We start from the raw sequence: 54981 nt of genomic DNA on the forward strand, positions 1-54981 counted from the left end.
TTTCGGCAAAGACTCTGACGGCACCCGGGGTCTGGCAAATGAAGGTGATCACCAGGTCCTGATGCTCATTCAGGACTGCGTCACAGGCGTTCTGGCTCAGGTCAAACTGATGAGAAAAGGTCTCATCGGCTATCAGACTGTCGGAAAGTTTACGCCATCCGTCATCTGACAAGGGATTACATCCTTCAGCCCAGGCCAGCGGGATGGTTACAAGCCTTCTGGAGTCAGGGCGGTGGAGACAGATACCGTTGTTTTTTTCGAGTATCACCGGGCCTCTTAAGCCCCGGTTGAGAGACAGAACCGGACGAAGCTGAGTGGAGGTGAAACGTATCATAGTGGCTCCTTAAAAAAGGAGGTGACCTCCCCGGGAGGGAAGGTCCCTCCGGGAAGTGTCATTCAGTTAACATCAGTCAAAGCGGTAGCGAAGTTCCGCCATCTGCTGCGCCATCAGCCGACCGGCCCTGAGGGCCTTACGGGCCGTTGCGTACGTACCGGCACCCGGTAACTGGTCAACACGCCAGTCACGCTGAGTGAAGCCGGTGCGACGGGAGATGACGGGCGTAAACCCGTTCTCTGTCGGCACGACGTCTGCCTTAAAGCTGCAGCGGCCGCTGCGGTTGGTAAACCACTCTGCCTGCTGTTGCTGCAGGTTGCCGGCAAGCCGGTTAAGTGCGCCTGAAAGGCGGGTGATAAGTGAAAGCATTATACTGCTCATGGTTTTCTCCTGATTAAGCGCGGAGAAAACCACCGCCGCTGTGGCGGGGAGGTTGTCCCCGCGCGGGTTAAAGCCTTTATCAGAAACTGACTCAGGCCGGTGGTTAATCACTAACCAAAATCGTGGTAGTAAGCGTTACCCGAATCCTGCGGGGTAAAGCGCCGGCTGGCAGAAATGTTAACACTCACATTCCCTGCCACAGGGTGACAGCGGTGTCTGAAGTGATGGAGATAACATCTTTCAGCTCCGCTGGATGGTGGCTCCAGTGTTTCAACGTACTCCCAGTCTTCGCCGCCGTGGTAAGTCTGCCCGGGGGAGGCGAGAGAACGGTTAAAGGGGTGCTCCGCAAGCCTGTTCCACATACGGTGCCACTCTTCGCTGTTGTGCTTAACCAGCAGTGATATTTCAGAAGCCTGAATGTTCATCGACAAATCCTCTTAAAAATAAGGGGGGATTTGTCTCCGCAGGGAGATAAATCCCCGCAAGGGTGAGTGAGTCATATCAGCCAGCTCTTTGATGTATTCAAAACTTCATCAGTTCGCTGATTTCTTTAACCTGATAAAGGTCATAATAATCGCGATGCTTAATACCCAAAGAGCGGCACGCAGCGCGGACTTCGCTTTCTGTAACACGATCAGGGATGATGTCACGTTCAACGCACCATTCAGCGATTAGACACAATTCAGTATTGTTAAATAGTTCCATAATCAAGCACCTCAGCTGCAACCAGTCTGCCATGCCAGATGTATATCAGTCGCCGTAGCGCTCTTTTTCACGTAAGTCATACATGAAGCCCTCTTCGTCTCTAACGGCGCTGTTGAAAAAAAACGTCCAGGCTGCTTCATCAATGTTTCTGGCCATTTGGCAGAGGCTTTCGAAGAAAGACTGCCAGGATGCCGGCACGAGTTCGCGTACAGACAGCTCGGCCAGGTCCCGGGCAACGTCAGCCATTTCCCAGACATAGTATGGAAAACCGTCTTCATCACTATCGGTGTTAAGACCAAGACGACGATGCGCTGCAATAATCAGCAGGTCACCTTCAGCTTTGGCCAGTGCAACTTTATGAGCGGTCAGTTCCGCGGCGTGGGTATTGAAATCAACTGTTGACCCTTCTTCTGCGTCTTCTGCATAAGCTTCAGCTGCATAATCGATGGTAAAATCACGCGCAAAATCATGTGCTAACGTTAATGCGTTCATAAAGGATTCCTTAAAGAATTGAGGAACCCTGCCCCTGACGGGGACAGAAGTCCCGTTAGGGTGAGAAACAGTTCGGTTAATAAGGCGTTCAGACGATGTCAGAAGCATCAGCGCTCTGATAAAACATTGCACGCAGTTGCTCTGTAACGTTGTCCAGCGCTTTGTCCTCTCGGGACCGGGCAGCGCCCTCATGAAAAGCCGCATTCCAGTGAAGACTGTGAACACTTGTCCCCAGGAGAGTAAGCTCGTTCACTGCCTCTTCGGTAAAGGCATGTCTGATGTAACCATGCTCAGTTGCAAAACCAACTGCGCGCGCGACATGTCTCAGAAAAGTCAGGTAGTCCGGAAGGCCGTCAGCAGGAACCTGTGGATCTGCATCGACCATGAGTCTGTAATCCAGACGCACGTTAAGCTGAGTTTTTACGTAATCCACCATGATTTTTGCTGAAGCTGGCGAGTCACAATTCAGTAACGTAAGAGGGTTGATCATTCTGGTGTAATGCATGGGTACGATTCCTTCATAAAAAAGGAACCGTCCCGGAGGGAAAGTATCCCTCAGGAGTGAAAATCAGGCACGGAATGCCAGATGAGTAAAACAGGTGTATGGGGGTAATGCGAAGTAGAAAAGGACCTTAACCGCAGGGGTCTCTGTTTTCAAAGGTTAAACAGATTTATTACCGCCCGAAAGCGTCATCTCTCAGGTAATGATGACATTGGCGTGTGATTACCCGAAGGCGTTCCTCTCAAATCACCGGAACATTGGCAGTTGTCGAGATGACAACGGTTAGCATGGAAAATGTACTCCAGCGCACTGTCCAAATCAACAACGCCGGAGTGAATTTTATGAAGATAACCAGGACGCTTTCACCGTCTCGCACCGATCCCCAAACCAGGCGTCTGCCATAATGGCATCGGGATCACACTGCTGCAGGTAGGTTCCGTTTTTAAGCAACGTGACTAAAACCGCTGAAAGAGGAATGGTAAACTCACCCGCCGTAATGTTTTCAATGCTGTCGCGACTACACATCTTTAATGAACCCGTAAATATATAGCCTGTTTCTGAAATGGCAGTCGCGCAACTAAAGTCGATACCGTCATCAAAATAACGGTTAACTGTCGCAAGCGTATCCGTTTCATTAACCGGTGAAAGACAACTAAACGTAATACTGATTTCTGAGGGTGGTATTTCAGATAAGCTGATTTCGTGAATATACTCAACAGATAAGATGCTGAAAGTTATAACGGGTAAATTATTCACAGTACACCTCATGATTAATCATCAGTCCATCAGGGACTGGCAGTAAACATTTCTGATATAGGTTCCTCGTCCGTCACCATGTCCGAGGTCCATCGAGGTCAGTGCAAGTGATTCGTCTTTCGAAAAACCTCTGGCAAGGTGATATCTGAAAGCATCTTCCGCGTAACTGTAACGTAAGCTGTGGGGTGTCTCATGCCCCCCGGTCATTTCGGTCCGGAGCGTATTTCTGTAATAATCCATCGCGGATTTTAAATCTGGCTTATCAATAATCTTACCGTTATTGTTTTCTGCGTGTTTAATGGCACGGTTAACGGCATCCAGAACTTTATCCCTGTCGACGATTGTGGTCAGCCTTGCACGTCCCCCTTTGGTTCCGAAAATAACCTTCAGGGTTTTATCGCCCCGTTGTAATGCCTTCTGCCAGGTATTTAACGATTTTGCTGACTGAATAGCTTCTTCATTTCTCAGTCCGATATAACGTGACAGACATACCGCCACGGCAACGCCTTCATTTTTTTTCTCAACGTTCTGAAGAATCTCAATGTAGCGCTCGTCAGAAACAGATTTTTTTGTGCCCATGCGACTCGTGCCTGAAATACCCAGACTTTTATTATTCAGTCGTTCATGTGAAGGGTCAGCCAGTTTGTGTTTACCGGCATTACGGAGCATTACGCGTATTGCCGACATTTCATTCTGACGGGTTCGCCGGGAAACATCATCTGATGCCCGGCTGTTCATATACAACTCAATGTGCCGGACTTTGAGTTGTGATACCGAGTTTATCTGAATATTGAGCGCGGCGAGACGCTCAGCAAACCGGTGCATAATTCTGGAATAGTCATCCTGCTTTTTAAAGCTCCCCCCGCTTTTACGGATTTCAGCGACAAGTTCCTGCTTTAACAGTTTTTCACGTCTGGACATCTGTATCTCCTTAACAGTTTTGCCACGTAAAACAGCATTACAGGCAGATGTCGTTTTCTGCCGTTCCGTGAAAACGGCAGAAAACGACACCCGCATTACCCTGGCGACACGGTTTGAGTTCGCGCATCCTGCGTCGTAATGAGTACCTGAGCACCAGGGAAGTGCAAAGTGTTGAGGTTTTGAGAGGTGTCAAATCAGTGTCCTACACTGACCGCAGCTTTCGCTGTACCTGTTTCCAGGTCGCCCCCGACATCATCCTCCGATGATGTCGCCGATTCGGTATCTCATTACATATCTATTCCTTAAATAACAATGTGATAAACGGGTTCGTTTTGCGTTTTTCACTGGGTTGATAAAATTGTGTTCGTCTTCTCACTTCGTTTCACGTTGTAGTGAAGGAAGAAAAGGTACGTAAAATGCGCGTTCAGGACGTGTTTTCGCGCGCGTCACTTGGTACTCGTTTCACTCGTTCACAAGTGACGCCGCGCTCCTCTGCTTTCAATGCAAACGTGGAAGATGCCCAAATGTTCCAAATGGTCATACCCGCGTTGCAAAGTTCGCAGCAGCCCTTCAGCGTCAGTGCGTAAAGAAAAGTGAAAGCGATACGGCCGAAACCGTAATCAGAAAATGCCAGAAATGGCTTTGTAAAAGAAAGGACCTTTATCGCAACGCGATCTTCGTTCTCAAAGGTTAAACGAAGTTACCGCCCGAAGGCTCCGTCTCTCAGGTCATAACGGTTTTGGCAGTGCAATCACCCGAAGGCGTCCCTCTCAGATTGCCGGGACATTGGCGTGTTGCGTAAGCAACGGTACAACGACGGAAATGTTAGATCGTTATGAGATCCATTTACAAGCTAAATGTTATAGATGCATGTGGGGAAGAATACGGGAACAGCCCTGAAGGCAAACCGTTAAAAGCTCCCTTACACTACTGACTTCAGGTTTTTAGATTTTAAGACAGAAAGCGTGAGCAGAAATGTGGCACGTTCCCCCATGTTTTTGAGTAATCTAAATCGAATAATTGCTGGGCATACTCAGAGCTTAAATGACTATAGATTTCGTTATAGAATGATTCGACTCTTTTGTCATTAATAGTAAGATTTGAAACGGGTAATTCAATAATGCCAGTAGGAGAACGGTTAATTACAATCCATTCTTCGCCTTCCATCTGATCGCTGGGGAGGGTGAGATAAGAATACATTACATCTTCTATTGGTATATTAAAATTCAGAGATATGGAGCCATAACCGCCTCTATCGTTAGTGTCGGTAAAGGAATTTAGCACATCCATGTGTACAGGTATCTTTTCATAACCAAGAATATTTGCTGAAACTTTATAAAGCATCAGCAAGCTATCATAGCTCATCATATCAATTCCGAATTGCGATATTCTGACTCTTTTACTTATACGGTGTGGTATTCCTTTTGGGGCAATCTCGCGCCTTAAGTTAACATGAGTAACTCCTGCAGAGTTTAGAAGAATCTGTGTATTTCTGTAAACTTCATTTAGCTCGGTAATGATTTCGCTTAATTGTGACTTACTGAGAGATTCTATCAAACCTTTTACATCGCTATCATTCCTGTACCATGAATACACCCTGTCATTTTGAATGGGTAGTTTAGATTTCTCAAATAAAATTGAAATGAACTCAATTAAAATTGCATATCCGTTTCTTTTTTTATCACAAAAGCCTGTAATGAATTTATATTGCTGAGCTTTACTCCCATAGCCAATGCAGGCAGCAAGAATTTCGTTTTTTATGCGAATTTTTGAGTTAGTCAGGCTTCTATCCAGTTCAAAGGTTTTAAATGAGTCCATTTTCATTCCATTCTGGTTTGTATAACGAGTCCGCTTATATATATATTATTAATCTTACTTGCAGTGAGATCAATTTTGTAATCGATTGCGAAACTGTCCTGGCTCTGAGAAAGATGATTTTCACAGGCTCAGCCCTGAAAACCAGAGCGCTGCGAGTTGTACAAAAACTTGCCAATTCAGCTGTCTTTAAAGTAATCTTGAAGCAGGGCATTTCCCATAGTATCGGAGGCAAATTTCATGGCCAGCGACTGGAATGAAGAGCTTGATAAGTACGAGAGTGGCCGGAGCTTTGGTGAGGATTTGAGAGACTCGGTTATAAGTGTTTTTTCAGCGGCATCATTGATTGCATCAAAGTTACCAGATTCTGAGAATACGGCGTCTGTGAGCGATAAAGAATTCAGAAAAAATAGACCATGGCTTTGGTATAGTTGGGAAAAGAAAGAAGATTTCGATTAAACGGTGACAAATGTCACCGTTTCTAATTGGCTATTTTAACCCCCCTTTGACACCTGCTTTAACCATACCTTGAGCCTCTCTCCCTGCTTCAGCACCTGCTTGCATTGGCATTTTTGCGCCGTCAGCTAAATTGCTTGCCATCGACCCAATTTTTGCTCCTGCCCATCCAAGCATGCCTACCCAGAACGCCGGAAACACCACATACATCATCCCCAGTACCAGGTTCATGATCCAGCCGTCACGAGGAGAACTGAGGAAATCTGCGATAGGCTGCCCCGAAGCCAGCCCCCCTTCAGCCAGGTTTGAGTAGAGAATGGTGATAAGCCGGTCATCCAGCCAGCCCGCCAGTGCCCACCAGAACGTGATGAACTGCAGCGCAAACAGCGCAAACGAAATCGTCACTACCGTTTTAGGTTCATAGGCACTGAACATCATCAGCACGGGGATGACGATAATGATCATCATCTGCAGCAGCGCCTGTATCATCGGCAGTGCCTGCTTGAGCGCATCAAAACCCGGCAAGGCCTCAACCTGCTTCATGCCCAGCCCGACAGTAGACGTAAACCGAGACAGGCTCCCTCCGATACCACTCGTTGTGTCCGCACTACCGGACATGTATGTGACGCCGCTGCCTGAAATTTCTGCGTTACTGGGGCTCACCAGCCAGCGCAGTGCCGGCTCTTCCCACTGTGTGCCCGGGAACTGGCGCTGAAGCTCTTTTCGGGTAGATTCGCTGAAGCTGGCCAGTACACGCTTACGAAGTCCGTTGCTGCCGTCAGACCACCATGTTTTGCACGTCGGATACCCCCCCTGACCCGTATCCGGATAGCCACTGTCTCGACTGCTGCTGTATGGCCACTGGCTGCGGGGCGTCATGGCCGTGTAATAGTCGTAATAACCAGAGGTATTAAGGAAATAGTCGCTGCCAATCCAGCCAACTGAGTTGATGGTGGCGTCACTCAGCTGGCTGTTGCTGTTCTTCAGCTTAAAATAGGCCCGGGAGTAACACTGCTTTGCGAAGTCCTGGACCTCCTGCAGCACCACCGGATCTCGCAGTTTAGTGTTCTGAACGTCAAAGCGCAGCTGCCGCAGCTGCGTGCCGCAGGGTATTGAGGCGATCATTGCCTGCGTGGTGCCTTTCGACATCGCATGCAGCAGATACCACCACACCGGCACCTCAGCCGTACGGCCGTCGAAGTCGTTAACCAGCCCTTTATAGCCGGAGTTCTGCGGCGTGGGTACGCTGAAGCCGCACTGTTTCGCCCGCGAGTCATCAAACTTGATAGTGCTGATATCAACCGGCAACAGAGGTACGCAGCAGAACAGCATGACCACAAACGAGACATAAATGGCGTGCTCGATGCGAGGTAGCGCCAGAACGCCTTTGTTTCCCTCATCGGCCCCTTCCTCCCGCACCTTCAGCCACACGCCGAGTACCTTAAAAATCAGCGGCAGCGCGAACAGACCGGTGCTGCTGAGGATGCCCCACATCGAGTTATTGAGCACCCAGCCAAACAGGATAAGGAAGTATTCCAGGTAACTGTTCGCCGTCATGTCAGCCTCCCTGAACCGCGTTAGACCAGGCTACGTACTCCGTGGCCAGAACATAGATGACGACAAGCAGCTCAGTACGTGGCAGGCGTGCTGCGGCTTCCGGCCAGCGCTTCAGCAGCCGGGGCCGCAAATTCATAATCCAGATGTAGCCTATGAATACGTACATGCACAGTCGCCAGGCAAACATGGCCCAGCGGCTGTCGTAGAGCCACTTCTGAATAAGGTGGCCATCAGGGTCATACGCCATGAACACTGATGCCAGTCCCAAAATCGCGGCCATGGCCACAACGGTGATGAGGGATATAAGCAAAATGCGTCCGGTGAGGCCGCTCAAAAATCTCCGCATCATGTCAGTTGCCTCCCGGCTGAGGCTGGCCCATCTGGCTGAAGCCCTGATCCTGATTGCCGGCTTTCTGCTGCAGCTGGTTATCCTGATTACGTTCGCCCTGGCGCTCAAGCGTGGTCAGCAGGCTGTTGCTGCTGATGGACTTGCGCAGCTCCATTTCGTTGCGCAGCGCGTTCAGCTCGCGATCGAGCGCATCAACGCGGCGGTCACCCTCGGCAATGGCCTCAGGCTGTTCGGCCGCGTTCGGCTCAGACTCACCGGTCGTCAGCATGCGTCGCATGGTGAGTGCCGCCTCAACCGTGTCAGACATGGCCAGTTCACCCGCCAGCCGCTGCACCAGTGCGGCCCTGTCCGGGTCATCACGCAGCGCCTGAATCACGCCGCGCGTGACAACGAGGCTGCCGGTTTTGAGCGCGGCCAGATTATCGGCCGTGGGCTGCAGCTGACCGTTAACCAGCTTGCTGAGCTGCTCCAGGTTGGTTTTGGTGGCGTCTTCCAGTACCGGCGAGAAGCCAGTGCCGGCAACGGTGCTGCCCGGCTGGTTATCCGCGCCGCCGCTGGTGCATTCGCTGGTTTCACGGCAGGTGCGTATAGAGCGGTCGCCGAGAACTTTAACAACGGCCGAAGCGGCTTCATCGGAGGATTTATAGCGCTGGCAGACCGTACCGTTGCAGCTGGATGAGCCTACGCTGCTGTTGCTGGTCACTGGCAGGCTGTTCATCATGTTGTAGCCGGCTTTTGCCAGGTCACGCGTGGGCTGAATCGCCGGCTGTCCCTTGCCGCCGCGTTTCTGGCCACCGACCCAGGTCACACCTTCTTCGCCCGTGGCCTTCTGCAGTTTCTGGTCGCTCGATACCGCATCACCACCGCTCGATGCCACGATGTCTTTATACTCTTCAGATACGGCCGCCTGCTGCCACTTGCTGCCCAGGGTGTAGTCGGCCAGCTTTTTCGACATGTTCTGACAGTTCATCTGGGCCTTGTCGAAGTTCAGGCCCGCCTGCAGCACTCCGTTGGTCAGCATTTCATACAGACCCGGATTGGCACGCTGAATGGCCATCGCCGGCATGCTCATCACCGCGCCGGTCGCCCCCTGAATGACGTTACCCATGAGGTCCTTGAATCCGCTGGTGATGCCGTTCAGCTGGTTACCGACGGTGGTTTTAAGGTCAAAGTTGCCGCACATCAAATCACTGCTCCAGCCGCCGTCCAGGCCGAGCCGTGACATGTTGCTGCGCGTTGAAGGCGGCGAAATGACAGAGCCGCCGCCGATGGAGTAGAACAGCCCGTCGTTGATGGCGCCGCTGACGCCGGCACCCTGTGAGGAAAGCGTGGTATCGATGGCCAGTGCCGGCATCGCCAGGGAAAGCAAAAGCGCGCCCGTGGCCACGCGCAGTTTTTTAACGCTGAAATTCATCATGCTGTGTGTCCTTATGAAAAATCGGTGCTGTAAAGGAAGGTCTGGCCACGTCGCTTACAGCAGCTGTAGGGCTGCCAGAGCGCCCAGGCGTAGTCGCCGCTTTCCGCCGTCTGTCCACCCGTATCAGGAAAGACCGCGCAGCTCTGCGACAGCTGAGGCGAAAGCCGCTGCCACTTGTGGTTTTTTGTGCCGGTGTTTTCGGTAACGGGGTCCGGTGGCCAGTAACCCGGAGACCGCTGGCCAACCAGTGGGTTGTAGACGTGCAGCTGTCCCTCGCGGGTCATGATGTCGGCCACGCGCTGAACCACGACGGCCGCCGATTTGTAGCTGTCGGTCTGCGTGACGAAGCCGCTGCGGGGATAAACGTTGCCCCACATCTCGCCGGCAAACGTATTCCCGATTTCACGTTTTCCGGGGATGAGTGCTTCCGGATAGAGCGACTCCGGAATTCCCGTTCGCCACGCGAGGGAATCCATGGCACTGACGAAATACGGCACGAACGGCGCGGCGGCTGAACGGCAGGAGTAGCCCGGCACCATCCCGCCGATAATCGACGTTGCCGGATGGCCATATGCATCGCCATAGTAGAAATGCAGGTTCTGTTTGCGCATGCCCGGGGCCTTCATCTCCTGACGCCCACCGCCAGCAGGCACGCCGGCGAGACCGCCCGACACCAGGCTTTCAGCGCCGCCCGCCGTGGCGCTCACGGCTGACATTTCAGTCCAGGGGTTGTCGCCTGGGTTAAGGTAGGCAGAGACCACGGCTTCAGGAATATAGTGGGTGACTTTGACCGAGGTTTTCACCGTGCAGCCAAAGGGGGTGCAGAGCAGCCAGTAGCAGATGCCGCTGATGCGCCAGCTTATACAGTCCGGGCTAATGGCGCTGGAGAGCAGGCTCGCGGTGTTCACGCTGGCAAGCGTGCCGGTGCAGGTAAACAGCGTGGCCAGCATCAGCCGGCACGGACGGGACAGGCGCATGTTCACGGCTGTTTCTCCCGCCAGGCATCCAGTTTCGCCTGGGCGGCAGCGACGTCGGTTGTGCCGTACACCACCCATTTATCGTCGAACACCACGGCGGGATACTTTTTCAGCCCGAGTAACCAGGCGTGTGCGACGCAGGCGTAGCTCGCGGCTAACGCCTGCTGGCTCTGACGGAACGCCGGGGTGGCGATAACGGCACGGGCCTGCTGCTCAGCCTGAGCAGGGGCGGCGGAGAGCGGGCCGAATTGCTGCGCCAGGAGGCGGTCGGGCGCGTCCAGCTCGGTGACGGTGACGTCGGGGCTCAGTTCACCGGTAACGGGATGAGCATGGTCAGTATAAATCACGGTGCCGGCGTTAGCACCTGCGGTGAGAAACAGAGTGGTAAGGCAGCATACGGGGATTTTCATTAAGGGCACTCCCTGAGTGAATAATGCAGTCAGGGTGCGTTTTTAGTGTGGGAGGGTCAGCCGTTAACTCTTAACTCAGATATCATAATTCTTTACCAACTCACCACTCACAATAACCGCTGCAAGGCGCAAATGTTCGCCTAGTGCCAGAAACGGACGTTGAATGGCCAGATTTAGCAAACCACTACAGGACGATGTATAGTGGCTGATGAGGACAAATATAAATTGGAATGTCTCTATGGTGAGCCTGTGTCACCATGCGTAACGCGTTTACTGGCGGTTTTGATGTACGTGTATACTGCTAACTGTACTTCAATAGCTTTGGTGAAAAAGTATGTTGGGATTGTTAATTTCACATGCAGAATGATGCAAATACATGTTAGAAGTAGTGCATTTACACACTACACTTTTTCTGAATCCTATGATAAAAGTGATAAAATACTCCATTTTTGGCGAGCGCTATGACTGCTAATGATATAGCTCGATGGAATACTGAAAGCGCTGCTTTGCTGGTGCTATCAGAATTACGTGGCATTAGTTATTGGACTCTATACAAGGTTGCTCAAAAAGGAATCCGTTTCAGAGATGTTGTAACTTGCTCAACATTATCAAAATTCGAATCAATTCTTGGAGTTAAATTACATCGTGCACCATATTATTTGACTGAGAATAATTGGTCGACGTTTCGTGATGGAATGATTTCTGCCGCTAAAAACCTATTAACACAATTTCATAGCAAAGGTTATAAATTAATACATTATGGATCTTCAGATTACCCGGAGAAATTGAAGGATTTAAATGATCGCCCTTACTGGATTTTTGCACAAGGTGATACTTCGTTGCTTAGTAAAAAATGTGTTGGTGTAGTTGGTACGAGAAATCCAACTGCTCTTGGACTTTATTTAACACAAGCAGTAGTCTCCCAATTTATTGCATCAGATTATATTACTGTAAGTGGCTTAGCATATGGTATTGACCAAGCCGCCCATGAAGCGTCAATTTTATTTAAAATACCAACAATAGCCGTTCTAGGGACAGGTTTAAATTCTAATTATCCTAGAAGTAGCGTTGAACTGAGGGAGGGAATTGTAGACAATGGTGGTCTTATACTTACGGAATATCTGCCAGATCAAAAACCAACGCAAGAAAACTTTGTTCGAAGAAACAGAATACAAGCTGCTTTAAGTGACATTTTAATTCCTGTCGAATGGAACTTGAAAAGCGGAACGTCACACACGGTACGAAATGCCGCCCAGTTGAAGAGAACCATACTTTGTCCATTACTAAGAGGTGAATCCATTCGGGAGGAGATTAAATACGCTCAGGACGAATATTCAGCAATAATATTGGAAACTCCTCTTTCGGGATTTAATGAAGTGATGGAGTTGATTAAAGAAAAAACCGTTAGTAAGTTACAGCAATTGTCACTTCTGGGAGATGAGTAAATGCATTTGAAAGCTGTTATATTTTCAATCGCAGATGTCGTTTTGCCTCTTTTATCAAACCCGCAACCTCAGGAAATTAAGTCACGAATCGATGTTGAATTGAAGAGGTTATTTAAGTTTTTATCATCTAAAAATATTAAAGTCCTTTTTCTAACAAACAACAACAGAAATGTTAGGACTAACAATGGAAATATTGCTGTTGATGATTATCTAAAACAAAAATTCCCAGGCTCTATACATTATTGCCGAGAGCTTAACAAGGAAATACCTGCAAAACAAACAGGAAGAGCCATTGATTTCATTATGGCTGATTTAAATATAAATCGTAATGAGATAATTTATGTTGGCCGTTCTGAAGAAGACTTACAGGCCGCGACAAATGGTAAGACTTTATTTATTAATGCTACATGGTATCAACCAGTCACGGAGTATGGATTTCAGTTTTCTGAACCAAAAGAAATTGCGAGATTTATAGATGTATTTTGTTTAAGAGAGGAATTATGGGGGTGGCAGGGGCACTTGAACCAAGATGTTCACTATTACGCCTTAGCCCCCTTTAGTACTCATAACCCTGAGTTTACAATGTACTCTGCCAATGCAAGAAATTTAGCTAAGTTATCTATTGGGAGTCCAGATTTTTGGATAAGATATCTTGGTGCTAGTATTTATTTCTCAGGCTTGAGTGAGGGGGCAAATTTTATCACAACTTATGTTGGACATGATGCTAATGACCCCTATAAATTGGCAAATATCATGGAGCATGACCTCAAAGGCTTGGCAGTATCATTCAAGGGTAAATATCTCAAAGATCTCTTTGTAAGACATACTACAGCCGTAAAATCTCAGCAGGAAAGAATAGAGCGCCGACAGGTTGTAATAACATCACAAACAAATACTGTGAATTTAAACTCATCCCCTATCAAAAATTTGAATACAGGAGAGCGATATATTAACAAGCCAATATTGCGCGGAAAAAAAGTTTTAGTCATTGATGATTTCTGCACTGAAGGAAATGCCCATGAAACTGCGAGAATGTATTTAAAGGCAGCTGGAGCTGAAGTTGTAAATATCTCATGGTTGAAGTTTGTTAATAGAGATGTGGCAGTTTGCGAACCAAATTGCACAATAAGAGCATGGGAGATAAACACTCTTGACTCTAAAGATATTAATTATGTTGGAAGAATCGGTTATGCAGAAAATCTTTCTCATGGTAGTGCACCTCAAGAATTGGCAGAAAAAATTCGACAATATGATCATTGGGATTGGCCACAATAATTCCTACTTATGACTGCAACATAAAATCAAAAAAACAAAAGGATCATAAATGAAACTAGAGAAAAAAGGCCTCTCAACTAAAAAAAAAGTAATTTTAGCTTATTTTTTATTTTGGTTTTTTATATATATTTTTTGCGAAAAATTTTGCGAATTAACGGGAATCTCTAATGTGGATTTAACCCGTGCATTTTTAAACGGATTTATGGCATCTTTGATACTTTTTGCGACCTTAAAAGAAAGATATACAAGAATGTTCGCGGAAGAGAATTATGATGAATTTGTAAGTTCCGACAATCTCCTTGCCTCTTTCAGCATGGCTTTCGTGCCATTTGCTGGGGCAATGACAGATTTAAATCGGGCAAGTGGTGGACTAACCGCTACTACTTTTTGTTTAAGTGTCATTTTGATCTTGTGTACTTGTGAGTATACCGTATTCCTTTGTCTAACAAATAAAGAGCGCTCTAAGCTCATTTGGAATCCGAATTGCGTTGCTTTCGGCATTTCATTAATTTGTTTTATTACCACACGCCCAGATGTTGCCTACAGCTTGATAGATGTTTATGACTATATTAAATACTCATTTTAAATTATCAGAATCTGTCAAAAAATTCTTGCGGGCTCTATGCCGCCCGCACCCGCAGCCTCCGTTCCCGCCCGACACCATACACCGGTGCCGGGCGATAACTGAGGGTCTGTTTAATGGCACATCTCAGCCTCTGTTGCGCGGTCTATCTCCTTTAGCACCCACAGCATATCTGTCGCATCTGGCACACAGATATTCCAGCGAATGCCGGTCCTGTAATCCCCCTCGGTTGGCCAGAGTGTATTGCCTGTCACGGTGATGAGAATATCCAGAGCCCTGTTATTGGCACCGGAAAGATGCACGGCCGTGCAGCTGCGGCGCCCGACGCGATGCGGATAGACCGATACCAGCAAGGGATGCTCCAGGCGCTGACCTATCTCCTCACGGAGCTGCACGATGGCACGGTTATCCGTCTCACCGACCGATGCCTGCCCCTGCGGCGGGACGGTAAAAATGACAGTGGCAATTAAAGCCTTGTCCCCGACAACCAGTGGCGGCGCCATGGTCAGTTTTTTCATAAAATCCCCTGTCAGTGAATAAGACCACGGCTCTCGTCAAGGCGACGTGCAACATGGTAAACGGCCTCAAGTTCCGTACATTTAAATTCATTCATGATGGCCCGGCGTTCTGCTTTCTCTTCTTTTTCCGTCATGCCCAGCGCCAGGTAGAGGCTCGGTGGAACGGCCCGAAACAGCGCCTGCACCTTACGCGAGAGAATGACCCCCTCAGTGTATTTGCGCGGCAGTTTTGTGGCAGAGAGCAGCATCGCTTTTTGCTCATCATTAAGCGTCTTGAAGCGGGCAATCTGCTCAACCTCTTCAGGCGGCATAACCAGACATATCCACCACTCGGCCATGTTCAGCATCTTTTTCGACGTATCAGGGAAGTCGGCAAGATTCTGGGTAAAAATCCAGAGCCAGGTGCCTAACTTACGCCACATTTTGGCGATTTTTGTGGCATAGGGTCCCAGCAGTGGGTTGGTGGTGACAATATGTCCCTCATCAATGGGCACGATGATGTCACGGTCAAGATACTGATCGCGTTCGGCGATATTGTTGATGGTATTCAGGAGGGATATAACCGCCACGGCCATCTGAGCCTCATACCCTTCGCGGGCCAACTGCCCCAGGTCCACGATCGTTACGTCGGCCTCAGGCCAGGGGGTGCCCGGGCGGTTGAACAGTTCGCCCTCAAAACCTTCCGTGAACATGCGCAGCGCCTCAGACATCTCCTCGGCGCGTGCGCGGCGGGCCGGCGTGCGTTTCTCGCGGCCGTCGTCGCCCAGGCTGATGTCATGAGCTATGTCCTGCAGCGCGAACATCAGGTCCTCGGGCAGCATCTGGCGGGACTCAGCGTAAGCCTTACGGGCAGCATTCATGATGGCTTCGCGGATCATGCCACGGTCGGCACGCGTCATTCTGGACTCTTCCGTGGCTTCACCACCGGTAATCATCAGGCGGGCAGCAATCTCCATTTCCCCCAGAATGTCACGCTCACCGTCTTCATCATCCTCATCGTCAGCATCTGTATCCGGCAGGTCGTCCTCAATGATGAGCAACGCCTCGGGCTTCACATTCAGCAAAAGGTGCGAGTCACCAAAGGGTGCCAGCGACACGACCTTGCCGGGCTTGATGCTGACGCGATGAACGCTGAGGCCCAGCGACGCACAGTAGTCACCATAGAGGCCAAAGCTGTTCCCCGCCTCAATAATGAAAATACGCGATCGATAGATGGCCACCATCTGAGACAGCTTGTCGACCGCCGTGGCTGACTTGCCGGCACCGGTCGGGCCAAACAGCAACAGGTGCGCGTTCTGGGTGCGATCCTCTTTATTCAGCGGGTCGACAGAAAGCGGACCGCCGCCCCGGTTAAAAAAGGTGAGACCGTGATTGCCGGTGCCGGTGTCACGCCCGTAAACCGGCGACATGCAGGCAAAGTGCTGAACAAACATCAGGCGCGTGTACCAGTTGTGGCGGTCAAGCTGCGGGTTAAAGCACATCGGCAGCGCCCGCATGTAGGTGCTGAGCGGACCGATATCGTGTTCCGGATTAACCGGCTCCAGCCCGCAGTTCAGCAGCTTACTGCTGAGGTCAAGGTAGCGTTTGCTCAGTGCGTCCTCGTCCTGACCCTTTATGAGCAGGGTAATGGCCGCCCGGTAAAGCTTGTGCTTGTTACCCAGGAACGTGCGGGCCGTGGCTGCGTCTTCACGAGCACGCAGCGAATCGACGTTCTCTCCCATCGAGTTGCGGCTCAGGCTGGCAAAATTTGCCTCAAGTTTGTCCTGACGCTGCACAACCAGTGTCATGGCCAGCACGGTGCCTTCCGGCAGCAGATCCATAATGGCGTTGATGTTGTCACCGCGCTTTACCTCACCGGTGAGGTGTCCTGTCTGAGGGCGGGTACGAAGTCGGGCGACCGGCACCGCTTTGTGCGCAACGTTATCAAACCACCATATGCCCTTGTCCGCATCGCTACGGGGGCGGGTGAACCACAAGCTTTCGCTGAAGTCATTGAGCAGAGGAAGGTCGCCGGGCGCGTCATCGCGGTGACGGGCACAGCGGTAAAGCGTGGCCTTGTCTGTCCACTGGGGGGCCGGGTTGAACCATCGCAGCAGCCAGCGGTGTATCTGCTCACCGTTCTGGCGCACGGAACGAATGCCGGCACCGCTCATTGCCGAAGTCAGACGGTCGCAGACCTGATTCAGTAAAACTTCCGGCGCCATTGGGTCGCGGTAAGGCTTTTCCACCCAGCGGTAAACCACCATGCGCGTGCGACGGATCTGCCCGCGCCAGGGTGCTCCTGTCACGGTTTCATCCACAAACAGGCCTTTTTCAGCGGCTACGTTCTTCAGGTGCCGCTCCTGTTCGTTCAGCCAGGCCTCGGTGAAAGACGTCCCCTGTGCCCGGGGTCTGACGTAGCCCCGGATGGAATCCATATACGCCGACAGATCCGAATCGTCCTGACAGAAGAACTGCACCACCCACTGGTGTGAGTCCAGCTCGGGGATACTGTCCTGCAGCGCATTTTCAACCACGTCGCGGATTTCTTCCAGACGTGACTCGGGACGACCTTCGGTGCCGACGGGATTGATCTCATATACGGCACCCACGGAAACGCCATCATCGAGCAGGATGCACTGGTGTTCGGGAAGGTATTCCCCCCAGGGAACGTGGTCAATAATGGAGGGACCTGTGGCATAAAGACCTGATTCATCGGCATGCGTCAGCCGGCCGTCACGGGTGATCGGCTCATGGCCCTCAACCGAGAACGGCCCGTGACCGTGCTGATGTTCAGTCTGCGCTTCACGGCGGCGGCGAAAAAGACGAAAGGTCATTTACAGCGCCTCCGTGCGTTCGCCGGGCAGCGCGTACTGCACCTGGCTGTAAAACGGGAAAACGGTACTGTAGCCCGGCACCGGCGTGTTGCCGTCGGCCAGATGCGGAAACACATACATCACCATATCCGGATTGGGCAGTCGCGGAAACGTCTGCTGAATTTCATTTTCCTGAGTGCGGCTGTAGCTGTCCCGGGTCTGCTGTCCGATCGTACGCTCACTGTCGGAGACCGGGCGGCGCAGCGTGGTGCGGCTTTCAGCGGTGGCGTGGGTGGTGGACGCGCCGTTGTTCCAGAGCTCCAGCATGGTGCTGTCACCCGGCGGCAGCATCTCATCTTTAGAGGTACTGCAGCCGCTCAGCATCAGGGCAACTGTCCCGCTCAGAATGAGCAAAATTAAGGCATTATTCTTCATCATCAGCCTCCAGCGTGTGCATCTCAGAAATGACTGCTGAAAGGCGCAGGATGCGACCGTCCGCTTGCTTCATGAGAACATCGGTATCTTCACGGACCAGCTTCTGCGCGACGGCCAGCATGGCAAATTCTGTTACGTCATGCGGTTCAGCTTCCCACTTGCCAGTATCACGCCGGACGAAGCCGGCATACAGTCGGCCACTTAGAGGGGTATAACCCACGCGGTACTCAAGCTCACTGCTGTCTTTACTTTGGCTGTTCATCAGTCCATCCCCGTACCTGAGCCTGCCAGGCTGAAGTCATACTTCACCTTACGGCCTTTTTCTTCATAGTCGATCGCCAGCTGGCGGGTAATGTGCAGCGCCACGGTCTGACCCGGTGGCACGTATATCGCGTCAAACGTCTGGCCATAACGCTGTTTTACCCAGTCCACGGTTTCTTTCATGCTCCCGGACAGCGATTTACCCAGCACGGCCTGTCCCGCATCACCGGTCAAGGTCTGCGTCACGCCGCCCATGGCGTTGGTCTGGCCCGTCATCTGGTTCTGTGAAAGGGCATCGCCGGCAGCGGCAGCGCCGGCCAGCAGGCTGATAGTCGGCAGATAGGTAGAGGCGTTGCTTTTACGGGTGCCGGAGATGCAGGGAATGCCGTTGTCATCCGACAGCCAGCCAATGCTGCTATTGCCGTTTCCGCTGCTGTTCTGTGAATTCTGATTGTTACCGCTGGCGTTCTGACTGTCCGGCGACGGCAGCGTGCGCACCGTGCCGTCCGCGAACACAAACGTGATGCTGGTAATGGACCCCCGCACGCAGGACAGCGTCCAGTCACCGGTCGCCGTTCCGGATACGATGGCCCCCTGTACGTCCGGCAGCTCGATGCCGTTGGCTGTCAGGTTGTCTTTGCCTAACATAACCTTGAACGGGTATGGATCAGTGACTTTGCCGTCAATGGGAACGCGGCCAAGCAGTGCCGTCATGGCGCGACTGCCGACCAGCGTGGAGTTCTCCGGCAGCGTAAACACCGGATCGACGGGTTTCACCGCATCCGGCACGGCCTGGCTGACGGCAGTGGAAACCGCTGCGCCGGCCTGCTTACCGGCGTCACCCGCTTCACCGAATGACGAGGCAAACGAGAAGCCGGTCGCGCTGTTTTTATTGCTGTCATTCACGGGTTTGCCGCTGGCATCCACCGGGATGCCGTCTTTAGGTTCGACCCACTGCAGGCCGTCTGAGGCAGGTGCTGACATCGCGACGCTGCCACTGGTGCCGTTGTCATAGCCCAGACCAATCGGAATGTCGCTGCCGGGTGCGCTGCTTTTGTCAGGCGTTGCGGCATTTTTGTTTTTCAGTTGCTCAAGCATCTGACCGACCTGCGAACTGAGGTCGGAAACCTGTGCGCTGAGCTTTGCCCGCTTGTCAGCCTCGTCAGCACGGGCGTTGGCCACGGCCTCGTTAATTTGAGCATCCACGTTGCTGTTGGTCTTTTTCAGCTCCGTGTTTTCCTCGTTAAGTTTTTTGTTGTCACTGGCGAGCGTATCGAGGCGGTCCTGAACGCGGCGAAAGTTGCCCACTATCGTGCGCAGGGTGTCCTGCGGCGTGTCGCCTTCAACGCCCAGTGCCTTGAGATCATCAGGCGACAGGTCTTTCAGCGCTGCATTGGTGGTTTTTTGCGTCGACGCCGTTTTTTCCTTTGAATCCGAGCAGGATTTAACGCCCACAACGATGGCGGCGGTCAGCACCACCGGCACCGCAATTTTCACTATCAGGTTTGTGCCGGGCTGGCTCATTTCTTCGCCCTCCGTGCCGTTTTGGGCAGAACCGTGACGGGTTCAGCGATAAACGCGCCCTCAGGGCGTCCCTGAATGACCAGGTACACGACCGTTGTGTCTTCAGGCGTGCCGGCACGACCCAGCCAGCGGTGCTGAAAGGTCGCCGTCTCGAACTGTCCCTGCAGCTCTCGCGGGTCGAGGACCACCTTGTCGGCAGAGCGGTTACGCACCTGCAGCGCCACCACGCTGTCGCCCAGCAGGCTCCAGGCCGCCATCGGCGTGACCGACACGGGCTCGCCGGGCATCAGCGTGGTAATGGACGAGGGCAGCTTCAGCGACACGGGGCTGATACCCGGCACCGGCTCCACGGTGCGGACCGGACCGTACAGGCTCTGTGCGGCATAGCGGGTGAGCACCACCGGCAGCGGGGCGCTGAGTTTTGGTGTTTTGTGTGCTGGCGCAGCGTCAGTACCCGACTCCGGAGACGGACTTTTTTTGCTGCTGCCGGCATCGCCGCTCACCGACTGTCTGTCACTTGCCGTTGCAGTGGCCACCTCACCGTCATAGACCAGCTTTACCGGTTCGCGCGTCACCTTGCCGGGCACGGCGCTGACGTCAAGCAGGATGACTTCGCCGTTTTCCTTGTTCTGCAGCTCGATGCGCGTTACCGGAAAGGAATCTCTGGCATCGAAGTACACCGCGCCGCCGGTGCTCTGAATGCGCACTTTGCCGTTTAGGGACGGCGGGAATCCCACGCGCACGTTTTTATTCACAAACACGATGCGCTCCTGGCCGACGGTGAGCGGTATCTGCAGCGGAATGCGCTCCCACTTCATGAGCTCAACCGCCTGCGTCAGGCCAGAGACCATCAGCAGGCACAGCAGTATCAGAGGACGTTTCATCACTGGAAGACTCCTGATTTTTTCTCCGGCTCTGGCTGCGGCATGGCTTCGAGCTGCTGCGGCGTGGAGTCATAGCAGTCAAGCGCCAGACCAAACGGGTTGCGGGCCGGATCACCTTCCCAGCGCACGACTTTGAGGGGGTAGCGAACAAGCGCCCTCTTGACCTTCTCGGCGTGGTAATACTCGTCAGCTACCAGGTCGAGCCGCACCACCCAGCGATCGTCACTCAGGATGTCAACACTGCTGTCGCTGTAGCCGCGACGGGGGATTTCATACACCACGCGCACGCGGTCCTTGAGTTCGCCGCTGTTTTTACGAAACTCATAGTCCCTGTTCAGGAAATCCTGACAGGACGGCGTCAGGTAAGGACTGAGCTGGGCAATCTTCGCCGAATAGTCCACCTCACCGTTGGTCGGCCAGGCGTTGAGCTGCTGGAAGATATAAAACGCGAAGGCATAAACCGTTGAGGGCGGAATAACCCACCATTTCTGCGTGCTGCCGGAGCGCAGGTCGGGGGGAATGTGGATGGTCATGTCCGAGGGCGCACGCATCCAGCCAACTGACGTCACCAGCATGCCGGCGAACAGCAGCACGCAGGCAATCCTCAGGGAAAAGATGTGGTTATCACGCGCCGTGATACCGTTACGAAACCGGCTCATAAACCCCTCCTCAAAGCCCGCGCGGACGTGCGCTGCAGCTCCCAGGCGCGGCTGGCCAGAATCATCGAGCGCGACAGGCCAAGGCGGCAGCGGATTTGTTCCAGCCGCTGCCAGATGTAGTTCTCAGGCTTGCCGCGCTTGTAGGCAGCAATCCAGTTCCCGCCGAAAAACACAGTAAGAATCGGCATCAGCAACATGCAGGTCGGGAATGCCAGCCAGCCGACGTGGGGCACCAGGCAAAGCGGTACGCCCAGTGGAATGCCCACCAGGCTGCCCGTACCTGCCGCAAGCAGAAACTCGCCGGCGGTAAATCCCCGGTACACCACGGGCGGGTAATTGAGCCGGTCGGGGAGAAAGTCGATAACGGCCATCACTGCTCCTCAGAGAATGTCTGCTGCCTGTGTCGCAAGGAAAATCACCACCAGGATGAGGATGATGCCGACGACGCTGTAAAGAATAAGTTCGGTCCAGGTGCCCTTACCTTTACGGACATCGTGAAACGAAGTAATGACGGCGTGTGCAACAGCCAGGAAAGCAGAGACGGTTACAAGAAGACCAAAACCCAAACCTGCCATTTTTACGTAGCCCATCCAGGTGTTCCATATCCCACCTCCGCCGCCCGTTGTCGGTTGCTGAACGGAAGGCAACCCGGCTCGCGCCTGACCGTCAGAAAGCAGAAAAATGAGCAGCGTGGCACGCAGTCGTGCGGCACGGCAGAACCTGATAAAACGGAGTTTCATTGCGGTGTCCTTTCAGTTAAAAAAGAAAAACAGGGTCAGCAGCCACAGGAGCGCCAGACGGATGAACGTTTCGGTAAACTGCCGAAAAGTCACCGTCTTAGACGCGAGGCCCCGGTACGCCTGAACCAGCGCCCAGGCAGAGAACAGCAGGATTACGATGGCGAGCGCGCTCAGGATCAGAATGTTCAGTTGGGAAGGAGTGAGGCCGCCACCGGTGCCTGCCGCCCAGCCGGAGGTCTGAGCGCCGTTCATCGCCACGCGGGCTCCTGCGCACGGTACTGCCCGCTCACCGACGCTGAGCCGGTGTTAGGCTGTGCCCGGGACGGTTCGAGGTAGGTGGAAATACCCTGTTTCATGGTGGCGATATCGCGGGTTGCCTGCTGATAGTCGAAGTAAAAGCGGGCATCCTGATTCTGGTTCGCCACCACGCGGGCGCGGTCAAGGCCCGCCTGGACCTGATCCAGCTGGCGCATCACCAGCGCGAGCTCGTCCTTTTCGGAGGCATGACACGCCACGGCCGGCATGACGCAGACGAGGAGTGCAATGAAAGGGGGTAAACGGCGCATGTACGGCTCTCCCGGGTATCAGATGAGGGTGAGAGTGCCGCAACCGCGACCGCCTGACAGCAGTAAAATCTTTATGGATTTCTGAAAATAAAAGCAGATTGTTTCTGGCGAAAACCGCACCGGCTGGGCGATTATTAATCAAACAAAACATTCATATCCGGAGCTGAAGGCACATGGACACGACCGAAGAGCTTAATGGCACCTATTTCTATGGCGGATACAGCAACGTTACCCATGTCCAGTTGTTCTGGCTTGTGGGCGTTCAGGTGGTGAGTGAGCATCTCGGACTCGCGGCGACAGACGCGGCACTGGTTCTGGCAGGACAACCTCTTATTCCCACCCGCGCAAAACCCGGTAGCGCAACCAAAGGCACGTCAGTCGCCTCTCTGGCTTCCCGATACCTGCTGAATTACCGTTTTCCAAAAGGCATGTTACTGCCGACACTCAACGGCAAAACCATCAGTCAACTGCACGTTAGCTGGACCAACCATCTGGGTGCGTTCGTTGGCCGGAATGTGCCGTGGCTGGGCTGGATAATGACGTTTACCACGGTCTACAACATCTTTAACGATATCCGCAGCACCTACAACCGGGTTGCCCGGCCGGAACACCGCATCCAATGGACCTATTTTTAATGGACACGCTGAGTGAAGAAATCATTACCTTTGTGAGAGATAACTATGCCCGCCGCCGGTTTATCTTCTGGGGTCAGCGTCACCCCGTCACGCCTGAAACCAGCCTCCGGGATGACCTGAAGCTCACTATAGAGACGGCAGGCGCGTTGATGCATGAGTATTTTGAGCGCTGGAACGTTGAAAGCCTGGGCTTTGATATCAGGAATTACGTCCATCCGGAACTGCCAGGAACAGGGGATATACCGGACCCTCATAAGCCGCTGACGGTCAGCATGCTGATCGACTCTGCACGGGCCGGCCGCTGGCTCTTTCCCTGAACAGCGCCCGTCTCAGATGCCCGGATAAAAAAAGGCCTGCAGCAGCGCAGGCCCTCCGGGCACATTCCCCGCAAGCACACATATCACAGATACTTTTTGAACGACGCCATCACAACAGCCAGTACGCCACCAACCAGCAGCGCAGAGGGCAGCAAAAACAGATTTGGCCAGACTGCTGTCGGCCATGCCAGGTACAGCATGCAGGGGCCGTACAGTGCCGGCTTGATGAAGCGTTTGGCGTGGTGATAGACAAAGCTCGACTCGTAGCCTGCCCCGTAGCGACGCAGGTCGCGCCTGACCAGCCCCTCCACAATGCCGGTGATGATGACCAGCCCGAACAGCGGGATGCTGAGAAACAGGATCATCACGCGGATAAAGAAAATCAGCGTCACCCAGAGCGTGGCCTGCAGGTATTCTCCCAGCCAGCTGATGAGGGATGCGCCAAAACCGTTCAGGGACGGAATGAGGCCGCTCCCTTTCTGACTCGCTTCCCTGAATGAGGCCAGCCAGTGACTGAATCCGCTGTCCACAAACAGCCAGTGCCAGGCGGCCTGAACCCAGCGGGTGATGGTTTCCACCGGTGTGGCCATCAGCAGGCTTCGGGTATACCCCGAAGACAGCCAGTGGCTTTCGGCCAGCATTACCTGATAGCTGTGCGTGGCACCATCGTCCGGCCAGAGGAACGTCATGCACGCATATTCAACACCCAGGCTGACGAACAACGAACCGATCAGGATGCCGATGATGCTCAGCGGCAGGTCCCACAGCAGCAGTGTAAAAGGACCCGGGTGTCTGTGTTTCGCGGGAGCGCTCTGTCGTGCGTTCCCGCCGTCATTCTGGGACATGAAGGCCTCCCGGAATACCGGCGTCGCCACCCGTCCACCAGGATTCGCCGCTGTGGTAATTCTTCTCCATCGTGTCAGCCAGCTGCTTCAGACTCGCCGGCATAAAGCGGTCGTTGTCGTCGCTGACCGGCAGCGGCATACGGATTTTCCACAACCTTCCGCCTTCCAGCAGGGCAAAGGCCTGACCTTTCGGCAGATTAATGATGTCAGACGGGCTTATCATCGGCACCTTAACCAGCGTCACCTGATCGTTAACGTTACTGTTGAAGTCCGTGCCTTCACCCGGGCGGGAGACGTCGGTCACACCTGATGTCAGGGTTTTCTGGTAGACCCCCACTTCAGGTAACTGATCGGTCATCAGCATGGCCGTGTTTTTTTCGCGAACCCGGAGCATGACCAGTGAGTTAAAGTTACCGATGACCTGGCTGGCTTTGGCCGCATTCCCGATGCGGGCCTCAATGTCGGACAGCGTCTGCGTGTAGGCCGTAACCTGAAAGCCGGCACCGCCACCCTTGTTGATGAGAGGGATAAACTCATCGCCCATCAGCTCGTTAAACTCGTCGCAGTGCAGGTTGATGACGGCCTTGCCGGCTTTTTTGTCACCCTCATCGCCCAGACCAAACTTATAGATGTGGCCACCTTCAGAGACTAGGTCGGCAAACATGCTGTTTCCCACGGCGGCAGCCACAACCGGGTCAGACAGCGCATCGAGACCAACATAAACCACGCCGCGAGACTTGATGATGTTGTGCCAGTCGAGGATCGGACGTGGGTCGCTGAGGTCTGTGTAATCAGGAGCCAGAAGCGCGGCCGTCTTGCCCGTGGTGAGTTTTTCCAGCAGAGGCAGCAGCGAGGCCACGATTTTGTCGAAGTACGTACGGTCGTACTGCACCGCACTGCGCAGCCCATCGAGGACCGGGTCCCAGAGTGTTTTACCCTGAGGGCTGGCCAGCACCTGCTCAGACGCCCATATTTTTATGCCGTTCGGGCGTCCCTGCAGGTGGCGTGGCAGGTCTTTTTCTTTGATGCCTGCCTGCATCAGTGCCTCCAGACTGCCCATCAGCGCCGGTGCCTTCCCGCTCAAAAGGTTATCGACATAGGTCTCATACAACTCGCCGATATTGGTGACGTAGCGCAGAATCAGGTTGTAATCCGGACGCTGGCCAAGCGCGACCAGCGCACGGGTGATTATGTTAACGAAACGCCAGGCAAACTCGCGGAAGGCGGCGGCGTTGCCCTCACTGGAGAGCTGACCCGCGACGCGCGACGCCACCTCGGAAATGCGACTGAAGCGGCCCACGGCGTTGTAGCGGGCGCTGATGTCCGGCCACCCCAGGTGGAACACCCAGAAGTTATCCTGACGGCCGGCGCGGTGCGACTCTGCATACATGCGCCGGAGCAGGTCTGCATCGCCTTTGGGGTCGAAAACGATAACCACCTCAAATTCACCGGCGGCATTGCGCCGGCGGATATCCTGCGTAATAAGCAGCTCCGCCAGGCGGGTTTTACCGACGCGTGTAGTGCCCATGACCAGCATATGGCCTACGCGCTCGCCCAGGTCAGACATGACGTTGACCTCATCAGGCTCAACCCCGTGATAAACGGAACTGCCGCCGACCGGCGGCAGCGGCCGGAACGGATTGAGGGCAGAGTCGGCCGAAGTCAACCGGCACAGCCACGGCAGGCTGTACTCCATCTTTTTTTCCAGCTCTCGGGCCAGGCGGTACATGACCGAGGGCTGGACGTAAATTTCGCATTCAGGGCGGCGGGCCTCCATCAGCCGCTGCGTATGGCGGGGAGACCACTGAAAACCTTTACCGAGAAACAGGTGCCGACGACTGACCGGTATCTGATCACTGGTTAGCGCATAGCGAGGAAGGCGGCGTATGTTACGGCGGTAGCGCAGTATTTTTAATCCTTGAGAAGTGCGCTTCAGCGCCAGCACGCCAAAGCCCGCAGCCGTCACCCAGCTGACCGACGGCGCCAGCGCAACAGACCAGGGCGCCGTCAGACAGATGAATGTGGCGCTGCCGGCCACGGTTGCCGAGTACATCTCGACGGCAGGACGGAGCAGCGACTCCATGACATAACGATCGCTCATTGCTCAGTCTCTTTGCCTGTCTTTAACATCACCGTGACCCGAGCCGGCATGAAAGATTTCCCGTCTTAATAAACGGTCGCGCATTCTCGTAAATTCGCGGTTATATTCGCGACGCAAAAACAGCAGCATGTCGATCTGGAGACTCAGCAGGATTAACACGGGCCACATCTCAGGAAACTGATGGATTACCTTTAACAGCCCGCTGCCGGCGCTACTCAGGGTAAACACCGGACTGGCAAACAAAAGAACAGGAACCGCCATCATGAGGATTGTCAGGACTGCGGACAGAAACATCAATGGCCAGAGGAACACGGGCTTCAGCAGGTACATAAACAGCAGGAACACATAATTCAGCAGGCTAAGTAAAAGGAGGAGCAGGGATTTGAATGCACGGCCTGCGTTCAGTGACTGCAGCACGTTAATGGCAGCGACCGGGACGGTCCTGATGAAAATACGCATAACAGACGACCTCAATGGCGGGATGAAGGGGCCCTGAAACCGGACTGCAGCTCCAGGTGATGAACGTTGTCATGAAAATCCAGCCAGCGCCTGTCGCCGGAAAGCAGCTGAAGCAGGCGCTGGCCACTGATGAGAATAACTAACGGGCAGCGCCTGAAAGCATCATGGCTGCTCAGGCCGGTGCGACCGGTATGAATAAACAGTCCCCGGGACTGTTCCTGAACGGCCAGCAGACCGAAGGCAGCAACGTGCTGTGCATTGATGGTGGCGCCGTAGCGCTTCGCCTGAATGAGCCAGCGCTGGCCGGCTATCCAGACCTGACCGTCCAGGCCGCCGTCGCCGCTGTAGCGGGCATTGCGTTTGATACGAAATCCCTGGCGGGACAGCGACGTCAGCAGCATCTCCTCGAACACGTACGGATTCACTTTGCGCAGCCAGACCATACGGGCAGCGTCGTCTCGCAGCTCCGTCAGGCGGACGAGTGCTGATGCTGCGCGTTTCTGATAACGGCGGTGTCGACGATCGCTGGCGCTCCTGAGACAGAAAGGCGAAAGCAGGCACACCAGAACGAGGGCCAGCGCCACAACTAACGCCACCCGGACAGGATTCGCCTTTATCAGCTCTGCAATGACATATACCGGCATCACTGAGACAGCCCCTTATCAGTAATTAATACGGGGTAATGGGCCAGATGCAGGCGGCGGGCAAGGTCACCGCCGCTGACCGGCACCATCTCAGTGGACGGCGCCAGCGCACGAAGCACGCTCAGAGCAGCCGCGTCCTTCACGCTCACGACCATGCCCGTGGCATGCATCTGACTGAGCGCTGCCGCATGCTGTGAAAGCCACTGTTTTGACAGGCTGTCGTCACCCACAACAAACACCGGCGGCATGCCTGAGAGCTCAAGCGGCTTAGGCGACACCGTGCCCGGGCTCATTTCCGGCGTGCTGACGGGCAGCATGTCGGATATGGACAGCGATTCTGGCGGTGCTGCAGGCACGGAGGGTGCCCCGGCAACGGCATCTTTATCGGCGTTGATGGCATCAAAGAACGGCGCTGTGGGCTCACCACCCAGGTCACCGACCACAACCAGCGCCGCGCTGGCCCCCGTGACGACGGAGAGCAGGCACGCGCTGAACAGAGCATTCCGGATAAAGCAGTTGCGTTTCATCATTTCGGTTCGATCCAGGTAAGGGTGTTACTGGCGAGCTCGACCGGCGTGACAGACTGTGCACCGGTTGACACCGGGGCAATCTGGCCAAGCTTGCGGCGGACGATAGCGATGTAGGTCTGCGCTTCTTTACCGCCGGCAGGATGGTGATAACAGCCAGCCGCGCTTAACCAGCTGCCGGGACGCGCTTCGTAACAGGCCCGGAGTATGCGGGCGGCGGCACGGAGGTTGAGATACGGGTCAAAGGCGTCGCGGTAAGTCGGGAAAAAATGTCCGTTCCAGCCCAGGTTGACCTGAGCCACGCCGACATCGATGTTCTTCAGTGGCCAGCGCTGCATGAACCCCAGCAGCGCGGTAAAGGCCGCTTCACGCGTTTCATAGTGATAACCCCGGCCGGCGACGTTGATGGTCCACGGCCAGGGTTTTGTACCCCATGCGGTTTTGCGGGTGCTCTCTGCCATAGCCAGCGAATACAGTGACTCCGCCGGCACGCGTTCTGCTGCCGCTATCTGCCGGTAGGCATCCGGAATAACCTGACCTCTGTCAGCCGCACTGCTGGCGCAGCTCACCAGGCAGAGCACGGCAGCGGCCCGTTTCAGTACGCCGCGACCTGCCATCCGGTCTCCCCCTGCTGCAGAATGACCGGCATCTGACCCATGCCATACTTAAACCACAGGCCGTTGTCGTGATTGAGCGTAATCTGACGACTGCGGACTTTTTCTACCGGAATATTGTGCTTAACGGCCCAGGCACGCAGGCCGTCATCGCTGTCGATGCCGACCAGATACAGGTCGACGGGGCGGTTATCAGCCAGAACGGCGGCAAGGCGCGCATCGCAGCGTGAGCAGTTCTCCTTCAGGAAAAGCGCCAGGCGACCCTGCGTGTCGTGCGCAATGCCGGCCGCGTTGGCGCCCATGTTTACCGCCAGCGTTTCCGGATAGAGGCGAAGCCAGGCCGCGTTAACGTCACGCTGAAAAGCGAGCTCCTTCTCGGTTCGCTGATATTCGTGTTTGACCCATAACTCAGCCAGGCGCCGGCGTTCCGCGCTGTTATCGGTTTCCACGCCAAGCGCCGTGAGCGGGTCCAGACCCGGTGACATGATCCCGCGCTCTCCCTTCATCAGCGTCTGATAACGGCTCCAGTCGCTGTCAGACAACCCCCACTGCCGGGCCTGCTGCTGAGTGCTCAGACTGGAAGTGGTATTTTCCTGAATCGGCGCCACACGGCTGTTAACTGCCGGCGTCTGCGCAGTGGATGCCAGCGCCCAGAAAGGCAGTAATATGAGTGTTGCAGTCAGTGTTTTTTTCATGAGTTGTCCTTTTACTGAACCTGAAGACGAACGGCACTGCCATTAACGCTGAACAGCGCCGCGTTGCCCTCAAGCGCACGCAGGGTCCAGCCCATAAAGCCGTCCCCGGGTGAGAGGAGGCGCATTGAGGAAATCACGGTGACGCCACGCGGAATGACGACGGCGAAGGTCTGGCCTCCGCGACGTTCGATGCCGGTCAGCTCAAACGGTGCAGCCGGCATCACCGCGTGCCGGACTGACCGTTTAGCCTTTTTTGGCGAGGACACTGCCCTCTGAGACGGCTGCGGCTTTGCATTTTCGGGCTCAGGGGCTTTTTGCGTGGCCACGGCCTGTTGTTTCAACGCATCGATGGCTGAGGCCGACGTCTGAACCTCCTGACGTAACTGCCCCAGCTGTTGCTGCAGTTGTTCAACAGACTGCTGATCGGAGAGGCTCGCATCGCTGAGCTGATTCACACGGGTGCTGAGTTTCAGCTGTTCAGTCGACATCGAGGTGACTTTGTCCTGCACCGGCGCAAGCGCTGACACCTGTTTTTCCAGCGTTTTCAGCTTTTCCTGCATGATGGTAACGTTCGAAGACAGCTGGCCAATCTCGCCGCTGCGGAAAGCGGCATCCAGAGTGTTAACCCGGATAGTCAGGTTCGACACGCGTACAAGCAGTACCGCTGATGCCGTCAGGGTGCCGAGGAGAGCGATAACCACAATGGCAGCACAACCCTGACGCAACCGTCGCCGTATGTCGGGCGGCCGTTTTTCAGATGCTGGCGAAGAAACAACGGACTCATCTGTTGTGACGCTGGCCCCCGATACGGGCGCAACCAGTTCATCAGGTGAGGCATGGGAAAGTGACATCGGTGAATTCCTTATGGCTGCACAGCAGAACGGCCATAAGGTGCAAAATTAACGCAGCACTGGCGATGATTAACTCATCAGCCGCTTTCAAAGATTTATGAATCCGTTACAGGCTACTCAGGAGATTTAAATCTGACTGACGCAGCTTTACGGAATTTTTTGCAGGATAGCTCCGGTTGTTCAACAGCGAGGAGGAAGACACATGAAAGCGGGATTCCGTTTTGCAGCTCTGTGTATGTTCGTCACCTTTACCGCAATGGCCAGAGACATTCCGCATGTAAAGCCGCTGCCCTGGCACCGCAGCGGCTATACCGGCCATTCAGGTATAGCCGACACGGCAGAAACACCTGACGAACACATCAGAGAAGAGCAACCCCGGGTGTCCCGGTCAGCAGTATGAAACTCAGACCGCCAGAGGGCGGTCTTTTAGTGCTCGCCCGTTCTGTATAGAGACATCACTGGTAAATGAAGCCGCTGAAGGCGCCCGGTGAACATCCGTATTCAGGTAAGGGGTTGGAAACGATGCTGAAGCTGGTATTAGCCGGCACCTCAAAAGTGATAAATCCCATTTTTGCCCAGCCCGGATTATTATCGTGCGCCTGTGCAACATACTTACCTCCGGAGTAGCCAGTAAGATCGTAAGTGTTAGTGCAGTCACCACCATCCCCCACTTCTCTGTGGACAGTCGGGGAGCCGCCTGTAGCATAAACGGTAATGGTATAAGGCTGGCCGTTATAGCCATTATACTGCCCCGTGATATAACCCAGGTCAGCGTACTGGCCGGTTGATTTCATACCCACCCATTTACCATCTTTGCAGGAGAGTATGCCGCCACTCCAGTCGCGGCTGACCAGACCGTTTGGCCCGCATCCCGCACCGGGACTGTTTACCCCGTCAAGCTGAAGGACATCCCCCGTGGAGAGCCGGCCGTTTGACCTGACCGTTCCGCCCTGTAGCTGGCCGCCGGTGTAAATGCTCTTATCGTTAACGGCGCGAACCCAGTCGTTATCCGACATGTAAAAACCGCCACCGTGCGCTTCATCCAGCCAGCCTTTACCGTCGCGGGTGATGAGCCAGCCACTGTTACTGCGAATATCGCCGTTCGCCGTGATGTTGCTGCCGGCAGACATGTTGCCGCGTGCGTTAACGTCCTGACCCGTTACGGTGCCGTTCGCCGTGACGTTGCTGCTGAAATTGCCGTTTGCCGCGTTCACATTGCCCGTATTGTTCAGGTCATTTCCGCCCATATCGATGCTGGTATGCATGGTGTTGAGGTCAGGTTTGCCGTTCACCGCAAACCGGTATAACCGGTCACTCTCAGCCCGTGAGGCGCCGAGGTCATCCGTAGTCAGAAGTGCCGCGATATGGCCGGGCGTGGTGTTTGCGTTAAAGGTCTGGAGGGAGGCCGACCAGCCTCCCCGGGCGCCGGTGACGGTGCCCGCTGTATTGATGTAGCCGCCCATTCCTGAGTTGATGCTGACAGCAATCTGATCCATGGCCATGAAAGGCAAAGGACTACCATTCTGTGTATAAACCAGCGCCTGCAGCTGATTATTCTGGGACGGATTTCGCACTACATTGGCCAGATACTGCTGCCCATAATCGTTATTTTCATTGAATCCCTGCTCCAGAAACCCCGTGTTTTTCAGCATGGACGGCGTCACTGTGACGGGTGCGGTCGAGAGCAGGGTATCGTAATAACGGCCCGTATAGCTTTTGACGGCCTGGGTAAAACGCGAGGCCTGCGTGGCGCTCCTGAGCCAGTTCTGTCTTGCGTTCCAGTCCTGAATCAGTGAACTCCCCCAGGTGGTAATATAAACCAGAACGATAAGCGCAGCGCCCATACTGAGTAGTGCCCAGCCACGATCGGGACTTTTTAGTGTTGGCATGATGTTCACCAGGTAATAAGAGGCTGATAGAGCTGAAAGAGCGTTACCATTACAGCGCCGGCTGCCAGCCAGGGGCCTAATGGTCCGCCCTCAGAAGCGCGGCGAGACTGTAACTGCCACATCGCAAAAAGCATGACACCGATGCCGACGGCATGAAAACCGCTGAACCCCAGCCAGGCGCAGACGGCACCACTCATCCACACATCACCCATTGCCGGATTTTCTCTCCCCCCCTTTAGCAGACTGACGTAGCGCAGACCGCCGGTAATGACCAGCATGGTGGTCGCCGCCACCATATGTGAAAGCAGAGCTGACAGAGCGGATACAGAGGCACCTGTCAGCGGCTGCCAGAGCGAAGCCATCAGACCGGCAATCAGGCACTTGACCGTCACGGAACGTGGCAGCAGTCCGGTGAGTGCATCGGTCAGGGTCAGCCTGAACAGGAACAGAATAAAAAAGAACCATGGCAGACGAGCGGAAAGTGGAGACAGCACAGTGAGAGTAGCGGCCGTTGCAAACAACCAGCACACAGCCGATTCGGTGACATCCTGATCAACAGTGACTGAAGGGTACAAAGACAATTTCAGGTCTGCGCGAACGCGGGCGGCCATCAGACACAGCAAAAGAAGAAACAATGGAAAAAGGCCCGCAGCGAACTGCCAGGGCATACTCAGGGTCAGCAGTATCACAGTTTTATTCCCCGCTCTTTTAACAGCAGTTTTTTATAAATGGCATACACGCGGTTGGCGTAGGACTCGCGGTTTTCGTGCCGGTCTTTTCGAAATCCTGCGTTGTACGAACCCAGGCAGTTCCAGCTGATGCCACAGACCTGAAAATGGGTGGCCAGAATCCAGGTGCCTATCTGCACGTTGAGGCAGGGTTTTGTCAGCAGATCCTGCGGGCTGCTGATAAAGCCCTTTGCGATAAGCGACGGAATATGGGTTGAGTTCACCTGCATCAGTCCGTAATCCGTGCTGAGTGCCCGCCCTGTGCGCGCATCACGATTTATATGTGTAATACCCGCGTGCAGGCTGCTCTCACCGGTTGCTATCGCCTGAATCAGAAGCGGGTCGATGTGGTATTTTGCGCCCGCTGCGTCAAAACAAAACGCGTGCGCGCGGGCGCAGAACAGAACCATTAGCATCAACACGAACAGCACAGTACGAGGCATGACATCAGCCGTTGTGCGTGAAGACCAGTGTGTTATTGCCGGTCCGGCCGCTGTCTGCGGTACAGGCCTGACCGATCGCCTCAGAGCTCACCTGACCGCTGCTGAAATCGGTACTGTTGATGGCCATTGAGCTGGAGGAGCCTGCAGAAGCCATGCGGGTGGCAATGTCAATGCAGCCAGCCTGCGTCACGCTCTGGGTCGTCACTGAGAATCCATTGTTATAACCATTACTGTTTGCCACCGGCGCCATGACCACCTGTCCACCATAGCTGTTGGTGAGCGTCGCGGTGCCGGATGAGGCTGTGCCGTGCACGGTAAAGCCGGATGGTGCGCCGCCTTTCTGGATCAGGAAGCCAGTCATAGAGGCGCCGCTGCTGAAGTCATAGCCGTTAGGTCCTTTTAGTGCCGTCCCGTTGCTCATCATAGTCTGCAGGCTGGACACCTCCGTTGTGGAGTCTTTGGCAGTGAACAGCTTCCAGACGCCCCCCAAAACCACTGTGATGACAATGGCATAAAGAAGGCCGATAGCACCCTGTTCCATAAATCCCCATCCCCGATCAGGGTGCTTTCCTGCAGTATTGTTTAAAAAAGACATGGTGCGTCCTCAGTGAAGGTTAAGTGAGCCGGAGTCCTGGATCTGCATGACCATCATGATGATCAGCGCGAAGAACCCCATAATCAGAAGCATGGATAAAAGACGGGTTACATTAGCCCTGCGGGCCACCCGCCTGAGGGTCTGTGTCAGCCAGCGGTCGGCATAGTTGCTGATAAGCTCAGCGGCACCGTCTCCGTCGTCAAGCAGTGACAGGTAGTTCACGGCCTCGCGGCTAGGGAAGTCGTAACCACTTTTGCGCAGCGCCATACCGAGTGAGTTGCCTTCACTCATCTCGTCCATCGCCGCATCAAGGCGCTCCTGCAGCCAGGGCGGCGCGAAGCTGTGCAGCAGTTGCATGGCTTCAAGCTCATGCACGCCGGCCCCAAGAAGGGCACCGGTGTTCATCAGAAAGACCGCACCCTGCAAATCTTTATAGAGAGACCAGGGCATAATGCTGTCAGCAAGACGACGAATTCTGCCGCGCCACCGGGGAAGGGACCACAGGCTGGCCACAACCAGAGCAGCACCGGAGAATGCAGCGGCAGGTCCCCACTGTTCTGTCCAGTCAGAAAGCCCCTTCATGAACCCGAGAGCCCCGCTCCAGCTGGCCGGATCAGACATTCTGCTCAGCATCGGGACGAGGGACAGGTTATTGACCCCGAGCAGACCGCCGCCCAGCACGAGCAGAACCAGCGGGTAAACCGATGCAAACACGACCTGACCGAAGATCTGCTCACGGGCATTGATGAGTTTGTCTGCCTGCATCAGGGCAACGGGAATATTGCCCGTCTTCATCCCGGCACTGATCAGCGCGGCCTCTTCGTAGGGCACCCATACCGCCAGCACATCCGCCAGAGTCCGGCCTGGCGAGTTATCCCGGAGCCCCTCAAGGCAGTCTTCGGTAAGTTCAAGGAAGGGATGCCATTTCTCACCGAAACTGGTGTGCACCTCGCCAATCATTTTCAGCGAGGTCTCAAGATGCTTTCTGTTTTCCAGCAGAAAACGCATGTTTTCATAGAAGACCTGCCGGTGTGAGCCGGTGAAGGTAAGCCTGACGGCGTGATAGCGGCATTTTTCAAAAAGGGACAAGTCCCGCTCAGTGCGAAAGCGCAGATTACGCGACATTGGGAACCTCGCAGCGCATCAGCTCGTCTTCGTCCAGTGGGCAGACCAGGTCACCTTCCAGCGGGTCAACGCGCCCCTCAGCAAGGTAGCGCAGAAGGTGCATCACGCGGGTGATGCCGCCCTTGTTCACCCAATACTGACGGGCCACGGCTGCTCCCTGATTGAGCCACAACTGCATCATCATCGCGTCAGTGCGGACGACTTCCACCACGGCAGTTCGGCCAGTGATGCCTTTGCTGACCACGCGCTTCGTGACCGGGATGACTTTGCGGCAGCGGTCGCAGCCTTCCGTATTGCGGAAAAAAAGCTGCTCAGGACGACAGCCCCCTTTCACGATGCAGTATTTTTCCAGACGCTCGCGGGTATCGGTGTCCAGCTCAGGCAATTTGTCTGCCCAGGAGATTTTGCAGTTGTCACACAGCACCGGCACCAGACGCTGACCAATCAGCCCGGTGATAAGGGACGCATCGGCCAGCAGCTGTCGCTTGATGCCAAAATGCTCCATGCGACTCAGGGCGCCGATAGCGCTGAGCGTGTGCTGGGTAGACATGAAAATATGCCCCGTTTCGGTGCCGTAAATGCCCGCCATAATGGAATAGAAGTCCCGCATTTCACCGTTCAGGATGGCGTCGGGATCGAGACGCAACGCCGAGGCGTTGGCGTTATTCCAGGCACGGCTGATGGCTTCCGGCGTGTTGTCATCGGGCATAACCGGCGTCTGGATTGCGCCGGGGATAAGGCCTTCTGGCGGGTTTTCCAGTGTCAGCAGGCGCTTTTTACCGCCGGTGAGCGTCAGCCAGATATCGCTTAACACGCGAAGGGTGGCGCTTTTTCCTGCCCCGGTCGGCCCGGTCACCAGCACCATACCAGACGGCAGGCGAAGGATCTGCGTGATGATTTTGATCTGCTCAGCAATAAAACCCAGCTGCGGCAGTGTGGGAATGTTTTTGCTGTCATCGGGGATCATGCGCATGACCAGGTATAGGCCGTCCGGCGTAGGGCGGTGTTCGTACCGGGCTCCGAAAAGGCCGGCCTGACGTGCAAATTTTGAACTGACACGCCCCGACTGCTCGCGCCCCGCGACAAAAGACTGTTCGCGCACATCACACATGGAAATATACACGGTGGATGCCAGCGTTGTGCCTTCCTCATCGGTCAGCTCGTCAATCACCTCAAGCTCGCCGTGGATGCGCAGCTGAATGACGGTGAGTTTGCGGTCGGCGCTGATTTCCATATGAATATCTGACGCATTCAGTTCGTTCGCGAGGCGGAAATAGCTAAGCACTTTATCCTGTGAGCGGCTGACGTCCTTTGTGCTCAGGTCATCCTCTGTCACGTCCGGGCCCAGTGCGGCGGCGTTTTCACGACGCTGGTTCAGCTCACTGAGCGAAACAAATTCGGTTCTGGCACCCGGATACTGTTTCGCCGAGTCCATCGCCCAGCGCTGAATGGCCGGGTCCTGGCGGCGGTTTTTATCGATAAGCAGCGTCACGCCCAGAACAGGGTGGTGCTCGGCGAACACAAAGTCTGCGATTTCCTTAGCCGGTATCATCTTCACCTCAGAATGAAAGTTCGGTGTCGTCACTGAGACGCACCACGGTTTCGGTTACGGCCGTAACGCGTTTAGACGTACCGGGGACGGGGTCGCCTTTGACCACTTCAGCGATACCACCGCTCGGCAACAGCAGGCGGGCACGGAGCTGGCCGGGCTTACCGTAAATCTCGACCAGCCGGATGCCGGCAGACTTAGGAGCTGCTGAGCTGCTCTCTTTTACCTGTGAGGATGATGACGGCATCTGCCCTGCCTGCGGATAAGAGGAGAGTGGCGGAACAACAGCTGACAGCGCTGGCGCAGAGGTAACAGGCGCCAGGCTCTCACGCAGCTGCTGCTGCAGTCGCGCCGTCTGCACCCTCTGCTCGAGCAACAGGTTTTGTGCCTGAGCAGATTCCAGCTCGCCCAGGGTGACGTTGGGTGGAAGAGAGCCGCTGTCTGCTGCCTGAACGTGATGCATCAGCGTCCATGACAGCAGCAGACAGATAACTGCAGGGCTATTTCTGCGCATAAACGCTCCCCTTAATGGTGTAATTGAACTTCGCCTGCTCGTTCATAGAGATGGCCACGCTCGTCAGACGAATCCCCGTCGCATCCAGCCCCTGAAACAGCAGCTCGGGTTGCAGGCGGGAGTTGATGATGAAGGTGAATTCCCGCCAGTCCTGCGGTGCTGTTTTCATTTCCTGCCCGGGAGCGAGAACAGGCGGCTTAACTTCATCAAACTTCACATCAATGTTTCGCCGCTGTAGGTGAGAGATGAAGCGCATCAGAAGTGCCTCAGCACCAGGCAGCTTTTCGTCTTCAAACAGCTCAGGGGTAACCCTGGCAGGGATAAATACATCTCCGTTTTTGCCGCCTTCCTGAAGGTTGAAGACCGCATCAAGACCAAACAACTCTTTGACGCGTCTGGCAAAATCGCTCACCGTGGCACCCGGCGTGGCTGTGTAGCGCAGGCGGATGCCCTTCGGAATACATTCCGCATCTGAAACGCGCCAGCCGGCAACAGAGGCGTACAGCGGTTCACGCGTCAGCCAGCAGAAGCTGAGCATCACAGGCACCGGCAGTTGAGTGGCCCAGGGATGCGGCGCAGTTGCTGGCGCGGCCGGTTTTGCCAGCATCATGGCAAGCCTTGCACGGAATGCGGCTTCATCGGCGGCCTGTCTCGCCCGTTCGCTGAGGGTGTCGCGGGCATACCAGCCGGCGCCCAGCAGTGTAATGAGCAGTAAAGAAGGAAGCGCGAGCGCGGCCGGGGCCACGCGGCGGTGTAGGCGGCAGCGTCTTAGCTGCGTTCTGCTCAGGCGTGACGTGAAGGAAAGCGCATCGGTGCCGTCTTCAGCCCTGGCGGCGCAGCGGATTTCACCTGAATCATTGAAAAGCAGAAAGTTTTCTGCCGCAGCCTCCACGTCAGCCCGGGTGCCGATCACGTCGCCCATAACGGACAGGTGACCGTTGCTGACCGCAAAAAACACCCAGCATTCCTGCTCACGGCTCAGCCGGTATATACCCCAGGCATTACCGCCTTCGCAGAGCTGAAACGCCACGGCCAGTGAATACACGCCACTGCGGGTCCGGCCCGGCGAAACGTTACCCACCATGGTATGCGGGCGACTCCCCTGAATCCGGTAATGCGTATCCGCAGCCCTGACGCCGTGGCGGAGCCACTGAATGCCTGAAGAAGCCTTTTCCCATTCCATACCGGCAACCCATTCCCGGCGGTTTTTTCTGTCCCTGACAGTTACGCCGTTGTTGAGATGAAGTGATGCTTTCTTTTTGATTTTCATCGTTATTGCCCCAGCAAAACCGGCGTAACCATAATGACGAGCGTGGAGCGGCTTTTCGCACCGCTCTGACCGCCGCCCAGGATAAAGTTGTCAGGCGTGAACGTTCCCTGTTTATTAGAAGAGGCGTTCTGCTGTTCAGAACCGGTCAGCACCAGCGTCTGGCCGGCGCGCAGGTTGACCTTACGGGCAAGCCCTTCGGTTGCCGTGTTGGCCACGTCGTTACGGGTATTGCCGTCCTTACTGATGAAGCTTGTCACGTCAGGCGGGGTGGTATAGCTGAAGGCGAACTGCAGCTGAATATCTCCGTTTTCCTGAACGAACGGGAGCATGGTCATAAACAGGCCGGTTGTGATACTGGAGACCGTCTGGCTCGACGTGACGCCCACATTGGCAACGGCCGTCGAGTTAGAACTGGTCAGCAGTCCGGTGCTTTTTGACAGCTGGTAGGCCACCGGTGTCAGGTTGGCGGTCGGGTCGGTCTGGTTCAGCGCCATGGTGACGGTGCCCTGCTGAGCCAGTGCCTTCAGCATCAACTGTGAGCCGGAAAACTTCGCTGCACCGCCGCTTGCTGTATCCAGGATTGAAATACCGGCGCTGCCGGCATTGGTTGGTGCGCCGGCAAATGTGCTGCCAAGTGATGCGCCAAAGCCGGTAACGCTTTTCACAATAAGGCCCCAGTCCAGGCCTCTGTCGACATTACTGGTCTGGGTAACCCGGACAATCTGCACGTTAAGCTGCACCTGCCGGCTCAGAACTTTATTCTGGTAATCGATGTAGCGACCGACACGGTCCAGCACCTCCGGAGTGTCAGTCACGCTGAGCGTGCCCGTGGCGTCGGACAGCCAGTAGCGGCCGCTTTTAGGCGTCAGGATCTGCTCAACAGTTTTACGGATATCGTTGTACAGGTCACTGTTCATGCCGTAGTCCGTTTTCTGATTCGAACTCACGTCGCCTTTAGTGCCGCCGGTGCCGCCTTCTGAACCCAGTTGTGTACCTGCACCGGACGTTATCGATGCGGTGCTGTTGACTTTGGTATTGAGGATGGCGAGCTGGAAGGTGCGCGTGTCCTGAATATAAAAATCTACGCGGCCCGCTGAGCGCCTTACGGACAGACCCAGCGTGCTCGCCGCGATGTTAAGCGCCTCCTGCGCATCGCCCTGAAAGCGTGTTCCCTGGAAGAGAAGAGGCTCAGACGACGACATGGCCGCCGGCTGCGCTGACATTCCCATCTGTGCCAGCGGAACGCGACCATTGTCGTCCGGCGCAGGAAGGCGGCCATTCATCTGGGAAGTGACGATGCCGCCACCCGGCGTCTGCAGCAGCGCAGCGGACACCTCCGGCGAGATGTAAACCCGGAATCCACAGATGGCGTTAATGCGGCTCGCTATCTGCGGCAGCGTCAGCCCTTCGGGGTTATTCAGAAATACCGGACAGGGCGGCAGTTTTACGCCGTCAGGTGCCGATATTACAGGCTGTATAGGTCTGAGATTGACCCATGGTTTATCCGACCACACCACAGCCGGCTGAGTAATCTCCTGGCGACTCTTAAGCACACGCTGGGTTGTGTCAGCCTGCGAATTATTCTCTTTTTCGATGGTTGAGACGTCTCTGACTGAGCACGAAGACAACATAACCGCAGCGGCCAGCAGCGTCAGTTTTAATGGGGTGCGCGACATCCGCTGCTCCTTGTATGTCGTTATTTGGTTAGAATCAGGTTGGTCTGGTTTGGCACAGCGTATGCAGCCCGATTGCTCCAGGGGTTTAAAGCCCGTAACTGAGCTGTAAGCGCATACGCTGCGCCACTCATCTGAAGCCCGAACAGTTGTCCGTACTCCATAACGTATCTACAAGGAAGGGTAATCATGGGTCTGCCAAATCAGCTCTGCATCGGTATTGACGTTTCTAAAGCGACGCTGGACGTTGCCGGTCATCACGACATGGCTCAGTTCACGGTGAGTAACGATCCTGAAGGTATCGAGGCACTCATTAAGGTCCTGGCTAATCAGCCCGTTGCGATGCTTTTGCTGGAAGCAACCGGTGGCCTGGAAATGGCCGTTGTCTGCTCTCTTCAGACTGAAGGTTTTGATGTTGCTGTAGTTAACCCCCGGCAGGCCCGCGATTTTGCGCGCGCCATGGGGTATCTGGCTAAGACAGACCGTATTGACGCCCGGGTGCTGGCTCAGATGGCAGAGGTCGTTAACCGCCATCCTGAAAAGAGCCGGTTCATAAAGAAAATGCCCGATGCGGAGCGCCAGATCCTCACAGCGATGGTGGTACGCCGACGCCAGCTGATAGCCATGAGCGTTGCGGAACGTAACCGCCTGCATCCGGCTCATCCTCAGAACAGGAGAAGTATCAGTATTATTTTGCAGGCGCTTGAAGACGAGCTGGCCCGCATTGATGCTGAAATGGACAGGCATATCAGCCTGCATTTTAAAGATCCTGCAGACAGGCTCTGCGCCATTCAGGGTGTCGGAAAAGTGACGGTTGCCGCGCTTCTCGCCGAAGTTCCGGAACTGGGGCATCTCAACCGCAGGGAAATCAGTGCGCTGGTCGGTGTGGCGCCCGTAAACCGTGACTCGGGTACGATGCGGGGACGACGAACCATTTCGGGAGGGCGCGCTGGCGTGAGAACCGCACTCTACATGTCGGCACTGGTCGCTACCCGCCATAATCCGGTTATAAAAGCGTTTTACACCCGCCTTGTCGGCGCAGGGAAAGCAAAAAAAGTGGCTATCGTTGCCTGCATGCGCAAACTGCTCACTATCCTGAATGCCATGTTCCGGAAGAGTGAAAAATGGGACGAGTCGTACCATTTCGTTACCTCTTAGTATGTTGTTCAAGACAGTTGCTCAGTTAAGGTAAACAATGCTCCCCTCCGTCACGCCGGACGGAAGGGAAAGATTCATGTCGGTGCCGTCATACATACGCAGACGGCCTCCCGAAACGGTCAGCGCCAGCGCAGAGGATGTCGACTGATTACGCAGCGCGGCATAAACCCCCGGCGTGTCAGCGACCCAGACCCACAGCCTGCCGTTCTGGATCACGCTCTGAATCCGCTCATCAGGGGGCGGCATCATGCCGGTCGCAGCTGGCGAAACGGGTCCGTCACCCACTGAGCGGCCATGCCGCCAGTCGTTTACCGCATCTGCCGTTCGCAGCATGTCGGTGGCAAGCCGGGCGGGCGCGGCCACGGTCACTGACTGCGTGACAACGTCAGAATTACGGCGCTGGGCGTCGCTGGCCATCAGCCCGAAGAACATGGCCAGCGCGATTATCGGCAGGGCAAAACCCATTTCAGCGCCCTCCGGGCGTGGGGATGTCGCTGACGGACACCAGGCACTGAATGCGGTTGGCTTCGGCAAACAGTGGCTTTTCAGCGTGGCGGTACAAGTCAAATACCTGCACCAGAACCGACTCGAAATTGCCGTGAAACACCAGAGGGGCATCGATGCGGTAATCCAGCGTGACGGGCCAGATGAGGACCCAGTTGCCGCCATTGGCGCAGGGCGCTTTTGCCGTCCAGGCGGTGAGCGCTTCTTTGAGGGTGGTGCCCGGCTCAGCCCGCCAGGTCTGACCCGTGGCAGGCGGCGTTACCGGCGTGCCCGTCGAATAAGTGGGTACGATGCGGCTGTCCGCAGCGGGTGCCGGTGTGACAGCCGTGGACGGCTGCTGATGCACGACGGCAGAGGCTTTTGGTGCGGCATTCACTGTAGTCAGGGGTACTGTTTTGGTTTTGACGGCTGTCGGAGTAATGACGGTTCGATTCTGCTGTGCCGTGGTGCGCGCAGCAGCTGCGGTTCCCGCTGAAGCTAAAGAGGCTGGCTTCTGAGAATGGGCCGTTAAATTTCCGGAGTTTAATGACGACTGACTCTGCTGCAGTACCGGCGAGGGTACGCTGAGGCTCTGCGGTTTAAGCCCTGATGGTGTGACCACATCGCCGGTGAAAGGGTTTCTGGCAAGCCCGGATGCAGGTGTCGGAACTGATACAGCTTTAGTCTGCTCAACCGGGGCTGTATAGGACTTAGGTACCGGGGTGCTGACCGCAGGGCGAATGGCCGGAAGGCTGATAGCGGGCGCTGAAAAACTGCGGTACTGGTCACGGAGCTCGAAGCAGACCTCACGGTTTACTTCGTCCACTTTCAGACGCCAGGCGGGACCCGCGACAACCTGAAGCGCTTCGCTTAGCTTCATCGGGCCGATGGTGCGCTGAACGGCGGGCAGCGGGCGGCTCAGGAGTTCGGAAAACGCAGCGCTCGTTGCAGAACACAGTGAATAACCAGATTCCAGAAGCAGATACCTGAATCCCTCGCCGACCGTGCTGACCAGCTGCGCCGGCATCGTGATATCGACAACCTGATTCAGCGGGTCCAGTTGCGCATCGGCAGGGCGGGTGCTGACAAGGGTATAGCGATCGTAGCGCACCACCTCAGGCGAGCGGTTGAGGTAGATATCATCAAACCGGGCCGGTGTGCGGCTGCGGGAATACACCGATGTGGTGTCTGTCGCGGCTGCATTCACACAGCCTGCCAACATCAAAGTACAGGCAATGATGCCGGCACGTTTAGCGGCCTGTCCGGAAGGTACTGCCATCAGGTTCCACCCCAGGAATAGTCTTAATCAGGATTGCTATTCTCGCTGTGGTGTAAAACCGGACAATTCAAAACTCTGACTGGGAGCTGAACAAAAAAAGTTGAGGGGGTTCAGGAAGGCGTACAGGGAATTTACCGCTTACGCTTGCATACCGTGCCAAAGGTGGCCAGGCTGAAAATGTTCTCCGCAAAGAACACACCTGGCAGGGTGCCGGGTGATTTAACCGCCTGCGGGCGGTTTTTTTATATGCTCAGTCTGAAGCTAACATATGCCATACCCCTGCGGGGGAACCCCGCCAAGCCACAAAAGCGAGTTTTATGGCCTGACGGCGTTGACTCTCAGGTGCGGTAGCGGGGCAGACTACAGAGTGTGAGCAGGCCTTCGACAGCATTCCGGTATAAAAAAGCCAGCATAAGCTGGCTGTGTTAATCAGTAACGGTCAGGGTCAGTCCTGTTCTGGATAGAATTCCAAGGAGAGGATTTGCCCCATGTCCCAGATACAGTCTTCAGGAAATACATCGAGCTGAGTTTCCTGCGCGGCAGAAGAGACAGCATCGGCCCACACCGTCGCAATCCAGTCTGGATCGGCCAGGGCCACTTTCAGACTCGGCGTACCTTTTATATGCAACGCCAGAGCTTTACGCTGCTCTTTAATGGTACGTTGCCAGCTTGATCCACGGCGTCCAGGCTGGAACTTCCATTTGAGAAGATGTGCAAGCAGAACCGCCATACGACTGGCTAATTCACGCTTTTCGCTTTTGCCCACGTCTTCGATCTCCTCGGCGATATTAGCAATATCAATCTCAGAGAAACGACCCGCACGCAGTAAAGCCGCCTGCTCCTGTGCCCAGGCAACAACATCGGCTTCATATCGTGTATTCATGGTTGATCTCCAGTGACATTCCTGATTAATGAATATCATTATAGAATAAAAAAGCGCCAGAAAAAACTGGCGCCACGAGGGTGTAACTTAATGAATCCTTTACGAAATTGCGTAAATGGCCTTACGGCAGACGCCATAGCCGTGTCCGAGGAACGGTATGTCATCGTCAAAGTCCATTGGCGGCTCGTTCGCCGGATTACTCGGAGCCGACTGTTGTGCCTGAGAAGGCTGAGGCTGTTGTGGCTGGCCCCATCCGCTCTGCTGGCCTGACGGCTTATTGTTTCCACTGGTGTTGGTGCTGTTTTTAGCCCCGCCCAGCATCTGCATCGTTCCGTTTACATCAACCACGATTTCGGTCGTATAGCGTTTAGTACCTTCGCTATCCTGCCATTCCCGTGTTCTGAGTTTGCCTTCGATATAGACCTGTGAACCCTTACGCAGGTATTCACCGGCAATTTCAGCCAGCTTTCCAAACAAAACGACACGATGCCATTCGGTTTTTTCCCGGTTTTCACCGGTCTGTTTGTCACGCCAGGTTTCTGAGGTGGCCAGAGAAAGACTGGTCACTGCAGTTCCGTTTGGCATGTAACGAACATCAGGGTCCTGACCGAGGTTGCCGACCAGGATAACTTTGTTGACGCCGCGTGCGGACATAATGAATTCCTCTTAGAAATGGGGTTGAGAGGAACACACCCGCCGGGATGTGTTCCGGCGGTGTGTCCGTGACGCTTAGAAAGATTCCGGATCGTAAGCCTTTTGAGTGGCCGGACCGGTTTCTGGCGTCTGGGAAGCGTTAGGAGCCTTGTAAACAATGTCCTGCCCCTTTTTGATGAACTCGACCTTTATCAGGCGAGCCTTCAGGGAGGGACGTGATTCACCGGCGTGCTCACCGCTTTGCAGGGTAAACACATCGGCTTTCAGGCCACTGAGGACAAATCCAATCAGGACTTTTTCCTCTTCATCAACGGCTTTCTGGCAGCGGTTGATGAGGGAGGTCGCTTCTTTACCCGATACAGTAATGTCGAAGCGGGTATAGGATGCACTGTCAGTCGGACCAGTCAGGGCATTGATAACGGCGCAGGTAAATTCACCTTTTTGCCCCTCAAGACGACGAATCGAACTGAGGTAGCCGATACCACTGACGTTGAGGTTGAAATACTCTTTCTGGTTGTTGCCGGTAGTGGCAGAGCCAGCAGAGGCAGCGTTGTTTGAAGCAGGGGTGTTTGCAGTTGCAGTCATGATGTTATCTCCGGAGTAAAACGAAACAGGGTGCGGAGAAACATCAGTCCCGTGCGGGAGAGAGTTTCCCGCAGGGGGTCAGCAGATAACTGCCGACAGGCTGTATTGGTGAAGTGGACCTTGACCTTAAAAAGGCACCTGTTTGCAAAGGTTAAACAGGTTTGAACCGCCCGAAAGCGCCATCTCTCAGGTTGTGATGGCATTGGCATGTGATTACCCGAAGGCGTTCCTCTCAAATCACCGGAACATTGGCAGTTGTCGGAAGGACAACGTTTAGCCTCTTTATCATTCACGTACACGCGGCGCTTGTCAATCTGGCTACGTATAAAAATTCATCAGTGCGCGGATAATAAAAAGCGGCACCTCTCGGCACCGCCATCGGGGTCTGCACCATCGACCTTTTGTTAACCTGCCTGAGGCAGTTGCTCCGCTGGCGTGTTCAGCGCCCGGCACGGGTTTCACGGAGTTTTCGTACCTTACCGTCTCAAGCTCAGGTGTGGGCATGGGCGGTCAGACTGTACTCCGGCAACACATGCATTAGATGCTGACGGAGCCCGCAGTCACGGGGTGCGGCTTCAGAGCCGGCGTCACAATAACAAAGGCGCTACCCGCCCGCAATCGGATAACACGGGTTAATTCTTTTTTGTTTTTGGCGACTTAGCCCTGCCTGAGCTTTTACGCCTGCCACTATCAAGACTGATAATGCCTTTGCATTCCGGGTAGCGAGTACAGCTGCGAAATTCCCCTTTAGGACTCCTGCGCAGGACGGTTTTGCTGCCGCAGAGCGGGCACGGAGGCGAAGGCGGCACCCGGATACTGATGCGCTGCTGCATCCCCTGGCTGACCAGCGTCGAGGTCCAGGCGGTCTGACGCTGCAGAAAGTCGTTGAGGTTCATACGACCGGCAGCCACTTCGTCAAGCGCCTGCTCCCAGAGCGCAGTCATACCCGGGTCGGTCAGCTGCGCTGGCAGTGCATCGATGACGTCTGCCCCCAGGTCTGTTGCCAGCAGTTTACTGCCTTTGAGCGTGATGAAACGGCGGCTGAGTAGCTGCTCGATGATGCCGGCACGCGTTGCTTCAGTGCCGAGCCCGGCGTTTTCTTTGAGGATTTTACGCAGCTGAATGTCCGCGACATACGCAGCGGCGTTCATCATGGCACCAATCAGCGTGTCAAAGCTGTAATGCGCAGGCGGCTGGGTCATCAGTTGCTTAACCTCTGCGCCGGTAACGCCGCACTGTGCCCCTTTGCTGAGCGGTGGAAGGGCTCCTGCGCTCTCTTCATCATTACCATTCTTATCCTCTTCATCCTTTGTAAACAGCACTTTCCAGCCCTTCAGGACTTCAGTGCGGCCAGTTGTGCGGAACAGCTGGCCACCGATATCAAAGGATATTCGCGTCGCATCCGACTCACAGAGCGGCAGGAACTGGGCCAGGTAGTTTCGGCGGATAAGCAGGTAAATCTGACGCTCAGTCTCAGTCAGGGTGGACAGCTGAACGGCATTGCGTGTGGGGATAATGCCGTGGTGCGCCGTGATTTTTTTATCGTTCCAGATGCGGGAAACAAACCCTCTGTGCAGCTGTGAAAGCAGGGATGCGAACTCAGGTGAGGGGTCAGTCCGCGCCATGGCATCAAACACGGCCGGGATTTCTTCCCGCATTGATTCCGGCAGCCAGCCGCAGTCTGTGCGGGGATAGGTTGTGGCCTTATGCTTTTCATACAGGCTCTGAGCAGTGTCCAGCACCTGCTGTGGCGACATATTCCACATCTTGCCGCAGGCCCGCTGCAGCGTTCCCAGTGAAAAAGCCAGCGGGGCGGCCTCTTTCTCGCGTTTTGTTTCGTACTCCGTCACCGTGGCGACACCCGCCTGACGGCAGAGCTGCGCCACCTGCTGAGCAATATTCTGGTGAATACAGCGCTTTTCCTCATCCGCATAGACGGCGGCAGGCACCCATGATGCCTGAAAACTGACACCTGAGGCGCTGAGCGTTGCCTTAACCTGCCAGTAGGGCTTCGGCACGAATGCGGCTATCTCACGGTCCCGACGAACAACAAGTGCCAGCGTGGGCGTCTGTACCCGACCGACTGAGACCACGCCCTCAAAACCTGCTTCGGCCGCCCGGAGGGTATACAGCCGGGACAGGTTCATGCCGACCAGCCAGTCCGCGCGTGAACGCCCCAGCCCGGCATGGTACATCCCGACCGAAGCCTGTCCCGGACGCAGGTCGCTCAGAGCAGCCCGGACGCTGAGCTCGTCCAGGGCCGAGAACCACAGGCGCAGAATTTTCCCCTCCCAGCCGCAGTAGTCCAGCAGTTCGCGGGCGATGACTTCACCTTCGCGATCTGCGTCGGTGGCAATCACCACCTCATCTGCCTGCCTGAGCAGTTTCTCAATGACCTTAAACTGTTCCTGCGTGTCCTTTTTAACGACAACCTGCCACCTTGAAGGGAGAATTGGCAGCACGGACAGTGACCAGGGCTTGCCGTACTGCTGGCCGTAGACCTCTGGCGGAGCGGTCTCCAGCAGATGGCCTACCGCCCAGGTGACCGTCACGCCGTTTCCCGTCATAAAACCTTCACCGCGCCGGCTCGCCCCCAGCACAGCGGCGAGGTCACGGCCCTGAGAAGGCTTTTCGCACAAAAATAACCGCATCTCCGGCCCCGCTATTGACCGGCTTTATAACGCAGGCGCAAAAGGCTTACGCTCGCTTCATTAACCGGCGGAGAAAACGCCGAGCGCTTTTCGCCGAGCAGAACGGCGCGGTCGGGTTCGCCGGCCGCTTCGCACGCTTTTCGCCAGGTTTCATTATCTTCAGCGGCGTCGATACGAGTGGCGTCAACATGACGGTATGAAAGTACCGTACCGTAAATCTGTCGTAAAAGCCGGCCACCTTCGCTCAGATACTGGTCTCTTTTAGAACGTGTTATCAGACCATAATGTGATGCCTGCAAAACCTTTTTGGCAAACTGATCGAATCCCATGAGCAGGAATACACAGCGATAACCCAGAGGGGTTCGGGTAAAGACATTAATGTCGAGTGGCTCAGCTGATTCAACGTCGCTGACCGACACACCTTTAGGCAGCATGCTCATGTCTTTATCAATCTGTTCCAGCAGAGAAGTCATGGCTTCAGAAGCAGAGCTTATTTTTTCTTCAAGCTGGTACATCGCCTGATCTGCCCAAGGGTTATTCCTAAGCGAATCCTGATTTATCTGGCCTGCTCTCTGGAAGAACTGAGGCATACCGATGATCCCGTGTCGCCCTGGCTTATCAGACTCATTCTTTTCAGGTTTGCGTCCCTGCCAGAGCCCAATTGCATAATTAGTATGAAGCGCTATCGTCATTTCGGACTGCAATGCGCCCGTCCGTTTGTCCGTTTTATCAGCCATTGTTGTCACCTGCCGTCAGTTAAGATGAGGCGACATGGTCCTGAATTATCTGGTTTTACAACAGCCTGAAACTCATAATTCCAATCCGCTAATTATTCTATTTAAATGTTGAGACCTTTTAGCACCAGTTGCGCTGCTTGAATTTGACCACTGCTGCGCCCCGAAGTGCTGGTTATTATTTGACCGCTGTTGCGCCCCGCAACACTGGTTGTAATTTAACCGCTGTTGCGCCCCGCAACACTGGCTATTATTTGACCGCTGCTGCGCCTAATGACACTGACTTTTTTAAATCGCAGAATAATTGGCCAGCATAGATAATTCCGTTAACTGAACTGTCGCCTGATAGCGGCGATAGCAGCGCCGACCTGCTCAGCAGATGCCCGTTTCTCAGGCAGAACGGGAGCAGTGAATTTTGACTCAGAACGCAGCCCAGAACTGACTACGGCACTCCTGACGGTTTTTGAACTTCGCTGCGCAGAAGGCGTCGCAGGGTATTCAGACGGCCGGAATTCACCCTGCCTGGCGCGTTTCAGCATGGCAAACATCCAGCCCGCCGGGTTTGCCAGGCGGCCACTGCGCAGCTGCTCCTGCAGCAGTCCACTCAGCCCGGTTGCCACCGCCACCGGCAGGGCACCGAACTGCTCGCTGAGCATCTGACGGTCTTCACCGCTCAGCATCGCCATAAAGCCCTCTGGCAAAACCGGCTGGTCAGCAACGTACGTTTCTTTAATCACACTCTGTGTGAAAGAACGTACGTTACGGTTCGAATTTCGAACTCTGTTATAAGTGCCTGATTTAAAACTGAGTTCGGATTCCGTACTCAGTGATTTTAGACCCTGCGCATGACTGAGTTCGGATTCCGAACTCAGTGTTTCAAGGGATTTTTCAACAGCTTTTTGACTGAGTTCGTTTTTCGAACCCGGTCGTGCCGCACCGCTTTTCCGCACCATGGCGCCCGGCGTTGACGGAGCATTCAGGCGGCTTTCAATCAGCGCAAGACGGCTGTGGCGGTGGCGCATACCGCTGTCCTGGAGTATGTCGTTAACAACGGCCAGCGCCGTCATGCGCACGGACTTGTTCTTACTCTTGCAGCTCTGCTCAACCAGCGTCAGCCAGCCCGGGTCGAAGGTCTCTGCATCACGGTAGCCCAGCGGCTCATCGTGCTGGGCATAGATGTTGCCACGTACCCGGCCGCACTCATCGCGCACCTTTTTGCACAAGCTTATCCAACCCGTGAGCCGCAGCATCAGCAGCGTGCGGCTCACGGTTTCACGCGAAGCTTTGTCCGAATGTGCCGAGGCCAGCTGTTCCTGCAGTTCGTCATAGGTAGGAAACACTGCTCCCTCATTCTGCTGGGCATAAAGGCGTATCATCACCCAGGCAGTTTTATCGAGCGGTGACAGGCGCGTGTCGAGAAATAAACGGCGGGGAAACGCGTCGTGGACGTTGCCCATAAACAGCAGGCCACTCCGTTCCTGGCCGGCGTCGCCGCTCACTGCCCTGCGCTCAAGGCTTTTTTCCATACGTGACAGCGTGCGCGCCACGATGCAGTCGGCGGGTATGTTCATTTTTTGTTCCCCTTTTTTACCTGAGACAGCACAGTGCCGGGATAAACCCGGCACTGTCTGGTCATCGCTGGTCGTCCGTTACCGGCGTATTTCACGGTTATATGTCTCATGGTCCATCAGCCACCACTGCCGGCCTCCGTCCTTGCTGAGCATTCGCCAGTAGGGGCCGACATCAATTTTGAGGTAGCCGTTTAGGGCGAGCCGCCGGAACACCTTTTTACCGCTGCAGAACGCAAGGAACAGCTGCTGAGCCCGGCGGCGCACTGCCGGCGAAACCTGCTGGCGCCGGGTGAAATCACTTAAACGCATCAGGCCTCCTTACGCAGCGCTTGTACTGGGGAAACCCGTTTTGATGTCTCCCGGCACCACTGGCAGACCTTCGTCCATACGGCGGTCAGCGACAGGCTGTGAAGCTCAGCCGCCAGCATCATCGCCTCAAGCGCCTTGTGTGATTCCGGCGACTCAAGACCGGTGTTTTTCCACTCGTTCCAGAGAAGCGCATCCTGCTCCTCGGTCAGAGACTGCGTCCGGCCCTGGCGGCTCTCAATGCCCATCAGACGGCGACGGCTGCTCACGTCAGAAGGTGACATGCCAAAGTATTTGTCCATCAGCTCCATAGAGCCGCCCAGCTCAAGGGCGCGGTCGATCATCAGCATACGGGCCTGCTCGTTGCGGGCCTGGTTGAGTATCAGCCAGAAGTTCTCGTGGTTTAATTTGACGTCCAGGACGGACACCTTCGACTGACCTATATAGTGCAGTTCGTCGAGGCTGAGGCCGCTGAGCACGCGAATTTCCTCAACTGACAGGCCCAGCGATTCGCAGCGACGTATGTTGCCGCTTTTGATGTCCATCAGCAGCGAGTTCAGAATGCTGGTTGTCGCGCCGGAAAGGGTGTTTTGGTTCACAGACCACCTCCCGGGCAGACCTGGATGGTTAACTGTATTGCATCAAAAAGCCAGCCCGACAGGCAGGCGCCCAATAAGAGTGTGTTAATCATTGCGTGTGTCTCCCGCCGTAAGCTGCTTATTAGCCTGCGCCCCTGCCAGGCCGTGACTGAGTTCGGCCTGACGGCCTGCGAACCATCCGGCGTTCCTTGCCAGTAAATCACCGCGACAGCTTTTCGCCTGGCGCGTTACAACATCGGATAACGTCTGCCCCGAATGCCGCTGCGCAAGCCAGCGCTGTAGCACCTGATTCTCACCGTCAGGCGTACTGAAAGACTGCAGAACCTGCCAGACGCCGGAGACCCAGCCTTCACGGAACTGGTCGGCGCGGCCGCGAAGCGTACTCTTCTTAATACGCTGCCTGCGGTAAGTCGACATGTGCGCATCTGTTGCCGCCCGCACTTTGCGCTGTAGCACGGTATAGATATATAGGGCCAGCTCGGGACGTTCCCCGAAGCCGTAGAAGTGGAGTGAGCGACGGACCAGGCGCAACCCGCCCGTGCTCACGTAACCGTACCAGCCGAACCAGCACCGGCAGCCTGTAGCCATGCAGACCACTGTGGCCAGCGAGTGCATCCAGGCGGGGACTTTCTCAGCGTTACTGGTCAGCTGTTCGCAGACCGATTCACCTATCTCACTAAGCGTAATCTGATCGTCAGTCAAGCCGTGACGGCGCATGAGCCGCTGGGCCAGCGCAACCGCCCGTGCGGCTTCATGATCGTTGCTGTTTTGCGTCCCCAGCGCCATAAGGCGACGGATGCGCCGTGTGAGTTTTGACTTATCTGCCATGACGGCCCCCCCAGTTACCGCCCGCCATGTGGCGGTTCTTTTTCTCTTCGAGATACTGGCAGTCGGCGCAGAGTTCCGCACCCGGCACAGCACGCTGACGGGCAAGAGGAATGTCAGCACCGCAGCACTCACAGAACTCGTTTGACGGCCTGTCAGAGCGGAGCTGCGACCGGACGGCATCAATACCGCGCTGAATGAATAAAGCCATACTGGCTTGTGCCATTTCGTCATTCAGGTCATCAGACATTTTCTCCCCCTTTTGCGGCAAGGCGCTGCAGCTCTCGCAGGCGGCGAATGATGCGGATAAGGCGCATCATTTTGACCACCATGACGTCGTCAAATACCGGCGTGTCAGCCGGTTTCTGTGAACCAAAAAAATTGAGACAGAACATGAACATGTTGCACTGCTGATTGGGCAGGCAGCCGGACAGGCCTGAAAGGAACAGGCTGAATTCTCTGCTGCCGCCGGATACGGAAAAACCGGCAGACTCAGGGCTTTTGTCCTCACTGATGTCGCTTACACAGCCCATCCCCTCGGCAATTTCGTAGACCAGCCGATAGGCCATGTCCTGGAGATGCTCAACATCATCCTGCATAGCCGGGATCAGCCATATGTCGCTGACGGGTTCAAGGCCGGTTTCGGCAAAGCTCACTGACCCGGTGGATACCGGTGCCGAGTCGTCATGCTCGCTGAACGCAGAAAGAAGGGAATGGCTGCCTGAAGAAACCAGATCGGCGCCATGCTCACTGCTTGTGCTGACGCCATCACCGGTAATAACGGAACGGCCACCAAACAGGTCATTCTGGATTTCACTTCTGGGCAGGCTACCGGCGCTGATGCCAGTGCTGTCAGGCAGCACTTTAAGGCCAGCTGGCTCAGGAGCCGGTTCGGGGCGGGTTGAACCCGTGAGGGTGCCTGAGCGCAGGCCGGTGACGGGCTTGACGGCGGTCGGGTCATCCGGCAAAACGGTGACAGGCGGAGCCTTCCCGCCGGAACCTTCTGACAGGCGAGTAAGCGTCAGCGGCGGCATGGCCGGTGGCTCGCCAAACTGCTCGCGGCGCTTCTGCTCCTTAGGGTCGAGCTCAATCAGCCAGCGGTCATAGTTCAGGCTGGGGTGTGGCAGAGCCTTTATAAGATGACCAATAAATTCGTCACGAAAATGCTCAAGGGTATAACTGTCAGGGTCGTTGAACAGACTGCAAGTCTGAGAAAACACTGACTGAAAATTATCAACCGTGTCCTCAGCCAATTGAAATTTAAGCCACACTTTCTCGGCGAGGGAGCGAAGATTGAGTAACGGAATAACCTGAGTACGACTCAGCCCGCTTTCAAGTAACTCAGGCATAGAGGGATAAAGATATTTTAACGTATCCTCCATTCTGCTGATGCTGGAAGCATGAATCGGATAACCTTCTAAATTCAAAAGGTCTGAAAGTTCACGAAGCGAAACAGAATGCCCAAGTAACTCCTCCTGAATAGTTCTCGCATTGTGTACGCCAAGTGCTTTATCCAGATATGTAAGATCCCCCCTGACCTCATTCTCAGCAAGATGGCCAACCAGACATTTAAGACGGCCCGGCCACGGTTTGAAGATGGTGTGAACACGATAAAAACGCTCTTCGCCTGTTTCCTGCCACAGCTCACATAAGATCTGATAGCGGGTATTCCCGCCATCACTGAAAATATAAACATCGTCACCCTCTGGGTCACGGGTAACTTTGGGTATAGAATCCAGGCCTCTCGCCCGAATTGAGGCTTTAATCTCGTCAAAACGGGGGTTTCTGCTTTTGCGCGGATTGTCGGGATTCGGACGAAGTTGATCCAACGTCAACACCATGGCCATCTCGCTGACTGGCAAGGGGGCCTCTGAGACATTATTCCCCTGCTGCGCCGGTGATTTTCCCCGGAGCAGCATCGCTGACCCCAGGTTCAGGTTGCGAACGTTACTCATGCATACCTCCCGACATCGCTCTGAAGATTTTCAAATCGGGTATAGCGGCCTTCAAAACGCAGCCGCAGGGTGCCGGTTGGTCCCTGACGTTGTTTGCCGATAATGAGCTCAGCCAGGCCTTTGTCAGGGGAGTTTTCTTTGTAAACCTCGTCGCGGTAAACAAAAATGATGACGTCAGCATCCTGCTCAAGCGCACCCGAGTCACGCAGGTCACCATTGTTGGGCCTTTTATCGGCCCGGCTTTCCAGTGCACGATTGAGCTGTGAAAGTGCCACTACCGGACAGCCCATCTCTTTGGCCAGCGCCTTCAGCGAACGGGATATCTCTGCTATTTCCTGGGTGCGGTTTTCCTGGTCAGGACAGCGCATGAGCTGAAGGTAGTCGAGACCAATGATGTCAGGTTTACCGTAGCGGCGGGCATTACGTCGCGCACGAACGCGAAGCATGGCTGGCGTCAGATCACTGGTGTCATCAATGACCAGACGCTCTTTAATATCCTCTGTGAGTAACTTAAAAACATTCGATACGCGGGCCCAGTCCTCTTCGTCCATCATTCCGCTTTTCATACGGGTCAGGTCAACATTGCCAAGCGACGAAACCACGCGCATCAGAATTTGCTCTTCAGGCTGCTCCAGGCTGTAAAACTGGCTGTTTGAGGCCACGTTTTTCATCAGAGAATTGATGATGATATTAATTAGGAGTGCAGTTTTTCCCATGGAGGGGCGTGCCGCGACGAGAACAAGGTCACCCGGCTGAAGTCCGCTTGTGAAAGCATCCAGGTCGTCAAACCCTGTTGGCGTGCCCGTGATGCCGTCAGGAGTCTGACAGCGTCGTTCAAGTTCGGCCGCCAGCTTTTCCAGTCCGTCAACTATGGTCACGCCCTGCTGTGGTTCGGCCCGCTCTGCAAGCTGCGTGATTTTCCGCTCGGCCGTTTCCATCGCGGCCGCGATGTCAGCGCCCGGCGCGGTGGCTGACGCATGTATCTCACTACCGATGGCTGCCAGCTGGCGCCCGCGACTGTAGCGGGCCACGATGTCGCAGTAGTGCGTGATGTTAGCCACGCTGGG

General features: G+C 55.0%; 64 protein-coding genes (2 of these 64 cut by a window edge). 8 read left to right on the forward strand and 56 right to left on the reverse strand.

Features of this window, described 5'->3' with window-relative positions; all coding sequences use genetic code 11:
• The 9 genes from C1N59_RS18445 to C1N59_RS18485 all read right to left on the reverse strand — a co-directional run.
• Positions 1 to 334: the 5' portion of a hypothetical protein gene (locus C1N59_RS18445; protein ID WP_394550031.1), read on the reverse strand. It extends 278 nt beyond the left edge of the window; the window shows 334 of its 612 coding nt (coding positions 1-334); its start codon is at positions 332 to 334; its stop codon lies off the left edge, out of view.
• A gap of 72 nt (positions 335 to 406) precedes the next feature.
• A complete protein-coding gene (locus C1N59_RS18450; protein ID WP_028724191.1) occupies positions 407 to 715 on the reverse strand; it encodes a hypothetical protein in 309 nt (102 codons plus the stop codon).
• A 110-nt stretch (positions 716 to 825) separates the two neighbouring features.
• Complete coding sequence (locus C1N59_RS18455) at positions 826 to 1140, reverse strand: hypothetical protein (RefSeq protein WP_394550032.1); 315 nt, start codon at positions 1138 to 1140, stop codon at positions 826 to 828.
• A 97-nt stretch (positions 1141 to 1237) separates the two neighbouring features.
• On the reverse strand, positions 1238 to 1420 hold the full coding sequence (locus C1N59_RS18460; RefSeq protein ID WP_394550033.1) for a hypothetical protein: 183 nt from the start codon (positions 1418 to 1420) through the stop codon (positions 1238 to 1240).
• Between the two features lie 45 nt (positions 1421 to 1465).
• On the reverse strand, positions 1466 to 1912 hold the full coding sequence (locus C1N59_RS18465; RefSeq protein WP_394550034.1) for a hypothetical protein: 447 nt from the start codon (positions 1910 to 1912) through the stop codon (positions 1466 to 1468).
• 88 nt (positions 1913 to 2000) lie between these two features.
• Complete coding sequence (locus tag C1N59_RS18470) at positions 2001 to 2417, reverse strand: hypothetical protein (RefSeq protein ID WP_394550035.1); 417 nt, start codon at positions 2415 to 2417, stop codon at positions 2001 to 2003.
• Positions 2418 to 2753: 336 nt separating this feature from the next.
• The gene (locus C1N59_RS18475) at positions 2754 to 3170 is read right to left on the reverse strand and encodes a hypothetical protein (RefSeq protein WP_128391846.1); all 417 of its coding nucleotides are present in this window, start codon (positions 3168 to 3170) and stop codon (positions 2754 to 2756) included.
• A 21-nt stretch (positions 3171 to 3191) separates the two neighbouring features.
• A complete protein-coding gene (locus tag C1N59_RS18480) occupies positions 3192 to 4091 on the reverse strand; it encodes an integrase domain-containing protein (protein ID WP_394550036.1) in 900 nt (299 codons plus the stop codon).
• A gap of 951 nt (positions 4092 to 5042) precedes the next feature.
• Positions 5043 to 5909: a hypothetical protein gene (locus C1N59_RS18485; RefSeq protein WP_394550037.1), complete on the reverse strand. Its 867-nt coding sequence runs from the start codon at positions 5907 to 5909 to the stop codon at positions 5043 to 5045.
• 237 nt (positions 5910 to 6146) lie between these two features.
• On the opposite strand from C1N59_RS18485, the gene C1N59_RS18490 reads away from it, so the two are divergent.
• Entirely contained in the window at positions 6147 to 6365 is a 219-nt protein-coding gene (locus C1N59_RS18490) for a hypothetical protein (protein WP_394550038.1), read from the forward strand.
• Positions 6366 to 6395: 30 nt separating this feature from the next.
• Here the strand turns inward: C1N59_RS18490 and C1N59_RS18495 are convergent, their stop codons facing one another.
• The 5 genes from C1N59_RS18495 to C1N59_RS18515 form a co-directional block, all read right to left on the reverse strand.
• Positions 6396 to 7919: a conjugal transfer protein TraG N-terminal domain-containing protein gene (locus tag C1N59_RS18495; RefSeq protein WP_394550039.1), complete on the reverse strand. Its 1524-nt coding sequence runs from the start codon at positions 7917 to 7919 to the stop codon at positions 6396 to 6398.
• A 1-nt stretch (position 7920) separates the two neighbouring features.
• Positions 7921 to 8268: a hypothetical protein gene (locus C1N59_RS18500; protein WP_041930899.1), complete on the reverse strand. Its 348-nt coding sequence runs from the start codon at positions 8266 to 8268 to the stop codon at positions 7921 to 7923.
• 1 nt (position 8269) lies between these two features.
• Positions 8270 to 9622, reverse strand: a complete 1353-nt coding sequence (locus C1N59_RS18505; protein WP_394550914.1) for an integrating conjugative element protein — start codon at positions 9620 to 9622, stop codon at positions 8270 to 8272.
• 74 nt (positions 9623 to 9696) lie between these two features.
• On the reverse strand, positions 9697 to 10662 hold the full coding sequence (locus C1N59_RS18510) for a TIGR03756 family integrating conjugative element protein (protein WP_394550916.1): 966 nt from the start codon (positions 10660 to 10662) through the stop codon (positions 9697 to 9699).
• A 2-nt stretch (positions 10663 to 10664) separates the two neighbouring features.
• Entirely contained in the window at positions 10665 to 11072 is a 408-nt protein-coding gene (locus C1N59_RS18515) for a TIGR03757 family integrating conjugative element protein (protein ID WP_394550040.1), read from the reverse strand.
• Between the two features lie 461 nt (positions 11073 to 11533).
• Between C1N59_RS18515 and C1N59_RS18520 the strand changes: the two genes are divergently transcribed.
• Genes C1N59_RS18520 through C1N59_RS18530 form a run of 3 tightly spaced genes read left to right on the forward strand, consistent with a single transcriptional unit; the run spans position 11534 to position 14378 of the window.
• Entirely contained in the window at positions 11534 to 12517 is a 984-nt protein-coding gene (locus C1N59_RS18520) for a DNA-processing protein DprA (RefSeq protein WP_394550041.1), read from the forward strand.
• Positions 12518 to 13792, forward strand: a complete 1275-nt coding sequence (locus tag C1N59_RS18525) for a phosphoribosyltransferase (RefSeq protein ID WP_394550042.1) — start codon at positions 12518 to 12520, stop codon at positions 13790 to 13792.
• A 49-nt stretch (positions 13793 to 13841) separates the two neighbouring features.
• Entirely contained in the window at positions 13842 to 14378 is a 537-nt protein-coding gene (locus tag C1N59_RS18530; protein WP_394550043.1) for a hypothetical protein, read from the forward strand.
• A 110-nt stretch (positions 14379 to 14488) separates the two neighbouring features.
• Here the strand turns inward: C1N59_RS18530 and C1N59_RS18535 are convergent, their stop codons facing one another.
• The 11 genes from C1N59_RS18535 to C1N59_RS18585 are packed head-to-tail and all read right to left on the reverse strand — an operon-like array spanning position 14489 to position 22757.
• Positions 14489 to 14893: a hypothetical protein gene (locus C1N59_RS18535; protein ID WP_394550044.1), complete on the reverse strand. Its 405-nt coding sequence runs from the start codon at positions 14891 to 14893 to the stop codon at positions 14489 to 14491.
• A gap of 11 nt (positions 14894 to 14904) precedes the next feature.
• Positions 14905 to 17709 carry a conjugative transfer ATPase gene (locus C1N59_RS18540; RefSeq protein ID WP_394550045.1) on the reverse strand — a complete coding sequence of 935 codons (2805 nt, stop codon included), beginning with the start codon at positions 17707 to 17709 and terminating at the stop codon, positions 14905 to 14907.
• On the reverse strand, positions 17710 to 18123 hold the full coding sequence (locus C1N59_RS18545; protein ID WP_047714167.1) for a TIGR03751 family conjugal transfer lipoprotein: 414 nt from the start codon (positions 18121 to 18123) through the stop codon (positions 17710 to 17712).
• Positions 18113 to 18385, reverse strand: a complete 273-nt coding sequence (locus tag C1N59_RS18550) for a DUF7446 family protein (protein WP_263775425.1) — start codon at positions 18383 to 18385, stop codon at positions 18113 to 18115. The genes C1N59_RS18545 and C1N59_RS18550 overlap by 11 nt, the downstream gene beginning before the upstream one ends.
• Positions 18385 to 19908 carry a TIGR03752 family integrating conjugative element protein gene (locus C1N59_RS18555; RefSeq protein WP_394550046.1) on the reverse strand — a complete coding sequence of 508 codons (1524 nt, stop codon included), beginning with the start codon at positions 19906 to 19908 and terminating at the stop codon, positions 18385 to 18387. Before C1N59_RS18555 ends, C1N59_RS18550 begins: the two co-directional genes overlap by 1 nt.
• Positions 19905 to 20792 carry a TIGR03749 family integrating conjugative element protein gene (locus C1N59_RS18560; RefSeq protein WP_394515520.1) on the reverse strand — a complete coding sequence of 296 codons (888 nt, stop codon included), beginning with the start codon at positions 20790 to 20792 and terminating at the stop codon, positions 19905 to 19907. The genes C1N59_RS18555 and C1N59_RS18560 overlap by 4 nt, the downstream gene beginning before the upstream one ends.
• Positions 20792 to 21451 carry a PFL_4703 family integrating conjugative element protein gene (locus C1N59_RS18565; RefSeq protein ID WP_019105572.1) on the reverse strand — a complete coding sequence of 220 codons (660 nt, stop codon included), beginning with the start codon at positions 21449 to 21451 and terminating at the stop codon, positions 20792 to 20794. The genes C1N59_RS18560 and C1N59_RS18565 overlap by 1 nt, the downstream gene beginning before the upstream one ends.
• Complete coding sequence (locus C1N59_RS18570; protein ID WP_325993129.1) at positions 21448 to 21822, reverse strand: TIGR03750 family conjugal transfer protein; 375 nt, start codon at positions 21820 to 21822, stop codon at positions 21448 to 21450. The genes C1N59_RS18565 and C1N59_RS18570 overlap by 4 nt, the downstream gene beginning before the upstream one ends.
• Positions 21823 to 21831: 9 nt before the next feature.
• On the reverse strand, positions 21832 to 22191 hold the full coding sequence (locus C1N59_RS18575; RefSeq protein WP_325993130.1) for a TIGR03745 family integrating conjugative element membrane protein: 360 nt from the start codon (positions 22189 to 22191) through the stop codon (positions 21832 to 21834).
• 12 nt (positions 22192 to 22203) lie between these two features.
• Entirely contained in the window at positions 22204 to 22443 is a 240-nt protein-coding gene (locus C1N59_RS18580; protein ID WP_019105575.1) for a TIGR03758 family integrating conjugative element protein, read from the reverse strand.
• Positions 22440 to 22757: an integrative conjugative element protein, RAQPRD family gene (locus tag C1N59_RS18585; protein ID WP_028724159.1), complete on the reverse strand. Its 318-nt coding sequence runs from the start codon at positions 22755 to 22757 to the stop codon at positions 22440 to 22442. The genes C1N59_RS18580 and C1N59_RS18585 overlap by 4 nt, the downstream gene beginning before the upstream one ends.
• Positions 22758 to 22930: 173 nt before the next feature.
• Here C1N59_RS18585 and C1N59_RS18590 point away from each other — a divergent pair, with 173 nt between their 5' ends.
• Both C1N59_RS18590 and C1N59_RS18595 read left to right on the forward strand, forming a co-directional pair.
• Positions 22931 to 23392, forward strand: a complete 462-nt coding sequence (locus C1N59_RS18590) for an STM2901 family protein (RefSeq protein WP_019105577.1) — start codon at positions 22931 to 22933, stop codon at positions 23390 to 23392.
• Positions 23377 to 23709, forward strand: coding sequence for a DUF1493 family protein (locus tag C1N59_RS18595; protein WP_394515136.1), 333 nt, complete (start codon positions 23377 to 23379; stop codon positions 23707 to 23709). Before C1N59_RS18590 ends, C1N59_RS18595 begins: the two co-directional genes overlap by 16 nt.
• An 83-nt stretch (positions 23710 to 23792) precedes the next feature.
• Here C1N59_RS18595 and C1N59_RS18600 read toward each other — a convergent pair whose 3' ends face one another.
• The 8 genes from C1N59_RS18600 to C1N59_RS18635 form a co-directional block, all read right to left on the reverse strand.
• The gene (locus C1N59_RS18600; RefSeq protein ID WP_394550047.1) at positions 23793 to 24554 is read right to left on the reverse strand and encodes a TIGR03747 family integrating conjugative element membrane protein; all 762 of its coding nucleotides are present in this window, start codon (positions 24552 to 24554) and stop codon (positions 23793 to 23795) included.
• Positions 24541 to 26655, reverse strand: a complete 2115-nt coding sequence (traD, locus tag C1N59_RS18605; protein WP_394550048.1) for a type IV conjugative transfer system coupling protein TraD — start codon at positions 26653 to 26655, stop codon at positions 24541 to 24543. Before traD ends, C1N59_RS18600 begins: the two co-directional genes overlap by 14 nt.
• A 3-nt stretch (positions 26656 to 26658) precedes the next feature.
• Positions 26659 to 27000, reverse strand: a complete 342-nt coding sequence (locus C1N59_RS18610; protein ID WP_394550049.1) for a hypothetical protein — start codon at positions 26998 to 27000, stop codon at positions 26659 to 26661.
• A gap of 125 nt (positions 27001 to 27125) precedes the next feature.
• Positions 27126 to 27758, reverse strand: a complete 633-nt coding sequence (locus tag C1N59_RS18615; RefSeq protein WP_394550918.1) for a restriction endonuclease — start codon at positions 27756 to 27758, stop codon at positions 27126 to 27128.
• A complete protein-coding gene (locus C1N59_RS18620; protein WP_394550050.1) occupies positions 27758 to 28288 on the reverse strand; it encodes an integrating conjugative element protein in 531 nt (176 codons plus the stop codon). Before C1N59_RS18620 ends, C1N59_RS18615 begins: the two co-directional genes overlap by 1 nt.
• Entirely contained in the window at positions 28285 to 28902 is a 618-nt protein-coding gene (locus C1N59_RS18625; RefSeq protein ID WP_264228332.1) for a transglycosylase SLT domain-containing protein, read from the reverse strand. Before C1N59_RS18625 ends, C1N59_RS18620 begins: the two co-directional genes overlap by 4 nt.
• On the reverse strand, positions 28881 to 29594 hold the full coding sequence (locus C1N59_RS18630) for a TIGR03759 family integrating conjugative element protein (RefSeq protein ID WP_394550051.1): 714 nt from the start codon (positions 29592 to 29594) through the stop codon (positions 28881 to 28883). The genes C1N59_RS18625 and C1N59_RS18630 overlap by 22 nt, the downstream gene beginning before the upstream one ends.
• 11 nt (positions 29595 to 29605) lie before the next feature.
• A complete protein-coding gene (locus C1N59_RS18635; RefSeq protein ID WP_394550052.1) occupies positions 29606 to 30445 on the reverse strand; it encodes a plasmid transfer protein in 840 nt (279 codons plus the stop codon).
• 202 nt (positions 30446 to 30647) lie between these two features.
• On the opposite strand from C1N59_RS18635, the gene C1N59_RS18640 reads away from it, so the two are divergent.
• A complete protein-coding gene (locus C1N59_RS18640; protein WP_024472528.1) occupies positions 30648 to 30845 on the forward strand; it encodes a hypothetical protein in 198 nt (65 codons plus the stop codon).
• A gap of 55 nt (positions 30846 to 30900) precedes the next feature.
• Here the strand turns inward: C1N59_RS18640 and pilV are convergent, their stop codons facing one another.
• From pilV to C1N59_RS18685, 9 genes are read right to left on the reverse strand one after another with little or no spacing between them, the layout of a single operon-like run.
• Positions 30901 to 32334: a shufflon system plasmid conjugative transfer pilus tip adhesin PilV gene (gene pilV / locus C1N59_RS18645; protein ID WP_394550053.1), complete on the reverse strand. Its 1434-nt coding sequence runs from the start codon at positions 32332 to 32334 to the stop codon at positions 30901 to 30903.
• 5 nt (positions 32335 to 32339) lie between these two features.
• On the reverse strand, positions 32340 to 33023 hold the full coding sequence (locus C1N59_RS18650) for an A24 family peptidase (protein ID WP_394550054.1): 684 nt from the start codon (positions 33021 to 33023) through the stop codon (positions 32340 to 32342).
• Positions 33020 to 33505 carry a lytic transglycosylase domain-containing protein gene (locus tag C1N59_RS18655; RefSeq protein WP_394550055.1) on the reverse strand — a complete coding sequence of 162 codons (486 nt, stop codon included), beginning with the start codon at positions 33503 to 33505 and terminating at the stop codon, positions 33020 to 33022. The genes C1N59_RS18650 and C1N59_RS18655 overlap by 4 nt, the downstream gene beginning before the upstream one ends.
• Before the next feature lie 4 nt (positions 33506 to 33509).
• Positions 33510 to 34100, reverse strand: coding sequence for a type 4 pilus major pilin (locus tag C1N59_RS18660; protein WP_162285952.1), 591 nt, complete (start codon positions 34098 to 34100; stop codon positions 33510 to 33512).
• Between the two features lie 9 nt (positions 34101 to 34109).
• Positions 34110 to 35225 (reverse strand): type II secretion system F family protein, encoded by a 1116-nt coding sequence (locus C1N59_RS18665; RefSeq protein WP_210532401.1) that lies wholly within the window; start codon positions 35223 to 35225, stop codon positions 34110 to 34112.
• Positions 35215 to 36777, reverse strand: a complete 1563-nt coding sequence (locus C1N59_RS18670) for a GspE/PulE family protein (RefSeq protein WP_394550056.1) — start codon at positions 36775 to 36777, stop codon at positions 35215 to 35217. Before C1N59_RS18670 ends, C1N59_RS18665 begins: the two co-directional genes overlap by 11 nt.
• Before the next feature lie 7 nt (positions 36778 to 36784).
• The gene (pilP, locus tag C1N59_RS18675) at positions 36785 to 37288 is read right to left on the reverse strand and encodes a type IV pilus biogenesis protein PilP (protein ID WP_024472211.1); all 504 of its coding nucleotides are present in this window, start codon (positions 37286 to 37288) and stop codon (positions 36785 to 36787) included.
• Complete coding sequence (pilO2, locus tag C1N59_RS18680) at positions 37275 to 38558, reverse strand: type 4b pilus protein PilO2 (RefSeq protein WP_394550057.1); 1284 nt, start codon at positions 38556 to 38558, stop codon at positions 37275 to 37277. Before pilO2 ends, pilP begins: the two co-directional genes overlap by 14 nt.
• A gap of 2 nt (positions 38559 to 38560) precedes the next feature.
• Positions 38561 to 40234 carry a PilN family type IVB pilus formation outer membrane protein gene (locus C1N59_RS18685; RefSeq protein WP_394550058.1) on the reverse strand — a complete coding sequence of 558 codons (1674 nt, stop codon included), beginning with the start codon at positions 40232 to 40234 and terminating at the stop codon, positions 38561 to 38563.
• Between the two features lie 186 nt (positions 40235 to 40420).
• On the opposite strand from C1N59_RS18685, the gene C1N59_RS18690 reads away from it, so the two are divergent.
• Positions 40421 to 41389 (forward strand): IS110 family RNA-guided transposase, encoded by a 969-nt coding sequence (locus tag C1N59_RS18690; RefSeq protein ID WP_394550059.1) that lies wholly within the window; start codon positions 40421 to 40423, stop codon positions 41387 to 41389.
• 21 nt (positions 41390 to 41410) lie between these two features.
• Here the strand turns inward: C1N59_RS18690 and pilM are convergent, their stop codons facing one another.
• The 14 genes from pilM to dnaB-PI all read right to left on the reverse strand — a co-directional run.
• Positions 41411 to 41854 carry a type IV pilus biogenesis protein PilM gene (gene pilM, locus C1N59_RS18695; RefSeq protein ID WP_394550060.1) on the reverse strand — a complete coding sequence of 148 codons (444 nt, stop codon included), beginning with the start codon at positions 41852 to 41854 and terminating at the stop codon, positions 41411 to 41413.
• Position 41855: 1 nt separating this feature from the next.
• Positions 41856 to 43151 (reverse strand): PFGI-1 class ICE element type IV pilus protein PilL2, encoded by a 1296-nt coding sequence (locus tag C1N59_RS18700; protein ID WP_394550061.1) that lies wholly within the window; start codon positions 43149 to 43151, stop codon positions 41856 to 41858.
• Between the two features lie 445 nt (positions 43152 to 43596).
• Entirely contained in the window at positions 43597 to 44034 is a 438-nt protein-coding gene (locus C1N59_RS18705) for a DUF29 domain-containing protein (protein ID WP_014606856.1), read from the reverse strand.
• Positions 44035 to 44133: 99 nt separating this feature from the next.
• Positions 44134 to 44688: a single-stranded DNA-binding protein gene (locus C1N59_RS18710; RefSeq protein ID WP_394550062.1), complete on the reverse strand. Its 555-nt coding sequence runs from the start codon at positions 44686 to 44688 to the stop codon at positions 44134 to 44136.
• A gap of 75 nt (positions 44689 to 44763) precedes the next feature.
• Positions 44764 to 45273 (reverse strand): STY4534 family ICE replication protein, encoded by a 510-nt coding sequence (locus tag C1N59_RS18715; RefSeq protein WP_164482834.1) that lies wholly within the window; start codon positions 45271 to 45273, stop codon positions 44764 to 44766.
• 632 nt (positions 45274 to 45905) lie between these two features.
• Positions 45906 to 47924, reverse strand: a complete 2019-nt coding sequence (locus tag C1N59_RS18720; protein ID WP_394550063.1) for a DNA topoisomerase III — start codon at positions 47922 to 47924, stop codon at positions 45906 to 45908.
• Positions 47925 to 47935: 11 nt separating this feature from the next.
• On the reverse strand, positions 47936 to 48661 hold the full coding sequence (locus C1N59_RS18725; protein WP_394550064.1) for a PFL_4669 family integrating conjugative element protein: 726 nt from the start codon (positions 48659 to 48661) through the stop codon (positions 47936 to 47938).
• Positions 48662 to 48984: 323 nt separating this feature from the next.
• A complete protein-coding gene (locus C1N59_RS18730; RefSeq protein WP_228225435.1) occupies positions 48985 to 50229 on the reverse strand; it encodes an STY4528 family pathogenicity island replication protein in 1245 nt (414 codons plus the stop codon).
• A gap of 78 nt (positions 50230 to 50307) precedes the next feature.
• Complete coding sequence (locus C1N59_RS18735) at positions 50308 to 50538, reverse strand: ParE family toxin-like protein (protein WP_014606862.1); 231 nt, start codon at positions 50536 to 50538, stop codon at positions 50308 to 50310.
• Positions 50538 to 51134, reverse strand: coding sequence for a DUF2857 domain-containing protein (locus C1N59_RS18740; protein WP_394550065.1), 597 nt, complete (start codon positions 51132 to 51134; stop codon positions 50538 to 50540). The genes C1N59_RS18735 and C1N59_RS18740 overlap by 1 nt, the downstream gene beginning before the upstream one ends.
• A gap of 84 nt (positions 51135 to 51218) precedes the next feature.
• Complete coding sequence (locus tag C1N59_RS18745) at positions 51219 to 51962, reverse strand: DUF2786 domain-containing protein (protein ID WP_022622162.1); 744 nt, start codon at positions 51960 to 51962, stop codon at positions 51219 to 51221.
• Complete coding sequence (locus tag C1N59_RS18750; protein WP_394550066.1) at positions 51952 to 52209, reverse strand: TraR/DksA C4-type zinc finger protein; 258 nt, start codon at positions 52207 to 52209, stop codon at positions 51952 to 51954. Before C1N59_RS18750 ends, C1N59_RS18745 begins: the two co-directional genes overlap by 11 nt.
• On the reverse strand, positions 52202 to 53914 hold the full coding sequence (locus tag C1N59_RS18755) for a ParB family protein (protein WP_394550067.1): 1713 nt from the start codon (positions 53912 to 53914) through the stop codon (positions 52202 to 52204). The genes C1N59_RS18750 and C1N59_RS18755 overlap by 8 nt, the downstream gene beginning before the upstream one ends.
• On the reverse strand, positions 53911 to 54981 hold the 3' portion of the coding sequence (gene dnaB-PI / locus C1N59_RS18760; protein ID WP_394550068.1) for an SPI-7-type island replicative DNA helicase. 294 nt of this gene lie beyond the right edge of the window; the window shows 1071 of its 1365 coding nt (coding positions 295-1365); its start codon lies off the right edge, out of view — the gene reads right to left on this strand; its stop codon occupies positions 53911 to 53913. The genes C1N59_RS18755 and dnaB-PI overlap by 4 nt, the downstream gene beginning before the upstream one ends.

Source organism: Pantoea sp. SGAir0183 (assembly GCF_043545505.1).

Coding starts and splice junctions, on each gene's coding strand:
- C1N59_RS18485 (WP_394550037.1), bottom strand. CDS start 5,909: ATGGACTCATTTAAAACCTTTGAACTGGATAGAAGCCTGACTAACTCA.
- C1N59_RS18720 (WP_394550063.1), bottom strand. CDS start 47,924: ATGCGGTTATTTTTGTGCGAAAAGCCTTCTCAGGGCCGTGACCTCGCC.
- traD (WP_394550048.1), bottom strand. CDS start 26,655: ATGAGCGATCGTTATGTCATGGAGTCGCTGCTCCGTCCTGCCGTCGAG.
- C1N59_RS18665 (WP_210532401.1), bottom strand. CDS start 35,225: ATGTCGCGTAATCTGCGCTTTCGCACTGAGCGGGACTTGTCCCTTTTT.
- C1N59_RS18510 (WP_394550916.1), bottom strand. CDS start 10,662: ATGCGCCTGTCCCGTCCGTGCCGGCTGATGCTGGCCACGCTGTTTACC.
- C1N59_RS18490 (WP_394550038.1), top strand. CDS start 6,147: ATGGCCAGCGACTGGAATGAAGAGCTTGATAAGTACGAGAGTGGCCGG.
- C1N59_RS18750 (WP_394550066.1), bottom strand. CDS start 52,209: ATGTCTGATGACCTGAATGACGAAATGGCACAAGCCAGTATGGCTTTA.
- C1N59_RS18460 (WP_394550033.1), bottom strand. CDS start 1,420: ATGGAACTATTTAACAATACTGAATTGTGTCTAATCGCTGAATGGTGC.
- C1N59_RS18525 (WP_394550042.1), top strand. CDS start 12,518: ATGCATTTGAAAGCTGTTATATTTTCAATCGCAGATGTCGTTTTGCCT.
- C1N59_RS18500 (WP_041930899.1), bottom strand. CDS start 8,268: ATGATGCGGAGATTTTTGAGCGGCCTCACCGGACGCATTTTGCTTATA.
- C1N59_RS18560 (WP_394515520.1), bottom strand. CDS start 20,792: ATGAAACGTCCTCTGATACTGCTGTGCCTGCTGATGGTCTCTGGCCTG.
- C1N59_RS18450 (WP_028724191.1), bottom strand. CDS start 715: ATGAGCAGTATAATGCTTTCACTTATCACCCGCCTTTCAGGCGCACTT.
- C1N59_RS18495 (WP_394550039.1), bottom strand. CDS start 7,919: ATGACGGCGAACAGTTACCTGGAATACTTCCTTATCCTGTTTGGCTGG.
- C1N59_RS18600 (WP_394550047.1), bottom strand. CDS start 24,554: ATGTCCCAGAATGACGGCGGGAACGCACGACAGAGCGCTCCCGCGAAA.
- C1N59_RS18670 (WP_394550056.1), bottom strand. CDS start 36,777: ATGATACCGGCTAAGGAAATCGCAGACTTTGTGTTCGCCGAGCACCAC.
- C1N59_RS18545 (WP_047714167.1), bottom strand. CDS start 18,123: ATGAAGAATAATGCCTTAATTTTGCTCATTCTGAGCGGGACAGTTGCC.
- pilM (WP_394550060.1), bottom strand. CDS start 41,854: ATGGGTTTTGCCCTGCCGATAATCGCGCTGGCCATGTTCTTCGGGCTG.
- C1N59_RS18690 (WP_394550059.1), top strand. CDS start 40,421: ATGGGTCTGCCAAATCAGCTCTGCATCGGTATTGACGTTTCTAAAGCG.
- C1N59_RS18705 (WP_014606856.1), bottom strand. CDS start 44,034: ATGAATACACGATATGAAGCCGATGTTGTTGCCTGGGCACAGGAGCAG.
- C1N59_RS18575 (WP_325993130.1), bottom strand. CDS start 22,191: ATGAAACTCCGTTTTATCAGGTTCTGCCGTGCCGCACGACTGCGTGCC.
- C1N59_RS18655 (WP_394550055.1), bottom strand. CDS start 33,505: ATGCCTCGTACTGTGCTGTTCGTGTTGATGCTAATGGTTCTGTTCTGC.
- C1N59_RS18730 (WP_228225435.1), bottom strand. CDS start 50,229: ATGAACATACCCGCCGACTGCATCGTGGCGCGCACGCTGTCACGTATG.
- C1N59_RS18620 (WP_394550050.1), bottom strand. CDS start 28,288: ATGATGAAACGCAACTGCTTTATCCGGAATGCTCTGTTCAGCGCGTGC.
- C1N59_RS18590 (WP_019105577.1), top strand. CDS start 22,931: ATGGACACGACCGAAGAGCTTAATGGCACCTATTTCTATGGCGGATAC.
- C1N59_RS18685 (WP_394550058.1), bottom strand. CDS start 40,234: ATGTCGCGCACCCCATTAAAACTGACGCTGCTGGCCGCTGCGGTTATG.
- C1N59_RS18515 (WP_394550040.1), bottom strand. CDS start 11,072: ATGAAAATCCCCGTATGCTGCCTTACCACTCTGTTTCTCACCGCAGGT.
- C1N59_RS18630 (WP_394550051.1), bottom strand. CDS start 29,594: ATGAAAAAAACACTGACTGCAACACTCATATTACTGCCTTTCTGGGCG.
- C1N59_RS18480 (WP_394550036.1), bottom strand. CDS start 4,091: ATGTCCAGACGTGAAAAACTGTTAAAGCAGGAACTTGTCGCTGAAATC.
- C1N59_RS18520 (WP_394550041.1), top strand. CDS start 11,534: ATGACTGCTAATGATATAGCTCGATGGAATACTGAAAGCGCTGCTTTG.
- C1N59_RS18585 (WP_028724159.1), bottom strand. CDS start 22,757: ATGCGCCGTTTACCCCCTTTCATTGCACTCCTCGTCTGCGTCATGCCG.
- C1N59_RS18565 (WP_019105572.1), bottom strand. CDS start 21,451: ATGAGCCGGTTTCGTAACGGTATCACGGCGCGTGATAACCACATCTTT.
- C1N59_RS18570 (WP_325993129.1), bottom strand. CDS start 21,822: ATGGCCGTTATCGACTTTCTCCCCGACCGGCTCAATTACCCGCCCGTG.
- C1N59_RS18470 (WP_394550035.1), bottom strand. CDS start 2,417: ATGCATTACACCAGAATGATCAACCCTCTTACGTTACTGAATTGTGAC.
- C1N59_RS18745 (WP_022622162.1), bottom strand. CDS start 51,962: ATGGCAGATAAGTCAAAACTCACACGGCGCATCCGTCGCCTTATGGCG.
- C1N59_RS18700 (WP_394550061.1), bottom strand. CDS start 43,151: ATGGCAGTACCTTCCGGACAGGCCGCTAAACGTGCCGGCATCATTGCC.
- pilO2 (WP_394550057.1), bottom strand. CDS start 38,558: ATGAAAATCAAAAAGAAAGCATCACTTCATCTCAACAACGGCGTAACT.
- C1N59_RS18535 (WP_394550044.1), bottom strand. CDS start 14,893: ATGAAAAAACTGACCATGGCGCCGCCACTGGTTGTCGGGGACAAGGCT.
- C1N59_RS18715 (WP_164482834.1), bottom strand. CDS start 45,273: ATGACTGCAACTGCAAACACCCCTGCTTCAAACAACGCTGCCTCTGCT.
- C1N59_RS18735 (WP_014606862.1), bottom strand. CDS start 50,538: ATGCGTTTAAGTGATTTCACCCGGCGCCAGCAGGTTTCGCCGGCAGTG.
- C1N59_RS18530 (WP_394550043.1), top strand. CDS start 13,842: ATGAAACTAGAGAAAAAAGGCCTCTCAACTAAAAAAAAAGTAATTTTA.
- C1N59_RS18640 (WP_024472528.1), top strand. CDS start 30,648: ATGAAAGCGGGATTCCGTTTTGCAGCTCTGTGTATGTTCGTCACCTTT.
- C1N59_RS18755 (WP_394550067.1), bottom strand. CDS start 53,914: ATGAGTAACGTTCGCAACCTGAACCTGGGGTCAGCGATGCTGCTCCGG.
- C1N59_RS18635 (WP_394550052.1), bottom strand. CDS start 30,445: ATGTCACTTTCCCATGCCTCACCTGATGAACTGGTTGCGCCCGTATCG.
- C1N59_RS18580 (WP_019105575.1), bottom strand. CDS start 22,443: ATGAACGGCGCTCAGACCTCCGGCTGGGCGGCAGGCACCGGTGGCGGC.
- C1N59_RS18725 (WP_394550064.1), bottom strand. CDS start 48,661: ATGGCTGATAAAACGGACAAACGGACGGGCGCATTGCAGTCCGAAATG.
- C1N59_RS18505 (WP_394550914.1), bottom strand. CDS start 9,622: ATGCCGGCACTGGCCATCGATACCACGCTTTCCTCACAGGGTGCCGGC.
- C1N59_RS18550 (WP_263775425.1), bottom strand. CDS start 18,385: ATGAACAGCCAAAGTAAAGACAGCAGTGAGCTTGAGTACCGCGTGGGT.
- pilV (WP_394550053.1), bottom strand. CDS start 32,334: ATGCCAACACTAAAAAGTCCCGATCGTGGCTGGGCACTACTCAGTATG.
- C1N59_RS18625 (WP_264228332.1), bottom strand. CDS start 28,902: ATGGCAGGTCGCGGCGTACTGAAACGGGCCGCTGCCGTGCTCTGCCTG.
- C1N59_RS18455 (WP_394550032.1), bottom strand. CDS start 1,140: ATGAACATTCAGGCTTCTGAAATATCACTGCTGGTTAAGCACAACAGC.
- pilP (WP_024472211.1), bottom strand. CDS start 37,288: ATGCGCAGAAATAGCCCTGCAGTTATCTGTCTGCTGCTGTCATGGACG.
- C1N59_RS18595 (WP_394515136.1), top strand. CDS start 23,377: ATGGACCTATTTTTAATGGACACGCTGAGTGAAGAAATCATTACCTTT.
- C1N59_RS18615 (WP_394550918.1), bottom strand. CDS start 27,758: ATGCCGGTATATGTCATTGCAGAGCTGATAAAGGCGAATCCTGTCCGG.
- C1N59_RS18540 (WP_394550045.1), bottom strand. CDS start 17,709: ATGACCTTTCGTCTTTTTCGCCGCCGCCGTGAAGCGCAGACTGAACAT.
- C1N59_RS18660 (WP_162285952.1), bottom strand. CDS start 34,100: ATGTCTTTTTTAAACAATACTGCAGGAAAGCACCCTGATCGGGGATGG.
- C1N59_RS18555 (WP_394550046.1), bottom strand. CDS start 19,908: ATGAGCCAGCCCGGCACAAACCTGATAGTGAAAATTGCGGTGCCGGTG.
- C1N59_RS18465 (WP_394550034.1), bottom strand. CDS start 1,912: ATGAACGCATTAACGTTAGCACATGATTTTGCGCGTGATTTTACCATC.
- C1N59_RS18710 (WP_394550062.1), bottom strand. CDS start 44,688: ATGTCCGCACGCGGCGTCAACAAAGTTATCCTGGTCGGCAACCTCGGT.